Below are 57,671 nucleotides of genomic sequence, written 5' to 3'. Positions count from 1 at the left end.
GCATTTATGAAGCGAAAATGGCGGTGCTGGATATGGATCGCGCGGGCTATGTTGCGCCCGTTGAAGAGCGCATTCGCGTTGTTGGTGAGTCAGGCAAAGCGGTTATGCAGCTTGGTGCGTACACGATGCGCCAAGGTGGCTTCATCAGCGAGCACGACCAGCTCATTGTCAACAAGCTTGCGCATGTGTTGGCGGGCGGAAATGTGCCAGCGAACAGTTATGTGAGCGAGCAATATATGCTCGATTTGGAGCGCGAGGCGTTCTTGAGCTTAACAGGTGAGCCGAAGACACAGCAGCGGATGCAGCATATTTTAACGACAGGTAAGCCGTTGCGTAACTAGGGGCTGGAATGTGAGAGGCTTCTGGCTTCAAAGTGGCTTCAAAGTGGCTTCGATGGGAGCTGCCGTGCAATGCGATAGGGGCTACTGTTCAAAGGGTGGTTGTAAAGCGAGTTGTAAATCGAACTGTATAACGAGCCGTGTAACGAGCCCTATAAGGAGTTGCATATTGGGCTGTCATATAACAGTTACCTTGTATTGATACAATTCGTAGCGATACGTTATGTAACATTGGTTAGCGATGTGAATAAGTAATGGGATTAAATAAATGGAAATCAGATACAGGTGAGGGGAGATTACGATGAAAGAAGCAGTCATAGTGTCCATCGTGCGTACACCGATTGGCAAAGCAAAGCGCGGCAGTCTAGCGCATACACGTGCCGAGGATTTGGGACGCATCGTGTTAGATGAAGCGATTCGCCGGGCGCCGGGCCTGCGCAAAGAGGACGTCGAAGACGTCATTATCGGCTGTGCGATGCCGGAAGGAGAGCAAGGCCTTAACTTTGCCCGCATCATGTCGCTGTATGCTGACTTTCCGACGACCGTACCAGCGGTGACCGTCAACCGTTTCTGCGCATCAGGCCTTCAGTCGCTAGCTTATGCCGCTGAACGCATTATGCTCGGGCACGCGGATGTCATCGTAGCGGGCGGTGTTGAAAGCATGAGCCACGTCCCGATGACAGGCTTCAAGCTTGCACCACACCCACAGCTTGTGGCTGATATGCCGCAAGTGTACATGGGTATGGGCCACACAGCGGAAAATGTGGCGAACCGCTTTGACATTAGCCGTGAAGCACAAGACCAATTTGCTTATGACAGCCACCGCAAAGCGGCTGCGGCCATCGCGGAAGGCAAATTCAAGGATGAGATCGTGCCTGTTCCGACGAGTGTGAAGGGCATTGGTGCAGATGGGCTCCCGTGGGAGAAAAATATCGTCTTCGATACGGACGAAGGTGTTCGCTCCGACACGTCAGTAGAAGGCTTAGCCAAGCTGAAGGCGTCGTTCTCGACTAAAGGCTCGGTAACAGCGGGCAACGCCTCGCAAATGAGTGACGGTGCTGCTGCTGCTGTGCTGATGAGCAGAGAACGCGCAGAAGCGCTCGGCCTGAAGCCGATCGCGGCCTTCCGCTCCTTTGCACTAGCGGGCGTTGATCCGGAAGTAATGGGGATCGGCCCGATCGAAGCGATTCCGAAGGCGTTGAAAATGGCGGGCATTACGAAGGAGCAAGTGGCAGCCTTTGAGCTGAACGAAGCGTTTGCTTCGCAATGCTTGGCTATTATTCGTCAGCTGGAGCTGGATGAAAGCAAGGTGAACGTGAACGGGGGAGCTATTGCCCTTGGCCATCCACTCGGCTGCACAGGCACGAAGCTGACTGCATCGCTCATTCATGAGCTGCGTCGTCGTGGTGGAGGATTCGGTGTCGTGTCGATGTGTATTGGTGGTGGCATGGGAGCAGCGGGAGTGTTTGAGGTGTACGGAGAGTAAAGGCGCTTATTAAGCGCCTTACGGCAATTAATTTTTAGATGAAATTTATCCCAAATGTAAACGTAATCATTATAATATAAAGGAGAGATAGAATATGTTGGACACGAAAGTGAAAGGCGGCAGTTTCATTATTGATGATGTTGAGGCGAGCACAGTCGTTACACCGGAGGATTTTGTTGAAGAGCAGCGCATGATGATGGAGACGACGCGTGACTTTGTGGACGGTGAAGTCGTACCTCACGATGAGGAAATTGAGAAGCTCGATTATGAGCTGACCGTTAAGCTGATTCGTAAAGCGGGAGAGATTGGCTTGCTTGGCTCCGATGTGCCAGAGGAGTATGGCGGTATTGGCCTCGACAAAGTCAGCTCTACGCTCATTAATGAGACGTTAGCCAGAGCTTCATCGCTTGCGCTGTCCATCGGTGCACATGTCGGCATCGGAACGCTGCCGATCGTGTTTTTCGGAACGCCGGAGCAGAAGCGCAAATATTTGCCTACTCTGGCTACAGGCGAAAAAATAGCAGCTTACTGCTTAACAGAGCCTACTTCCGGCTCGGACGCGCTGGGAGCGAAGTCGACAGCGAAGCTGTCTGACGACGGCCAACATTACATTTTGAACGGTTCCAAAATATTTATTACGAACGCGGGCTTTGCGGACATTTTCATCGTGTATGCGAAGGTGGACGGCAAAGACTTTACGACCTTTATCGTAGAACGTGATATGGAGGGCTTTACGATCGGGCCTGAAGAGAAGAAGATGGGCATCAAAGGATCATCTACGTGTCCGCTATTTTTCGAGGATGTGAAGGTGCCTGTTGAAAATGTGCTCGGTGAAATTGGCCGTGGTCACGTTATTGCATTTAACATTTTGAACATTGGTCGATTTAAATTGGGTGCCGGCTGTCTTGGAGCAGCGAAAGAGTCGATCGATCTCAGCTCTAAATACGCGAATACGCGTACGCAGTTCGGCAAGCCATTGTCCGCGTTCCCGTTAATCGGCAAAAAGCTGGCGGACATGAACATCCGTACGTACGTAACGGAAAGCATGGTGTATCGTACGTCGGGCTTGATCGATGCAAGCATGAAGGACATTGACCAAAATCAACCGGATTCCGGTCAATTGCTGGCGAAGAGCATTGCAGAATACGCGTTGGAATGCTCCATTAATAAAGTGTTTGCGTCGGAAGTGCTGGACTTCGTCGCAGATGAAGGCGTCCAGATTCATGGCGGCTACGGTTTTACGCAGGAATATAAAATCGAGCGGATTTATCGCGATGCGCGCATTAACCGCATTTTTGAAGGCACGAACGAAATTAACCGCATGCTCATTCCTGGCACACTCGTGAAAAAGGCGATGAAAGGCGAGTTGCCTTTGATGCAAAAAGCACAAGGCCTGCAAGCGGAGCTGATGCAGATCGTACCTGGGCAGACGTTTGACGGCACGTTAGAGCATGAAGCTCATTTGCAGTCGATGGCGAAAAAGATCTTCCTGATGATCGGCGGCTTGGCGGTACAAAAGTACGGCATGGCGCTTGAGAAGCAGCAGGAAGTGCTCAGCAACTTGGCGGACGTGATGATTCTCGTCTATGCGATGGAGAGTGCGATGCTTCGTACGCGTAAAATGATTGATAAAATCGGCGAAGAAAAAGCAACGAATGCGATTGAAATGACGAAGGTATACGTGCATGAAGCATTCGATGATATTGAACGTTTTGCGAAAGAGGCCCTTGCGACGATGGAAAGTGGTGACCTATTGCGGACACAGCTGTCTATCTTGAAAAAGCTGACCCGCAACACACCGATTGATGCTGTAGCTTTGAAGCGCGGCATTGCGGCGCGTGTGATTGACGCAGAAAAATACGTCGTCTAATGGTTGTTATCGTCGAGAGAACGGCTACACGCTAACCAACAACGCCTATTGACGGCGTGAACCTGGGGAAAGGGATGAGCTTGTATGCCATTGGAGAAGCCATGGCTCTGTCATTATCCTAGTGAGATCGCCTCAACTTACGAGTATCCACAACACAACTTAGCACGGTTTCTCATTCATGCGGCACGTGACTATCCGGTCCGTACTGCCCTGTACTTTATGGGTAAAAAAATAAATTACGAGCAACTGTTGGACGCTTCGTATCGCTTTGCAAACGTGTTGACTAGCCTCGGCGTTAAGCGCGGCGACCGCGTTGCCATTATGCTACCGAACTGTCCGCAGACGGTAATTGCTTACTACGGCACGCTGATGATTGGCGCTGTCGCTGTGCTCACCAACCCGCTGTACAAGGAGCGGGAATTGGAGCATCAGCTTAACGATGCCGAAGCGAAACTCATCGTTACGCTCGATCTGCTGTTCCCACGTGTACATGCGATTAAGCGTCAGACCGAGCTTGAGCATATTATCGTAACTTCCATTAAAGATTATTTGCCGTTTCCTAAAAATGTGCTTTATCCGTTCAAAGCTAGGCGCAGTGGAGCGAATCTGGACGTCCCTTACGGCAAGGGCGTCCTCTCCTTTCGCGCTTTGCTACAGCACGCCTCGCAGGAGGCAGTATGCGTCGATGTCGATGTCGACAATGAGCTTGCGCTACTGCAATATACGGGCGGCACGACTGGTGTCGCCAAAGGCGTAATGCTGACGCACACGAACCTAATTGCGAATACGTTGCAAGCTTCCCGCTGGTTTTATAAGGCGAAGAGAGGCGAGCATGTATTTTTGGGAGCGCTTCCTTTTTTCCATGTGTTCGGGATGACGATATTAATGAACTTATCGATCGTGAGTGCCGGCACGAATGTGCTTATTCCTAAGTTTGATGCCGAAGAAATACTAGGAACGATCCATCGGCTCAAGCCGACGATGTTCCCCGGGGCGCCAACGATGTATATTGCGCTCATTAATCACCCCAAGATTGCTGAATATGATTTATCTTCTATTCAAATGTGCATTAGTGGAGCGTCTTCGCTGCCGCTTGAGGTGCAGACGAAGTTCGAGAAATTGAGCGGCTGCAAGCTAATTGAAGGTTATGGGCTGTCTGAGAGTTCACCGGTAACCCATGCTAATTTATTGTGGGGGAAGCGGAAAAATGGGACGATCGGCATTCCGTTTCCGGATACGGATGCGAAGGTGGTTGACCCTGAGACTGGCGTAGAGATGCCTGTTGGCGAGATTGGTGAGTTAGTCGTTCAGGGGCCGCAGGTGATGAAAGGGTATTGGAAGCGCCCTGACGAGACGAGTAAGATGTTGCGCGATGGTTGGCTCTATACGGGCGATATGGCCCGAATGGATGAGGAAGGATTTTTTACGGTCGTGGATCGGAAAAAAGACCTCATTATCGCGGGCGGATTCAATATTTATCCGCGTGAAATTGAAGAGGTGCTATTTGAGCATCCTCACATCCAAGAAGCTAGTGTCATCGGTGTTCCAGATGACTATCGGGGTGAAACCGTCAAAGCATACATTGTACTGCGTGCTGGCAAGCATGTAACCGAACAAGAGCTTAATGACTGGTGTCGCTCTCGGTTAGCCAGCTACAAGGTGCCGCGCCAATACGAAATTCGGTCAGAGCTGCCGAAGACGATTGCAGGCAAAGTACTAAAGCGGGCCCTGCTGGAGGAAGAGACGACCACATTGAAGCAATAAGAGCGGGCATGGGTATGAGCATGAGTATGGTGAGCGTGGTGGAGTTGTGCTCTTGTTGTGCCTTTATAGTGCCTTTGTTGTATAAGAGCAGGTACGTGTAGTACAAATCAGGAGGAATCGGTACGATGAGTTCGAAGCCAGATGTGGAAGGACAAGAGGGGTGGCTGGACACTTTGCAGGAACGTGCGCGTGGCACGTTCTGGGATTATATCGGCTGTAAAATTGTCGAAGCTTCTCCTGCTAAGGTTGTGCTTAAACTTGATGCACAGCCGCACCATTTGAACGTAATCGGCATCGTCCACGGCGGTGTGCTCGCCTCGTTACTCGATAATGCTATGGGGTTAGCTACGATGCTGCTCCGACCTAATGAGAGTACGGTTACATCGAATTTAAATATTAATTTTGTCGCACCATTGAAGGCGGATGAACTTATCGTGACCGTGGAGGTTATTCATCAGTCGCGCCGTACGCTCACTTGCACGGGCAGGGTGGAAAGCAGCAGTGGTACATTAGGAACGATTGGTACAGGAACATTCCGCGTTATATGACCTCTTTGCAGCTAAGGGATAACGGAAGTAAGCGTCTAGGAAGACGTGGAAGTCAAAGTCAAGGAACTCGTAGAAGTCATAGCAGTACTAGGAGTTTGAGTGTTCAACAAGTTCAAGTTCTACACGTAACACGCCACTCGCATATAAAAGCCCCTGAACAGCAAGTGTGTTCAGGGGCTTCTTCACTTATGGTGTTGCTATTTTCTTTAATCGCAGCAATGCTGTGGTGGCTTCAGCACGCGTTGTGTTGTCCTGTGGCTTAAACATGTGGCCGGACTTGCCTTGCATAACACCTTTTTGGACGACAGCTTGTATATACGATCTACCCCAAAATGGAATTTTTGGATCATCAGCAAAGCCAATTTGTTGTTGAATCTGAGTTGTATCCCATTTCATCGCCTTCGCAATGATGATAGCCATTTCGGCCCGACTAATCGTATCGTTCGGACGGAACGTGCCGTCAAGATAGCCTTGAATCATTCCTTGTTGCACAGCAGTATGTACGGCCGCTGTAGCCCAACTTGGAATTTGGTCGGCATCTTTAAATGGGAAGTACGAGCTTAGCTGCTGGGTAGGAACATTCAATGTTTGCAGCAGCATTTTTACGAACTGTGCTCGTGTCACCTCTGCATCTGGATAGAACAGCTGATTCGCCATACCTTCGACCATGTTCAAGGAGAAGGCTTCGCAAATGTTTTTTTCCGCCCAGTTTCCTTTCGTATCCTTAAAACATGTATCTGCTTTAACGTTAATATTCAAAGTGTATATTTTTGCACTTCCACTTTGCGCTTTTACTTCTAATGAGATTACATTCATCCCAGGTTTCAATTTGACTTTTTCCGGCTCACTAATCAATTTACCTTCATGTGAAACAGTTGCATTCGTTTGCTCGACAGCCATACGAAGCTCAATCTCATCGCTTAACGATTCGATCGTGTAGGATGTGATTTGCGGCGAAAAATTAGGTGAAAGCAATAATTCTTTATCCAGTGCACGAACAGATAATGTACGCAGGTTTGAGTTACTAGACTTATTTTCGATAGAAGATGATGTGCCAGATGACCAAGATGAATCTGAAGAACTGGAAACATAATCATTATTGTTTGAGCTTGGCGTAGGCAGAGTCCACATAGAGCTGCTTAATTCCGCACTCATATTATTCGTATCATCAACAGCTTTTACCGTAAAAATATAGTTCGAGTTAGGATTGAGCCCTGTCACGAGGTGTGAATATACGCTGCTAGTGACTGTTGTAATCGGCGTTATCTGTCTTGCTTCATAAACATTGTATTGCTTTACGTTTACGTTATCTGAAGCTGCTGGCCAGTTTAACATTGCACTGGTCTGCGTTACATTACTGATCTTTAACGTCCCCATATTCGGCCAAATTGGAGCTTCTGCATCTGCTGTTAAGTTTGGTAATGTCTTTACTGTCGTCGAAAGAACACTGCTACTTTTTCCGTCAACACTAATCGCTTTAACAGATAACGAGTAATCTGAATTTGCATCTAATCCGGTAATCGTGTGCGTATTCAAGTTTCCATCAACAGTAATCGTATTTGATGTTGCTCCCGTTTGCTCGATTACATATTGTGTTATTCCGCTAGCAGCATTTGCTTTAGGCCAATTTAGTACAACCTCTGTTTGCGTTACATTAGTTACCTCCAACATGCTTTTTTCAGGCCAAGTTGGCGTATTAACATCAGGGATTTGATTTTTATCGGGTGTAACCACAGATAAATAGATTTCCCCACTCATATTATTAGCTGCATCTACTGCTCTAATGATCAAATCATATCGGTTATCTGGGCTAAGTCCAGTAAGGTCGTATGAATGCACATTGCCGCTTACCGTTAATAATGGATAAGGAGCCCAGCTTCCAAAAATTTTGTATCTTTCAACACCCACGTTATCTGTGGCTTTAGGCCAGCTAATAGTTGCTGATGTTGGCTTAAGGTTAGTTACAGATGGCTGCTCATTATTCGGCCAGATTGGTGCCTCGGTGTCAGTTGATATAGCTCGTCCGGTACTGTTAAATACCGTAAGTGTGCTGCTCTGATGTGTTCCAACGGCGATATCAGAAATTCCATCCTTATCAAAGTCTCCCGTTGCAAATGAGAGGGCTTTTCCGTATAAATTACCGCTAGCATCACTTTGGAATTTTCCGCTACCATCGCCCTTCAGGACCGTAATGGAGGAGGGGCCATTTGCAGCAACGATATCAACGATTTGGTCACCATTAAAATCGCCTGTTTCCAGTTGATATTGCTCAAAGTTTAATGGGATAACATCGCTTGATTGAAATTCTCCGTTCCCTAAGCCAAGAAATACGTTAATACTCTTACCAACGTAATTGTTAACTGCAATATCAAGATTTCCATCTTTATTAAAATCCTCAATTGCGATACCACGTGGAGCCCGGTCTGTATTGAAATAAGGCTTTTCTATAAAGCTTCCGTCGCCATTTCCAAGCAAGATGCCAATTCTGTCTCCAAATGCTCCAAAAACAAGATCTTGATTACCATCGTTGTTGAAATCGGCTGTACGCACATTCCGAGCTGTAGTATGACCTACGCCTAAATTACTTTTGATAGCGGTATCAAAATTTCCATCGCTCCTACCTAAGAAGAGAGACCAAGAACGTTTACTGTCGTCAGTTACGACTAAATCCCAATTGCCGTCATTATTGAAGTCTGCTGTAGTTATAGTGTCGGCATTCTCATCATTTATTACTGGATTTCCATATTGAAATTGGCCATTTCCGCTTCCTAATAAAATTCCAATTTCTTTTCTATAGTTTTTGCTGATTGCGATATCTACGTTTCCATCTTTGTTATAGTCTCCTACGGCTGCAGAATTAACGGGGTCGTCTAGCTTTATAGTATAATTTAAATAAAAATTCCCAGTTGGTGTACCCTCAAAAAAGTAAGCCTTTAGATCGTGAAAGGAAAATACAATTAAATCATCATTTCCATCTTTATTAGTATCTGTTCTTACGATTTCGTCAGGATATGCTCCCACCATATAGGACTGCGGTGCTTCTGACCATTTACTTGCCAATAAAGTTTGCGGCATCAATAAAGTGCTGATACAAAGAACTGCCACTAACCATTTCAAGCGTGAAATTTTCCTCTTATTCATGATCATTTAAATATTTCATCTCCTTATGTAGCTCTTTTATACTACTTATTTGTTTAATCGTTCATATAAATAGTAGTAGAAGAAAAATTTATGTATGAAATAATAATACCATATCAAACCAACTTATAACATAAGTGTTCATATATTCATATTAAATCATGACGATAGAAGCGCGTAAATACGCAAAAAAGCCTGTTGCTCTCGATGTATTGAATACAATAAGAGTAACAGGCATATTTTTATATAAAAGTATAATTACATTTTACAATTCGTCAAATCCGTTGTCTTCGCCAACCTTACCGTAGTTGCGTGATTTCGCTTCGAAGAAGTCTGTCTTCGTCGAGTTCAGCGCATCATCGGAGAACGGCTTAATCCAAGGCATGCAGTTTACGTCTACGCCTTCGTATGCCTTTTCCATACCGAGCATCACGAGGCGGCGGTTTGCGATGTACTTGATGTAATCGCCCAGCTCTTTCAAGTCGATACCTTTTACGCTGTGCAACGTGTAGTGTGCCCAGTTCGTTTCGAGTTCAACCGCACGGTCGATCATTTTGTACAAGAAATCCATGTTTTCTTTTGTGTTCAACTCAGGGAAGTCAACCAATAGCTGCTTGAACACTTCTGCGAAGAAGAAGCAGTGGTGATTCTCATCACGCTGAATGTAAGAAATCATTTGGCTTGTCGCCATCATCTTCTGGTCACGCGCCAAGTTGTAGAAGAACGCGAACGTACTGTAGAAGAAGATGCCTTCAAGGATTAAATCCGCTACAAGCGTTTCAAAGAACGTCTGCGGCGTAGGGTTGTCACGGAAGTTTTGATACACGTCTGCGATAAAGCGGTTACGCTCCAACAGTACTTCGTCGTGCTTCCAATACTCGAAGATTTCTTTTTGCTCTTCAAGCGACACCAAAGAAGACAGAACGTAAGAATAGGACTGATTGTGTACAACTTCTTGCTGTCCAATAATCGCTGCTACTGCTTCAAGTGAAGAGTCAGTGAAGTATTGTTTGACGTCGCCTACGAACATTGTTTGCATCGAGTCGAGGACAGCGAGCAAGCCAATGTTGATCTTGAACGTTCTGCGCTCTTCATCATCCAAGAGCTGGAATTGCTGTGCATCTTTTGACATCGGAATTTCATCTGCAATCCAATGGTTCAAGAGAAGCACTTTGTACAATTTATACATATGAGGCATGCGGATATCATCCCAGTTCAAAATGCCTGAGCATTCTCCAAGGATGATGCGTGTTGATTTATTCGGTGCATTGGTATTAAAAATAAGCTGGCGTTCCAATTGACGGTCCATCAATGTCATCGTTTATCTCCCTTTCGATTTAAAATGGCCGTATTTAGCCCTTGCTATGCATGTACGATATGCATGTACGAAGTCATACTAACGTGCCGAAAGTGCTTGAGCATGTTGAACGTGTCGAACATGTCGAACGCGTCGAGGGAAAATCTTGCAGCTTAGGAGCTGCAAGATTCACATTCTTCAACAGTGAGCGCTTGGCTACGCACGTAGTAAGTCGATTTCATGCCTGCTTTCCATGCGTGCAGGTGCAAGTTCAAGAAGTCAACAGCGCGAATATCAGGGCGCACGTACAAGTTAAAGCTTTGGCCTTGGTCAATATGACGCTGACGTGCGGACGCCATACGGATCGACCAGTTCTGATCAAGACGGAACGCTGTTTTGTAGTACCAAATCGTCTTCTCGGACAAATCTGGTGCCGGATTAGCAATTTTGTACGTCGTCTTCTCTTCGTAGCTGAGAAGCTCGTACACAGGGTCGATACTTGCTGTCGAGCCTGCGATAATCGATGTCGAGCCGTTAGGTGCTACAGCCATCAACCAACCGTTACGCATACCGTTGACGCGTACAGCTTCAGCAAGTTCTTGCCATTGCTCTGTCGTAACAAATTTACCAGGGCGGTTGCCTGTCGTGTAATCGCGATCCTCGAAGTAGCGACCATTTTCCCACTCAGAGCCTTTGAAGCGTGAGTATGAGCCTTTTTCCTGTGCTAAGCCCATGCTCGATTTAACCGCTAAATAGTTAATATGCTCGTAAAGATTGTCGTTAAACGTAACTGCCTCTTCGGACTCCCAAGCAATACCTTCCAAAGCAAGGAGGTGGTGCAAGCCGAACGTGCCTAGACCGATTGCACGGTAGCGACGGTTCGTGTGTTGCGCTTGTAGAACTTCAATATTGTTAATGTCGATAACGTTGTCGAGCATGCGTACTTGAATCGGCACGAGGCGCTCCAATACGTTTGCACGTACTGCGCGAGCCAAGTGGATGGAGTTCAAGTTACATACAACGAAATCACCAGGTGTTTTCGTAATGATAATACGTGTTTCGCCATCTTTGTCGACTAGTTCTTCATGCTCAATTACAGTCGCCGATTGGTTCTGGAAAATTTCCGTACACAAGTTTGAGCAGTAGATCATGCCGTGGCCTTTGTTCGGGTTCGCACGGTTTGCTGCGTCTTTGTAGAACATGTACGGTGTACCTGTTTCCAACTGCGATTTCATAATGCGCTTCATAATGTCGATAGCTGGCAATGTAATGCGCGGCAGATCTGGGTTAGCAACTGCCTCTGCATATTTTTCACGGAATTCGCCTGCGCCTTGCTTCTCGTCATAAAAATCTTCCAAACCGAGTGCGCGGCCTTTTGCGTCTTTCCAGCCCATAATCTTCTTCACTTGGTGCGGGCAGAACAAATGCCATTCCTCACGTTGTTCAACAGCCTCCAAGTACAAATCAGGGAAGCTTACACCGTGGAAAATATCATGCGCACGCATGCGCTCGTCACCGTTGTTCAACTTCAAGTCCAAGAAGGACAAGATGTCCTTATGGAATACGTCCAAGTAAACTGCGATTGCGCCTTTACGTGTACCGAGTTGGTCTACGCTGACAGCCGTATTGTTCAATTGGCGAATCCATGGGATAACGCCAGAGCTTGTATTTTTGTGGCCACGAATATCGGAACCGCGAGCACGTACTTTACCGAGGTATACGCCGATACCGCCACCCATTTTGCTCAAACGTGCGATGTCCGTGTTGGAATCGAAAATGCCTTCCAGCGAGTCGTCGACCGTGTCGATAAAGCAGCTGGACAATTGACCAGCGACTTTCTTACCTGCGTTAGCCATCGTTGGCGTAGCAGCAGTCATGTACAGGTTACTCATCGCCCAGTACGCTTCTTTAGCCAATTCTACGCGGCGCTCCGCTGGCTCGCGGTGCATCAAGTACATCGCAATAATCATGTAACGCTCTTGCGGAAGCTCCATCGTGCGGTTCTCAAAGTCTGTTGCCAAGTAGCGCTCAGCAAGTGTGAGCAAGCCGATGTAGTCAAACGTTTCATCGCAAGTTGGGTTAATCGCTTCACCAAGGTCGCGAATTTGCTCAGGTGTGTATGCCTCAAGCAAATCTGCACGGTATACGCCGATGTCAACGAGCTTTTTAATTAATTTATTAAAATCGCCGTAAGGCTCATCTGGATATGCTTTGTAGTTGCGGTGCAATGCTGCTTCTTTATACAGCTTCGTCAGCAACGAGCGTGCAGCTACGAATTTCCAATCCGGTTCTTCTTTTGTGACGAGCTCCAAAGCTGTCATAATGCTAGCTTGTGTAATGTCCGCTGCTTGTACAGCGCTGTGACGCAGCTTGCCCAACACGCCACGATACCAACGTTCTCGATCAAGGTGTGGGTAAGAGGCCATGATGCGTTCACCGTAGCGCGTAATGCGCTCTACATCAAAAGCAAGTGAGCGATTGTTAGGTTTCAAGACCGTTTGAATCGTGTTAGTTGTAAGCATCCTTGTTCCTCCTTGAACATCTGTGAAAATTAGTTATAAATATAAAAAACAACCTGTAAGGTTGAGCGTAATCGGCCATGATTGTATGGTGATATGCGTTGTAGAGCAACGGGCTGTTCAGCGACGGATGCGCACCGTATGTATGTTTAACGGGCGCAAAAAATCGACCGTCTGCCGTAGTCAGACGATTCAACGTAATACTTGCGACGCTAATCTGAACATTTTTCTTGTTATAGAGCAATATGGTATAAAGCACTGTCATTCAGTGGTGTTACCATGCCTCGGAGTATTATCATGTCCCAATAGGATGGGAGACCGTCATTGCGGTTCTAAATGATCTCACAGCAAGTAGCTGTAGTGCATTTTTACTGGAAAAATTAGCTTGTGGCGGTGGTAGAAACACAACGTATTTGAACGTTCTTTCCTCTTGTTCCAACCGTTGCCTTTACGTGCTAGAATGCGCGAAAATTCAATATCTTGTTGCGCATTAGTAACTATACTACAAGATATTGTGTATGTAAATAGGCCTTCGTGATAAGAAGTAGTTCCCTTACTTATGTACCAGCCTCTTATTTTAATGGTAAAACCACTTATAAACAAGCTTTGTTTCGTATTGTTCACATCCTAATTTTTTTTGTTCCTCTTTTTGGATGAGAGGCAGGATTTACGGGAAAGTCGAATGCTGTAATAAGGTGCAAAATGTTGTAATCACGGCATGAAATGAGCATGCAAAATCCCCCCTTTCCAGACAAACTTCGGAAAGGAGGGACTTATATTTAGTGGAAATGGAACTTTAGTCGCGTTCCCAATCAATGCTGATCGTTTTTCCATTTGTAAAACGCACATCAATGGCATAAGCTTCAAGCTGATCCCGTTTTAAATTGAGTGCGTTAAGCAGGCGATCCGCGATTTGCGTTTTCGTCATGCTATCGTTTAATTGAGCGCTGGAAAGCCATCTCTCAATCGTGCGCACAGCTTCTTGACCTTTTACTTCATCGTCATCATCGCGTTCGATGTAGGCTTCCGCTGTGCCGTTATTGGAGCGCTCGTACACGGCATCAATATCATGCTTCTCTTTGCGTCCTTCGATTTCAATATCCAGCTCTTGTACGACGTGTGAGCTAGGGTGCGGGTTAGGATTTGGATGATTCGTTGGATGCTTAACGGCTTCCAGTTGTGTCCCGTCTGCAAAGTCAACCGTAATCGTATATGAAGTTGCTTGATGCTCACTTGTGCCAGCAGCTCTTAGTACATTGTCGATCAACTGCTGTTTCGTAAAGTTAGACCTCAAAGCTAAATTATTGAGCCATTGTTCATGCCAGTTTTTAGCTTGATCTCCTGTTTGGATCGTGCCGCGTTGGTTCACATAAGCAGATGTGTAGCCATCTCTTTTGAAATAGTGCGTTTGCAAAATAGTGTCATTGCCTTGGCGAATGTTAACCGAAAAGTTCTTTATTTCCGTCGCAATAGGCTTATCACTTCTATTAATAATAGAAACATCTTCAACGTTGTTTCTTCTAATGACTAGCGAAACCCAATCACCATCTTTTAAATGGTGGAGGGGAACATATTGCAATTGATCACGTACCGGCAGTTTCGAAGATACCGCGTACGATACCGTTTGGCCGTTTACATTTTCCACACGCAAGGTGGAGTCGAGCGGACGTTGCTGGCTATCTACCGGAGTAGAAGCGTTAGGGCTTGTAGTTGAAAACTGTTTAAATTTAGCGGCAATACGTATGCTATCTTTATCGTTAATGCAGTCGTTAGTGCGATCAAGCAGGACAGCCAGCTCTGCACGTGTGACAGGCTTCTGTGGCTGGAATGAACCGTCGGTTAAGTTGACAAGAATGCCACTTTGCACCGCAACGTTTACGTAGCCAACAGCTCCAGCAGGAATAGAGTCTTTATCTTTAAAATTAGGGATCGTCGTCATTTGCTGTAAAGCTTGCTGTTGCAAGCCTAACGCTCTGACGAGCAAGCTGGATACCCAGACACGAGTTGCAGGTTGATGTGGCGCTAATTCAGTTTCGTTCGGGTCGAACAAACCGCGCTCAAGCGCTACGAGAACGTAGCCTTTTGCCCATGCATAATTGCTTTCGAGCTTATTAGCGTCTTTGAAATGGAGTGTCGCATTAGCTGCTTTAGCTTTAGCTGCGGACTCCAACCCCATTAAGCGAACGGCCGTTACGATGGATTCGATACGTGTAACGGACTCGTGTGGACGGAAATGGTCTTCAACAAATCCATCAAACACATCGCGAATGGTCATGTTGCCAATCGAGTCGTAGGCCCAATTCCAATCTTGACCGGTTACGTCTGGATATCTTTCTTTAATTTTAAAGTACAGGTCTTCCAGATCCTCGTGACCGATATCAATCTCGATTAGATTCTTATTGTGCGTGGCGACGCTTTTGTTTATAGCGTTGCTAGTTGGAGCGGCGAAAGCTGTTGAACCTACTGCGCCAAAGACAAGTGTTACCGACATAAGGGCCATCATCATTTTTGCACTACGTTTCATTAATCATTTCCTCCTCATTAGTTCACTTCGTATGGTTACTAAAGGTTAGTGGCTACTACGAATGGCATGAATAAGATGTAAATGCGAGATGTATGTGCTTCTGGATGTATCATCTGGTCGTCAAGTCTGTTTGGTTTGAGTTCTAGTTGAATGAATCGTCATGGGGTGAATGGCCTGCGATATTGGGTGAAGAATATCGCAGGCACTCGGTAGTTTAAGGGTGTTAAGAGTATTTGATATGGATGAAAATTAGGACGCTAATATCTATTACGAACTCTAGGTGAGGTTTGTGGGGGTCAGACAAAATTTTTCTCACCAAAATAAAAATAAACAAAAAGAAGTAATATGAAACACGGCTGTCACTAGGGTGGATTCCTCAGTGAACAGCCGTGTATTAGGGTAGATCTATATGGGGTAATACTATATAGGGTAAGACTATATAGGTCATGCTATATGGGTGGTACTGTAATCCGTCTAGCTTACATTAGTCTTCATCGTGATCATCATTTCGGTCCTCAAGCTCTTTACGATGCTCACGACTTTCACGATGCTCACGATGTTTACGATCCTCGCGATTTTCTTGATCCTCGTCGCTATCTTCCCGATCTTCACGTTCTCCACGATCTTTGTCATCTTTATGCTTTGAATGCTTATGATGTTTAGTTTTGTCCCTATCTTTTAGTTCATCGTTCTGCCTATTTGGATGCTTGTTGTGGGCATTATGCTCGTCTGCATCCTCGTCATCTTCTTCATCCTCATCCTGATCATCGTCTCGGCTTGTAGGACGCTCTTTATGCTTGGCTTTATCTTTATCATCGTCTTTATCTTTGTCGTCATCTTTATCAACGCCATTATCACGATCTTTATCTTTATTTTTATCTTTGTCTCTATTTATGTCTTTTTCTTTATCTTTTTCTTTATTTTGTTCTTCATCTTCATCAGCGCTGTCATCGTGTTCATCCTCGTCGCCTTGATCATCCTGATCTTGCTCTCGGTTACCACTGCCTTGTCCGCGCTGGTCTTTATTATGATCGTTACCTTGATCTTGATGTCGCTTATGATCATCTACAGGGCTATGTTGATCCGTCGTCCTGTCTTTATTCGCATCCTTATTCGGCTGCGGAGAAGGAGATGGATCTTGTGTCGGCTTAGTAGCTGGTTGCTCGTGCTGCTTATTTAAGGCGGGATCATGCGTGTTAAGATGACCCGAGTTTGAATCATTTGATGCCGGTGGTTTTTGCTCTTCAGCATCTACCTTATGCGAAGGAACTTTCGGTCCGGTATGGTTAGGATTTTTAGCTTTATTGTTGTTCGTGTGCGCCAGCTTATCAGGACGGACAGAGTGTGGATCAATTCCGGCTGATTGCAGGCTTTCAACAATTGTACGCCCCTCAAATAGTTCTTTTTGCAGGGGTAAACCTTGATTTTTGGCAGCGTCATAAACGGCATATTGGTTTAAAGACATTCCCGCATGCTTCGCTTCGTTAAGCTGCTCTTTCGTTAAGTAGAACGCGTTTAAGGAAATAACGCTATTCTTGGGGAGCCAGCGTTCAGGATCAAGCTTAGGTGCATTTTGTTGCAACGGTACAATGCTGACATACACAAAATGCTCGCCATTAATGCCGTCGCGCTCCCAAGACGCTAGCTGTTGGGCGGAGTCGACAAGCGCTTGAATGGCGTGACCAATCGAACGCCCTTTCAGGTCGGCGGCATTAAGCAAGCGCTTCGCGTCGTCATTCGTTCCCTCTGCGCGGCGCACAATCTCATTGGCGTCAAGCCATAGCTCAATGCCTGGATTAACGTCCACTGCAACGAGTGCCACTGCATCGGCATTGATCGTCGAAGCAAATAGCGACCACACGACCCCGATAACGAGCAGAACGCTTGCAGCGGTTGCTGCGATCATGCTGCGATAATTGCGAAATAATGAGCGTTTTGTTGGTGCCGATGCTGGCGGAATTTCTTCTGAACGAACAGAATAGACGGATTGGATCTGCTCGTGTTGCATATGCCGCTCATCTTGCGTATGTCGCTTATCTTGCGTATGTTGCGCATGTCGCTCATGTTGCGTGCCGTGGGCCGTACTCGCTTGCTCTTTGTCTTGTCCCAGCCCCTGTACCTGCTGCGTCTGTTCCAGTCGTTGTACCTGTTCCTGAACTTGTTCTAGTTCTTGTTCCATAGCCAGAGCAACCGGAATGCGTTGCCCAATTCGAGGGAGCACCGCTGGCTTTGATACGTTGCGAAATGCACCGTCTTCGCACAGCAGCACCACTTCATGCTCCGTTATTTTCATCACGATTCCGTGCATGATGCTCCCTCCTTTCCGGACTGTAGTACAGGAATCGCGTTGCGAATGCGCGTAAATTCGTTGCTATGCATAACGAGCACGAGTGCAATAATATATTTTCGATGCCGCTCCAATGTTTTGCGGCTTACTTTAACGTGTTCCAGCAGCGCTTTCAGCGGTAGCTGTCTCGTACGCAGCAGCGACTCCAGCATGACATGTGCTGCACATGTTCGTTCAGCAATCTCAATACATTGCTGGCGTGTATCGTGATGCTGGGGGCAGCAGTCCGCCAGCTCCTCCAGCGAGATGCCGTATAGAGCCAGTTGTTCGTCATATCGCATAATTTCTTGTGCGAGGGCAAGCTCCTCGTTCTGGCGAGCAAATACATCAAGTGCACCTGCTGTTTCCGCGTAGGACAGCTCAGGCACGTCATCCAAATAGCCTGACGCATCATCTGCATCATCACCACTGCTAAATGGAATATCTTGTACTTTTCCTTGTTTGCGGAAATAATCAATTAGTCGATTACGAATAATAAGCGCTGCATATCGTTCAAATGATTTGCCAGCAGCTGAATCATAGCGATCAATTGCTTCATTAAAGGCGATGAGCGCAATGCTTGCTTCATCGTCACTGCGATGAATCGGCCTGCGGCATATATGGCTGGCTGTGCGCAGGACGAATGCCTGATTGGCGCGCAGCCATTGTTCGCGCGTATCCATATCACCCGCACGAATTCGCAGCAACATCGCGTCCGCATCTTTTGTCGTAACATCCATATCCTCTCACATCCTGTACCCTCTGGTAAACTAATACGTCACGAGAGATGATTTTAAGGGGGTGAAGTGTTTCTTACTTCAGGGAGTTTAACAAACATCTACCACCCTGTACAGCCCAGACAACAGAATCTAACGATGAACTCCTCATTCTCATGAGAAGTTCATTTTCTCAGATAAAAAATATGATAAGCTTGAAATGAGAGTAGTATAAATATTCCAACCTATCATTTTTATAAGGGAGTGCAATGCATATGAATCTAAACATCCGTTTATACGAAACTCATTTGCAAGTATCAAACCTTGAACATTCCATCACTTTTTATGAACAGCTAGGCCTTACATTTGCTCACAAAATTGACGATCGTCGTTGCGCTTTTTTTTATTTTGGCGATGATCGGCAGCAAATGCTTGGCTTATGGGAAGTTGGAGCGGGGCAAAGGATTGCATCAAGACATATTGCTTTCGATATTGCACTAGACGAGCTGCTGAATATTGATGATTGGCTGCGTGAACGTGGCATTGAACCGTGCGATGCTTTCGATAGACCGCCTGTAGAGCCGATGGTGCTTACATGGATGCCTGCGGCCAGCGTTTATTTTTATGATCCCGATCACAATCTGTTAGAATTTATTGCTTTGCTGGAACAGGACGCCGCCCCAGCAGAACCGTGTGACACCAGCGAGATCAACAGCGTCCCTTATTTAAGTGAATGGTTGGATCGAAGAAAGACAACGCAATAATTGAGAGTGAATTAGCGATTCGAGCGTTCGCTGACCGTAACTCGTTACTGTTCGTTATTGTTCGTTACTGCTTATTAAGCGCGACGTCATTTTGTTGCATCCAAGTGATCATAGCTGACATCTGCGCATTTATCGCGTCAATCTGTCCTGTGTCCAGCAAATCGTACATCGCATCCACTTGATAGCAGGCGAACGCTCGTCTTAACCCGATTAAGTGATTAAGGGCATGTAATTCTTGTGCCGTTAAAGAACGATATTTCATATACCCCGCTAAAAATCGTTGTACATACAAGTCGCTGATCTGTTCATCAGGCCCGTCTTCTCTGTCAGCAGCGTAGGCGAGAAAAGCTGCTTCGCCAGACAAATGACTTACGAATGTATCGTTTCCAGCTAAGTTAAAGTCAATAATACCTTCTAATTGATACTGCTCATTGATGAGCAAATTGTTCAGGGAGAAATCTCCTTGCACAGCGCCAGAAGGGAGTGATGGCCAACACTGTTTAAGTTGCATCCGTTTCTCTTCATACAGTTGAAACAACGATTCACGAAGAGACGTGTCAGCGGAGCTGTCTAGCAGAGCCGCATGCAATTGTTTGGCTTCTTGCTTCATCTCTTCATCTTCATTAAAAAGACTCCACGGACTATAGCTATTAAAGTTGAAGACGGTGTCTGTCTGGGACGCTAATAGATGCATGCGTCCAAGCCATTCACCAGCTTGTTGAATAAGACATGCATTCATCTGCTCGGGCTCACGGCCAGGCAGCCATGCTTCCATGATCGCGTAGACCTCTTGCTCTTCCCACAACAACTGTATATATGAACAGTTATTACTCCCGTACAGCCGTGCAGGGACGCTCATGCCATGTTGAGCCAAGTAAGTGCACAGCATAGCCTGTGCTTGTAAATCTTGAGTGGTCGTGGAGGGGATGCTGTACATTTTGAGGGCGTACCATTGTCCTGCTGTTGAGCTCACTTTGTAAATCCAGCGGGACTGCTCAGGCTCGGATATGGCTTGTATGCGTTCAATGGATTGGAATGGCAGCTGAAAAAAGGATTGGATCGTTGAAAAATCATCAAGTGCGGGCCAAGCGGCAGGCAAAGATATATCGGTCATCGCGTTCCCTCCAGAGCAGACTGTTTACGGTGTAATTAACGTCAGAATCGGTTATTATGTTGCAGTGAGCGATGGGGGAGATCGTGGAATAGGCATAAAAAAACGCCCGTTAGGGGCGTTTAGGGAAGTTTAAGGCAAGCTCTATATGCCAGCCGATTGTTGTAAGCGGCGTACGATAGCCATAAAATCTTCTTGGGATATACCGGGGGCAAATTCCTCCGGTAAATCAGGAAGGTCTGGGATGGGGGCTCCCTTTGGTGTACCTTCAATAACCTCCAAAGGCTTACCATCAGGATGATTGCCACGCCAGATCAGATTAATGTCACGATAGTCATTATCGCTCCACGTATACAATATTCGTCCTAGTCCTAAATCTTCAAATTTGCGAGCCGCGTGAAAAGCTCGATTATCGAGGTTGGGTACCGGCAGCAGCTTCGTGACATCGACACCAGTCGCCATCTCAAGTGCTTTGGCATAAGCCAAAATATGAGTGCCGCCGCGAACGAGCAAATACCCTATCATCTCACGAGCGGTTGGGTGGTCTGTCATCTCGTACACGCGCATTTTATGCGTGCGGGCTCCAATTTCCAAAAAGAAGTTATGCAGTAAATCAACAACTAAATTGCCACTGTTAAATACATAATCACCAGCCCACGATTTTCCCATCGAATCGCCAACGACGGCAGTCTGTGCGTTTGCGATAAAATGATAAGTATTACGCACGTCCTTGGCTACATGCAGCGGCGTAGTATCGGGCGCGCCAGGCCGGGTGCTGCCGCTTAGGATGAGGTTAATCGTATTCGTCACAAGCTCCACGTGTCCGAACTCTTCTGCTGTAATGCTCGCTACAATATCATAGAACGGCTTTAGCTTTTTTTTCTGCCGGAAGTTAAAAGACTGGAACATATAGTTGTTCAGTGTGGACATTTCACCAAAACGTCCGCCAAGTAGTTCCTGAACGGCGGCCGCAGCATTTGGATCGGCATGTTTGGGGTCAGGTAGCTCAATAGCTAGCCTATTGATGCGCTTGAACACTTGCTTCCCTCCTTTGGCTTGAGCAGCTTACGTGGGTTAAACGTTGCTAATCTTCTCCGCTTCAGGTATTTGTCATCAATTTAGACCTATGTGGGTGAAGGTTGACCCTATGCTTATTTTTTGGTTCAATTGCCGCAACATAAAAAAACGCCGACATGCGTGCTGCATGCGGCGTGTGAATGGAACATATATGATTGCGGTTAGTCACTTACCAGCCGCGCTCGTATGGCTTGGGTATCGGGATGTCTGCTTGCAGCTCACGCGCCGCACGAATAGGCCAGTACGGATCACGGAGCAACTCACGACCAAGGAATACAAGATCGGCGCGATAATTGCGTACGATTTCTTCTGCCTGCGCAGGCTCGGTAATTAGTCCAACGGCACCCGTAGCGATGCCTGTCGATTGCCGAATGGCCTGTGCAAAAGGCACTTGATAGCCTGGAAATACATCAATCGGGTGTGGCACAACAGCGCCAGAGCTGCAATCAACGAGATCGACGCCTTGCAGCTTCATGCGGCGGGAGTAGTCAATATACGCTTCGATGGAATTTCCGCCCTTTGCATATTCGTGGGCAGATACGCGTACGAATAGTGGATTGCTATTGCTCCAAGTCGTACGGACCGCGTCGATTACCTCGCTTAAGAAGCGATAGCGACCATCCGTACTTCCGCCGTAGCCATCCTGTCTTTCATTCGTTAGCGGCGACAAAAACTGATTAATTAAGTAGCCGTGAGCCGCATGAATTTCGACAATGTCGAAGCCTGCCTCTTTAGCGCGACGAGCGGCTTCAGCAAAGGCTTTGATCGTTCGACGAATTTCTTCTTGATTCATTTCTATAGGTAAGTCATAGCTCTCATTAAAACGAAGTGCGGACGGAGCTATTGCATGGGGCACGGTAGCCTTGCGGCCGGCATGTGCTAATTGGATAGCAACCTTGCTGCCCTGTGCATGCACCATTTCGGTTAGGCGACGAAGTCCGCCAATATGCTCATCGCTCCAGATGCCTAAATCGTGAGCGCTGATTCGGCCGTTGGGTGTAACGGCAGCGGCCTCTACGACGATGAGTCCAACTTGTCCGACTGCACGCGACGTATAATGGACAAGATGCCAATCGTTAACTTGGCCATCTTCGTTAGGGCAAGCATACATACACATCGGCGACATTACGATACGGTTAGGTAAAGTAACATCACGAATCGTCAACGAATCAAATAAACGCGGCATATTCATCCCTCCACTTAAATGATGCAAGTCTGGAAAATTGACATCGTTTCCATTTTTGTAAGTAGGACTTCCCTTATGCGATGGAATTTCGACCAGACGACTAGATCATTCTTCCAAACTATTATAACCCCACCCAGTAGTAGGAGACAAATACAAGCCTTTAAGGAAGGGATGCCGGTTAGATTTGTTTCAATCACTTCGTGTGTGCACGTAGCCATTGGATACAGTCAGTGGTTATTTCGTCACGATTCGTTTCATTTAATAGCTCATGACGCGCTCCGGCATATATGTTGCATGTTACATCTTGAATCGTTAACTGTTTATACATTTCCGCTAAACGGAGCACGCCTTTACCGTACATGCCTACGGGATCTGCATCACCTGCAATTAACATAACAGGCAGTGTCTTAGGGATACGAGCCATCGTCGTTGGCTGATGAATGACACGTAAGAAACGGAAAAAATCGTGATAGAAACTGACCGTGCTTAAAAAGCCACAATACGGATCGGCCACATATTTGTCCACTTCCGCTGGATCACGACTGAGCCAGTCAAACGGTGTGCGGCTTGGTTCAAACTTGCGATTAAAGCTGCCAAAAGCGAGCTTGTCGATAAGGAGGCTGCGATGACGATCCCCTCGCATGGTACGAATAAGCTTTGCTAGATTGGCACCGGCGATGATATCCACGCCACGGGGACCATTTGTCGCGCATAAAATAACCCCTTCAATTAAGTCTGCATGCAGTGAAATATACTGCTGAGATAAGAATGATCCCATGCTGTGCCCGAACAAGAATAGGGGGAGCCCTTCGTGTTTCTCCTTTATCATTGTGCTCAGCTGGGCCATATTGAGGACCATCCATTCGAATCCATTTTCACCGAGGTAGCCTAAGTTTTCTACTTGTGCGGCGGTCTTGCCGTGACCACGATGATCGTTCCCGTATACGACATAGCCTGCATCAGTCAAGGCTTGGGCAAAACGTTCATAACGCTCAGCAGTCTCGGTCATGCCGTGAGCGATTTGTACGATACCACGAATGGAACGTTCATCATCAGGTGACCAGCAGTATACGTGTATGGGAATATGTTGCGGATCTGTAAATGTAAAAGTGTGCTGCTGCATCATTGTCCCTCCTCATTAAAAGTAAGAATATGCGCTCCATGTTGCTAGCATTATGATGATACTGCTTGTATATATTCATCATACCGCTGAATGGGGTGTTATGCTATGATTAGGGACAAATATGGAAGTTAGATGGGGGCGGAAAGCATGTTTACATCTGAGTTGTACACGGGACGTCCAGAGGACGATTATCCTGTTCTAAACCGTCAGCTGCAAGCACTAATCGCAGATGAACCTAATTTAATAGCAAACTTGGCAAATGCGTCCGCTTTGCTGTGGCAAGGCTTACAAGATATTAACTGGGCGGGCTTTTATCTTATGGATGAGGAGCGCAACCAACTTGTACTCGGCCCGTTTCAAGGATTGCCCGCTTGTGTGCGTATCCCGCTAGGCAAAGGTGTCTGCGGTACGGCTGCTGCACAACAACGGACTGAGTTGGTGGCAGATGTACACGCCTTTCCTGGACATATCGCTTGCGATGCAAGGTCGCGTTCAGAAATCGTCGTGCCGATGGTCAAGAACGGGAAATTAATCGGGGTACTCGACATTGATAGCCCTGTGTTAAATCGTTTTTCAGACATCGATCAGCAGTGGCTAGAGCAAATGGTAGCTGCAATCGTAGAGCAAGTATAATCAAGGTTGCGCGGGGCATTTCTTAGCGCTATTTGAGAACAAAAGGGGATAACATCAAGGGTGATGGGTATCCCCTTTTGTAATGTTTCAACTCATTTTCATTCTATATATATTCCATTATATAATAGTGCTAGGCTAGTTCATGATTATATATGAGGAGGGATAGAAGTGGATTTGAAGGTTGAGTCTATGTTGGTTGAAATGATGACGATGATGGGTCATATGAGCAAAGATATTAAAGATGTGAAGAGTGATTTGGAACAAGTTAAGACGGACGTGGCAGAGCTGAAAACGGATGTCGCTGTGTTGAAGACGGATGTGGCTGTGCTGAAGAAAGATGTCGAAGTGTTAAAAGTAGATATGGCAGAAATGAAATCCGAGATGGCCGATATGCGCAGTGACCTTGACAATGTCAAGGTGGAGCTAGTCACCTTCAAGCACGAGACGATGCACCGTTTTGATCGACTAGAAACAAGCTTGGAAGGTATTCGTGAGCAAGCAGCATCCAACGCTGAAGCGCAGACGAGCGTTCTTTATATGTTGCAGCCTGTGAAAGTCAGCAACTAGTCTATCACTTAGTCCATACTCTTCATCTTCGATCCAACCTCCAAACCACTATATCTTCTACTAACTAGACATACTTACATAAGGAGGCCAATCAATGGAGCAGTTTACCTTATTTCTTATGATGTCATTAGCACTCATTTTAACTCCCGGCGCTGACACAGCATTAGTCACCAAGAGCACAATCAGATACGGAAAAGGCGGCGGAAGCGCGACCGTGTTCGGTACAGCTACAGGTATATTGGTTCATACTTTTGCGGCGGCAACAGGACTATCTCTCTTGTTAGCTCAGTCTGCTTTGCTATATGAAATTGTAAAATGGATCGGTGCGGCCTATTTAATTTTTATTGGTGTGACGTCTCTCCTGTCTAAAAGACCATCATCTGATAAACAGCAAGAGAATGAAGAAGAGCAAACGATTACCGCGCTTCGCCCTTCAACGGACTACAGTCAATTGCGCAAATGTTATATGCAAGGTGTCATTACAAATGTGCTGAACCCGAAAGTAGCTCTATTTTTTCTAACTTTTTTACCTCAGTTTGTGGACGCGAACGAAGCTTCATTTTATCCATATATGATTATGGGTGTCACTTATGCGGTACTGCTTATCGTCTGGCTGCTCGTTTTCATCTGGTTCATTCATGTCATGAAGACGTGGTTTCAGAAACCGCAAGTGCAGCTCGTTATTGAACGTATTACAGGTGTCATTTTAATAGGTTTTGGATTAAAAGTGGCGCTAGAGCAGCGAACATAAGTATCAACTTAAAATATAAGGTACTAAAACCGACTATTAACTGTCTTATCGTGACGATTCGTATATAATAAAGTAGAATTTGGGAAAATGAGGAGGAGAGACATATGACAGCACCGATTCGTATTGGTATTGTTGGTTACGGTAATTTAGGCAAAGGTGTAGAACAATCTATTCAGCAAAATGAGGATATGGAACTTGTGGCGGTATTTACACGCCGTGATCCATCATCTGTACAAGCGGGTGTTCCAGTCGTATCCATCGACGAGGCAGAGGCGTACAAAGAGAAAGTAGACGTTATGATTCTTTGCGGAGGTTCCGCTACAGATTTGCCTGAGCAAGGACCTTATTTTGCGCGTATGTTTAATGCAGTAGACAGCTTTGATACACATGCTCGTATTCCTGAGTACTTTGAGACAGTCAATGAAGCGGCGCAAGCCAATAATCGGGTGGCTGTTATTTCAACAGGTTGGGATCCAGGCGTGTTTTCACTGAACCGTTTGTTGTTTGAAGCTGTACTTCCTGAAGGCAATGAGTATACATTCTGGGGTAAAGGTGTCAGTCAAGGACACTCGGACGCTATTCGCCGCATCGCAGGCGTGAAAAATGGAGTCCAGTACACGATTCCTACTGACGAAGCTATCGCAAAAGTACGCGGTGGCGAAAATCCTACCTTGTCCACACGTGAGAAACATTTGCGTGAATGTTATGTCGTGGCTGAAGAAGGCGCTGATCAAGCAAGCATCGAGCAAGAGATTAAATCAATGCCGAATTACTTCGCAGACTATGACACCATCGTACATTTTATTTCTGAAGCAGAATTGAAGGCGAATCACTCCGCGATGCCGCATGGTGGCCTCGTATTCCGCAGTGGTACTACAGGTGCAGGAACATCGCAAATTATGGAATTCGGCCTTAACTTGGGCAGTAATCCTGAATTTACGGCAAGTGTTCTTGTCGCTTATGCACGTGCAGCGTACAAGCTTGCTCAGCGTGGAGAGTCTGGCGCACGTACTGTGTTCGATATTCCATTTGGACTATTGTCACCGAAGTCACCAGAGCAATTGCGTAAGGAATTATTATAATCTTAAACGAAACGCAGAACCGGTGTATCATACGGTTCTGCGTTTTTATTATCACGCTGATAGAAGGGCGGTTATGATTTCACTCATTTCAATCACTTCACTTATTTTTCCCAGTTCTCCGCAATAAACTCATCCCGTCCCGATTGGGCTCTATCCTGTTTATAATGTTCCGGCTCTTTGCGGTAAAAATCTTGATGATAATCTTCGGCGCAGTAGAACACGGCCGCATCTCGAATTGGCGTCACGATCGGCTCCGCGAAACGTCCGCTCGCTGCCAAAGCTGCCTTAGTAGCTTCTGCAATCTTCCTTTGCTCCTCATTATGCACAAATATAGCCGTCGTATACGATTCGCCACGGTCTTGAAATTGGCCCCCATCGTCAGTAGGATCGATTTGGACCCAGAACAATTCGACTATTTGTTCATAAGATATAATGGCCGGATTAAACGTAATCTGAACGGCTTCCAAATGGCCGGTCGTTTGTGTCTTAACCTGCTCATAGGTTGGATTCGAAACGTGTCCACCTGTATACCCCGACAAGACACGATGTACGCCATCCCACTGGTCGAAAGGCTTGACCATACACCAAAAGCAACCTCCAGCGAAAGTTGCCAATTCCAGTTGTTGATCTTCCTTTTTATGCTCAGATGCGATCATATGAAATGCCTCCTTCTTGACTCTAAGGTATCAACAATCTTTTTCAATTAGTGTAGCGTGCAGTCCAACGTATGCCAAGTCTTTCATGTCGATATCGAGTTGATTGTTCACACAACAGGCATACACGCTACTAGCCAAAAGTCTGGGAGCAGATTAGACCTTCGGTCGTTCTTTGTGGACAAAAGGCAGCGATATAATGAAATTATGTATAGGAGATGTAGAGAAATATATAGGGGAGACTTAAAATGGGAAGTATGGAATTCATCGCGTTTATGATGAGCCGCTCTATTCCGTGGTACGGACAAACGATGTTGCAATTAGGTTGGATTTTGCTGTTATCCGCTTTATTTACCACGACGATCATCGCAGGAACATGCATGTACCTGAAGCAAAAAAGTAAAATGGTAGCTTATATCACGATGACGAGTCTTTTCGGACTATTACTCATAGCAGGAATATCCTTTACCACTATTTTTGGTGAATATCAGACTTTTTTTTCAATCATGAATACAGGGATTTTTCTGCTGCGACAGGTTCTGACCTTGGTGTCTTATTTTATTGCTTTGCTCATTGTGTTATTTTGTATTAAATTGGCTAGTGGTTGGGTACAGTTGAATACAATGGAACGAAACCTGTCAGCAGTTGCAGCGGTATCGTATGTTGCCTTGTTGGCATGGCTGGAATATTGGGATATGTTCCGTAGTGTTTAAAAAAGGAGGGGTGGACACTTTCTCAATCACCCCTTAAGGGATTTACGAACCTAAACATAAGTAGTAGGAGCATATATGATGGAGCAAAATCAATTATATTTACGTAATCTAACATTGAAGCGGGATGCGGTTCCGTCGTTTGAGCAATATCCATTCAATCTTGCTGCGGTGCGTCCGCTCACCGAGCTGACGTTTCGTGCGCCAGTAACGTTTATTGTTGGTGAGAACGGTACCGGAAAATCAACGCTGCTAGAGGGGATGGCCGTGGCGTGGGGCTTTAATCCTGAAGGCGGGACGTTGAACTTTTCGTTCGAGACGCGCAGCACGCATTCGCCCTTGCATCAGTTTCTTCATTTATCACGGGGAATTAAACGTCCGAAGGACGGTTTTTTTATGCGCGCAGAAAGTTATTATAATGTAGCTTCTTACATTGATAAGCTTGATGAAGAGGGATCGGCAGGGAGGCCCATTAAAATGTCGTATGGTGGTAAGTCCTTGCATGAGCAATCGCATGGGGAGTCCTTTTTTTCTGCTTTTATATATCGCTTTGGCGGTCACGGTATTTATTTTATGGACGAGCCCGAAGCGGCCTTGTCCCCACTGCGGCAAATGTCTTTGCTCGTGCGCATGCATGAGCTTGTTCAGCAGCAATCACAATTCATCGTTGCGACGCACTCGCCGATATTGATGTCATATCCAGGGGCGGAAATATGGCAGCTGAACGAAGACGGACTACGGCAAGTTGAGCTTGAAGAGACGGACCATTATGTCATCACAAAGAGCTTTATGAACGATAGACAGGGAATGCTGAGGCAGTTGCTTACCGAAGAAGAACGTGAAAATGGGGGCTAGGGGAGAAAGATGAGAACCGTTTCTTACTACATCGTAGACGTTTTTGCAGAGCGTAGATTTGCTGGAAATCAATTGGCTGTGTTTGAAGATGGAGATCAGCTCACAAGTGCAGAAATGCTTAACATTACGAAGGAGATCGGCTACGCGGAGACGACTTTTTAATGTCCAGTGTGGATGCTCATGCATGGAGCGGGCATGAGGGGCGCGAGGGGGATGAACATATGTCACATCCGTATTCCGTTCGTATTTTTACGCCTACCGAAGAGGTTCCATTTGCTGGGCATCCGACCATAGGGACGGCTTACATCATTCGTGAGCAATTATTGCAGCAAGGCATAAGGTCCGTGGATGCGCTCACACTGTCTTTGCAGGTGGGTCAAATCGAGGTTGAATTTACACAAGCTCCGTCACTGGTCGTATGGATGGAGCAAGGAGAGCCTACGTTCGGATCAACGTTCGCTCCACAAGAGTTGGCGGATGTGTTACGTATTGATGTTTCTCTTATTGACGAGCGCTTTCCCATTCAAGAAGTGTCTACGGGGTTAGCTGCACTTATTGTTCCTATAAAAAGTTTAGCTGCGATTAAAGCGTGTAACGTGAATCTAGAAAAATATAATAAACTCATTGCACGCACAGAAGCGAAGCAGCTTCATTTATTTTGTCCAGAGCCATATGAGCAGGGCCACCAGCTTAACACGCGTAATTTTGGGCCTTACTATGGCAGCGACGAAGATGCGGCGACAGGAAGTGCGAACGGTGCGTTAGCTGCGTATCTCGTTCAGCATCAGTATTTCGGCAGTGACGAAAGTGAGACAGAGGAGATAGACATTGAGGTTGAGCAAGGTTATGAGATGGGGCGACCGTCTGTTATTGCGCTGCGTGCTGCAAAGAGTGAAGGGCGTATGTCCGTACATATTGGTGGTAAGGTTGTTCCAGTTGGTAAAGGTGAATTGTATTTGGATTAAAAATAAGAGGCGTGCAACTTCCCGAACTACCCGCTGTTTGCTGTGGTAGGGTGGGGGATGCACGCCTCTATACGTTGTAACGATTTGCTAGTTAAGCATCAATAATCGATGATTAATAATGGCGTAATTTTCATTACCCTTAATGCGATTGCGATTGCAGTTTCGGTTAAGCGCGCTCCACAATCGTGTTGTACGTCGTGCGATCGGTATGCTTAACAAGCTGCACGAGCAGCTCCTTAGCAGCATCGATGTCGTCTGTATGCACGATGGAAGCTGGCGTATGAATATACCGTCCGCATACACCGATAACAGTCGAAGGTACACCTTTGCCGCTCAAGTGTACTTGGCTCGCGTCTGTGTTTCCTGGCGACACGAAGTATTGATACGGGATACGATGCGTGTCCGCGATATCCTGCACGAATTCGACTAAGCCGCGATGTGTCAGCATGCCCGGGTCGTAAATGCGCAGCAGCGCACCTTTGCCGAGCTGACCATATGCATTAGCGTCGCCCATCATGTCGTTAGCTGCGCTGCAATCCAGCGCGTAGAAGATGTCCGGCTGAATCAAGTTAGCAGCCGTCCGCGCACCACGCAAGCCCAACTCCTCTTGCACGGTCGCGCCGCAATAAAGCACGTTAGGTAGCTTCGCTTGCTCGAGGTGCAATTGCTTCATCAACTCGATAGCTAGTCCTACACCATAACGATTATCCCATGCCTTCGCCATAATCTTTTTCGGATTCAACAGCGGTGTAAATGGGCATACGGGTACAATTTGCTGCCCTGGACGAATGCCTGCGCGTTCAATCTCCTCACGGCTATCGGCGCCAACATCAATATACATATGCTTGACGTCGACTGGTTTGTTAGCCGTTGCTTCATCAAGCAAGTGCTTCGGGATCGAGCCAACTACCCCAGGAATGCGCCCATTAGGGGTTACGATCTCTACCTGCTGTGCGAGAACAACTTGACCCCACCAGCCACCGAGGGGTTGGAATTTAATCATGCCGTTTGCAGTAATTTGCGTCGTCATAAAGCCAACTTCGTCTAAATGACCGGCAACCATGACGCGCGGGCCTTGCTCGTCGCCACGAACGACGCCAAAAATACCGCCAAGCGCATCCTGCACAAACTCGTCCGTATACTTGGACAATTCATTTTTGACAACTGCGCGCAGTTCGCGCTCAAAGCCTGGTGCTGCCGGGAATTCAGTTAACATGCGAAATAAGTCCAGTGTCTCTTGTTGCATTTAAATTGCTCCTTCCACGAAAGCACGCGCGGGAATTCGGAACCCCGCTGCTGTGTTGTTGATGATAGTTGTTGATGATACTAACTAAGTTATAGTATGAATCGCCCTATGCTCCAAAAGCAAGCGCTTATTGTTAAGATGCGGAACGGGCTGATGTATAAGGGGGATGTCTCACAGTCAGTGAAAATGACAGCGAGACACCCCCTCTCCATGTTGGCGCACCCAAGTTTTATTGTTGTGTGGCGGAGGTCTGAGGATGTAAGATGTACCCCCTCATTTGTTACCCTCTTAATGCGGACAATGGATCTGCTATTTCGTTCCTTGTGCAGTGTGAATGAAATCGTCGATACGAGCCATCACATCATCTGTCAAGCGCTGCAAGCGAGCTTGAGCATCTGCGCTGGAGTCTCCCTTGACCGCGAAGTACATTTTGATTTTGGGTTCTGTGCCCGATGGGCGCAAGCAGAACCAGCTTCCATCCGCCAGATAGAACTTCAGCACGTTTTCTTTCGGATAGCCGTGCAGTCCTAGTGCGTAATCTTCTGCTAACGTAATGCGCTCGCCGCCAGCAATCGCTGGTGCATGTTTACGCCACTCGTCCATAATGCTACCAATAATCGCGACCCCTTCAACACCTTTCAGGGTACGGGATTGCAAACCTTCCAAGTAGTAGCCATGTTGCGTGTACAACTCTTGCAGCACCTCATATAATGTCTTGCCCTGTGCTTTGTAGTATGCCCCAGCTTCACAAATGAGCATGGCTGCAATAATGGCATCTTTATCGCGTGCGTAGTTGCCCGCCAAATAACCATAGCTCTCCTCGTAGCCGAAGAGGAACGTATGCTCACCTGTCTCGTCAAATTGGGTCATGACTTCCCCAATGTATTTAAAGCCTGTTAGTGTATTCAGCACCTTCATGCCGAACGACTCTGCAATCGCGGCGCCGAGTTCACTCGTTACGATCGTTTTAATGACCGCGCCGTTAGCAGGTAGTGTACCTTTTAATTTCATCGCGTTAAGTAAGTAATGAACCATCAGAGCACCTGCTTGGTTACCTGACAGTACGACGTATTCTCCGTTAGCATCTTTCACCACAGCGCCCATGCGGTCGGCGTCAGGATCGGTTCCCATAATAATATCTGCTTCCCACGCTTGTGCCTGTTCGATCGCGATCGTAAACGCTTCGCGTTCCTCTGGATTCGGGGATTTTACAGTTGAAAAATTAGCGTCAGGCAACTCTTGTTCAGCTACTACGCGTACTTGCTGGAATCCGACACGCTCCAATATACGGCGTACTGGAATATTCCCAGTGCCGTGCAGCGGCGTGAACAGCACGCGGAACGAGTCGCTCGTAGCACGTACAACGTCAGCGTTCTGGCTTACTGCGGCTAGCGCATCAATGTACGCGTCGTCTATTTCAGCGCCGAGCCAGACGAGCAGCCCTTGTGCCTCTGCTTCTTCGCGTGTCAACTTGCGAATGCTTGCGAACGATGAGATCGCACGAATTTCTCCGATGACGCGCGCGGCTGTGTCCGGCGTGATTTGGCCGCCGTCACTGCCGTATACTTTGTAGCCATTATATTCTGGCGGATTGTGGCTGGCGGTTACGACAATGCCCGCGGTCGCTTGCAAGCGACGCACCGCGAAAGATAGCTCTGGTGTCGGACGTAAATTCTCGAATACGTAGGCCTTGACGCCGTTACCTGCGAGTACAAGCGCCGCTTCCAACGCAAATTCAGGCGAGAAGTGGCGAGAATCGTAAGCAATGGCAACAGACGGTGCAGTTGCCGTTTGCTTTAAAAATTGAGCCAAGCCTTGTGTAGCCTTGCCGACCGTATATACGTTCATTCGGTTGCTACCGGCACCGATAACACCGCGCAGGCCGCCTGTACCGAACTCCAATTCTTTATAGAAGCGGTCCACAATGTCACGCTCTTGGTCCGCAATATGGCTTAGTTCCAGCTTAGTCTGCTCATCCACGAGTGGATCGTTCAACCATGTTTCATACAATTGTTTAGCACGAAGTGCTGTTTCCATCTTTTGTCCTCCTCCGGCTTCGGTTGTTGCTTGTTTTCGTTTATTTACCTATTGTACTGGAAATAGACTGGCGATGCATGCCCTAAATGCTGTTCGCTTTCATGGATGCGCACGTAGCAAGGGGCTGTTCATTTCATATTTACGTACACTCTTGTCCGATATGACTGCACGTACAAAAAGTAAAAAATAGGTTGCCCCTAAAGCTCGCATCTAGCGAACTTTAGGGGCAACCTTATTTTCTGGCTTACTTTTTTAATTTAGGGCATTACACACTTAGGACATCAGCGCATCTATTGAGAATGCACCTGCACCTATGAGAGCGACCCCGATTACAGTGACGAGCAGCATCAGGTTATACTCGAAACCATTTTGTGTCACCCAATAGCCGTTCGGTCCGTGAACTTTAACAATAGCCATAAGCATCGTACCTACAATTAGCAAAGCACCGATCCAAGTAAACATGCCTAGCCCGAAGAGCAAGCCTCCTGTTAACTCCGTTAAACCTGCCAAAAGGGCCATTTGAACGCCTGGACGTAGCCCGATCGACTCCATCCAGCCACCCGTTCCTTGCAACCCGTATCCGCCGAACCAACCGAACAATTTTTGCGCACCATGACCAATCATCGTCAATCCAATAACAGCACGAATTAGTAATAAACCGTAATCTGCCCACATGTGTAAACACTCCTTAAAATGATTTTGAATTTTAATACTTCTATATTGATATTCTCTAATTCGAGATATATAACAAAAATAGGAGCCCATATCTTTGCGATAGGGCTACTGAGCAGAACTACCAAGCGGAACAATAAGGCTTGAACTACCAAGGTAGAACAGACAAGTTAGATTTATCAATCTAACCAATCTAGAGCCACACAACTGGACTCACACCTTAAAGCTACAATGACGTTGATTCACTACGACCTAACTGCTTGAGCATGCGTGTCAGTTCTGCCCGATCTTCTGCTGCAAGATTGCTCATCGCCTCGTGAAGCGCTTCAGCGTGCTGCGGGAAAATACGCTGCATAAGCTCTTCGCCTTCGGCTGTCAATTCTGCATATATAACACGTCGGTCTTTTTGGCAAGAGACGCGGGCTATTAATTGTTTATTCACCAATTTGTCGACGACATACGTCATCGTGCCGCTGGCCAACAATATTTTTCCGCCAATTTGTTGAATGGGCGTTGCACCTTTATGGTACAGAAGCTCCAGTACAGCAAATTCGGAAGAGTTTAGTCCATAGCGTTTAATGTCTTGCTGTGCAGCATCCATAATGGCTCTTGATGCACGGGTCAAGACGACGAAAAGTTTTAATGACTCTTGTATTTCAGGAGAAAAGTTCTCTAATCGGCTTGTATCAGTCATAAGCTCACCACCCTGTTATTCTCGAACAATAATATCTTGAACTTGAGACAAATATATCAGGTCGAAATCACATTGTCAAGAAAAAGGGGGCGTAATTGTTGTCGAGTTATAACGAGAACAAGGGTGAGGAGGATTTAGAGGGTGCGCAATAAAAAAGGGAGTACCCATTGTCCGACCTTTGTATTTTTGTTGTCAGGCGGTGAGAAACAAGGTTGATTAAGCAACCGCATCTGTCGCTTAGCTAATGTCGTATAGCAAGTGCCCAATAGAAAGTGGCGTTCGTGTTCGGTCATGTGAAGCTCGCTTGAGAGCTTTCGAGTGATTGCTTCAAGTGTTGGATCTGAATCTGTCTTTATTTTTTGGCAGCTAGGTGAAGTTTTATTCTGATCTACAGCAGATTCTAATACATGAATAATCTGTTTCAGTTTGTTGAATTCCGCTTCAATTTCAGGCACTTCGGCTCTATGTGCTGAAGCCGGATGTCGGGTAATGCAGCATGCCATCCAGCAGGATGCACACGTTAATGCTAACTGTCCGAGTGTGAACGGAAAAGTGTGGCATGCGCGTTTATAGCACTGATAAGCAGTCGCATAATCGTGCAAATGTTCTGACGCATATCCTGCTAACCAATAGGAGCGCCATTTGCCCGCACCTGCGGTTGACGTGTAGCGCTGATAGTGCTGCGATGTAGCTTCATATTGCACAGCGTTTAGTGCCGCTGTACGGGCTTCCGCGTATTGCTGCTTGCCAAGCAACAATGAAGCGTTCAATTCAAGTAAATCCGGATAATCGGGGTAATAGGTGAGTGCCTGATTGGCTAATTGCAACGCCGTATCACTGCGGCCTGAAGCCTGCATGGCATACACCGTTTTTAACCATATATCCGAAGCATAGCCTGGGTGTGGTTCAGGCTCGGCACAAATCATTTCAATGGCTTGCAGCAGCCAAGGCAAGGCCTGATCATATTGCTGCAACTGAAAATGCTCCGTCCCGTAGGCATACGGCCATACAGGATTAGCAGCTTCTTCTATGAGCATCAACTGAATGAGCCGGAAATTGCGCTCCGATTTCCGTTTGCGTTTAATTTCTATATCGGTATATCCGTCGTGCCAAATGCACAACTGTGACCAACCTAATGCATGCGGTGCGATGGCAGCAACCGCTGTAGCGGCTTCCTCGTGAATTCGTCCTTGAAAACGAATTCGCTTGTCATTGCGAAAGAGACGACACACCATATCCGTGGCGATAGTGGCTGGGCGCTCCTTATCTGTGAACCATGGTTCGCTCAAATGCGCGCAAGTAACGTAATAGCCAAATGCTTGTTCATCAGCTAGCAGTGGCAACAGCAGTTGAGGCTGCCAACTGTCGAAGTCGAGCACTTCGTCGGCGTCTAATACAAGAATCCAAGGCTGCGTAGCCATTTCGATACTTAGATTACGCGCAGTTGCAAAGTCATCTGCCCAGGCATGATGATGAACGAGTGCGCCGTATTTGGCTGCGATATGAAGGGTGTCATCGACAGAGCCTGTGTCGACAATAATGATTTCGCTTACGACAGAAGATGCTGCTTGCAAACAGCGGGCCAAGACATGCTGCTCATCACGCACAATCATGCAAAGTGAGATGGGATAGGAAGATGCGCCGAACGGTAGGGAGGTGTTAGGTGCTGTATACATTTTTTTCAGCCCTGTTGTCCGTTTCGCTCTCGCTATGAGCTTCTATATTAACTTTGCTACCTCTATCGGTATGAGTCTTATTGTGAATCTCACTGCGAACCACAAGGCCAAGCGGGAGTAGTGGAATAGACAGTCGACTTGCAATTGCTGCGTTGTTAAGTATGGGAGATAGCTGTTGCAACCGGATAAGTGTACGTTCTGCCGCTTGCATATAGGTTAATGAATCGGTTAGCGACTTGTATGCAGAACTACTATTAGATGGAGGCCAAGCCGATCTACGGCGTTCTGCTTGCGGCGAATGTGTCCATTTATCGAGCGCATGTTGCAGTTGATCCAGTTTGCTTTGACTCACGATGTTAATTGTGAAAAAAGTTGTACTTTCCGCCTCATTTCCCGTGTCATTTCCTGTGTCACTTCCTGCATGCTGCACACAAGAACAGCGTAATACGGTGTATAGACGAGAGGCTTCAAGCCAAATGGGTTCGGTACAACCGTCAGCGTGAAGGGCTGCTGTATAAGCTGTGCATGCCTCATTCCATAATCGTGATTCTACTGCCCATATAGCTAGTTGTTGCTGGGCACGATACGTGCCAATGCCGCTTTCGGTATGGTAGTGAGATTCTGGTATACCAATATCAATGGCGCGTTGCATGGCTTGTAAGGCACGACTTCGAAGTCCTGCTGCGTCTGCCGCAATCGCTTCTGAAAAGTATAAGTCGGTATAGCCCTCATACCATTGTTGTCCTTCCGTACACACGTTGGCCGCTTCTTCATAACGTCCCAGTGCGGCTAAAGCCCACGCTTCATACTTAATAATGAGCGGGCCAAAAGTAGCCGTTACAGGTGTATGCTGGCGAGCCTCGCGCAATAAGTTCAGCGCCTTCTCGTGCGCTCCTTCGCGAATTCGCTCTACCGCCAAATTAAATAAGTGGAACGGATCATGGGGGGTTCGTTCCAGCATATCGAGCAGCATTGTTACATTGCGATCCACCTTTCGCTTATCGTGTACAATTTCTGGACAGTAGCCATAATGGCGTATCCGCAGACGAGAAAAGGTCAGCGCAGCCTGTGGCTGGCTGCGCAGTATAGCTGCCGCGATTTGTTCATGGATCTGGCCTTCGAAGCGGTAGGCTGGTCGATTGCGAAATAATCGCAAGATCGGATTCACGTTCATAGGCTCGGCGAGCACATCGTTGGAAACGACATGTTCCACTTGCAGCAGTAGCCCTTCTACGTGCTCTTCTGTTTGCAATATCGTGTCACGTAATAACCCTGCATCTGCACAATGTAGGGTTTCGTCAGCATCAAGTGTGAGTATCCAACTACCTGTCGCAGCCTCTAGTCCAACGTTGCGCGCAGCAGCAAAATCATTTTTCCACACGTGGTGCAGCACTTTAGCCCCGTACTGCTTCGCAATGTCCACCGAGTGATCGACAGAGCCTGTGTCCACGACTACGATTTCATCGGCGATATGTTTAACGCTATTAAGACATGCGGGTAGCATTTTTTCTTCGTCACGAACGATGAGACAGACCGATAGAAGTGGATTGGACAAGGTGCTGAACCCTCCTTTGTATCGTTGAACGCTTTGTGCGCCAAGGAAGCTGATTCACACGGGAAACTGCTAGATTCAAGGACTGAAGGTGATTTTTCCATTCGGGAATGTCTGGTTGCAGTTCGATGGCGGTTGTTAGATGACGGATGGCGAGCTGGACGTAGGCAAGGGACAGCATTGAATTCAGCCGTATGGCTTGTTCTCGTAGGTGCTTGTTGGAATGCCCTTGCGATTCAACGTCGGATTGTGTGAGTTTTTGCGCACCTTCCAATAAGTCGACGGCTTCGCTCCAATGCCCTTTTTCGAGGAGCAATTCTGCCAGCATAATTGCTCCTTCCGCATCAAGTTGCTGCTTAGACATGGCCGCCAAAAAATAGTTGGCTGCTTCGTTCGTATGACCCGCGTGAAAAAGCGCCTTCATACAGCGAGCATCCCACGGCGTACCGAAGCGTGCCCAAAATGTTAAAGGGTGCACGATTGCATGCTCCTCTAGGAGTCGTATCCATGTACACAATGTATCGAATAAGGCTTCTGAAATGGGAGGTTCCACACGTTTAGACTGATCATGGTCGCTGCTGTTGTCATTAGAGTCTGCAAGTTGAGCGTTGGATTTATCGTTCTCGCCCGCATGGTGTTCCTGTTGATCAAGTTCGGTCACTATTGGTGAATAGGCTACGTTCGTGTTTGGTTGTTCTGTCTGTGCCTGTACGTGTTCAGTCTGTCCAATGAGCCAATGCCACGCTGCTTGTGTGGACGAACTCCAGCTTGGATGAGGTTGTGAGCGCAGTAATGGGTCTTGTATATTTGTCTGCCAAAGGCTAAGGGCGTGCAACCCTTCTAATAAGGTGCGTTCATGCTCAGGCAGTAGATGTCGTTCCAGTAACGATTGCAGCAAACTGGCGGCTTCTTTATGGCGGTTCGTCATCATCCAAGCAGAAGCGATGCCAAATAGCGCTTGGGGATGTTGCAGCTGCGGAGAACAGATACGGGAAAGGGAACTTGCGAATCCAGCCTGACGGTATACTCGAATTAAGGGGGCGGCCTCTGGAAGCTGCACGCTTCCCCATAAATTTTCAACAAAGTATGCAATTTCTTCTTCTACAATACCTTTTTCGCAAAATGCTTCTACAACGCCGTGGAGAGCTGGCTCGTAACGCGGGTGCTGCTTCAGTGCCGTGTAGTAATGTTGTGCGCTTTCTTGATATCGTCCTAATGCGCAGCAAAGGGCTCCCATTTTCGTGTGTACGAGAAAGCTTGACGTACCTGTCTCGGTGGCAAATTGATTAGCTTCTGCGCTTAATGCGGTCTGACAGGAAGCGAGCGCTTCAACTAATAGGCCTTGCTGTTCCAGAATAGATGCTAGAAGCAAGTGCAAGTCGGGATAGTCGGGGTAGTCTGCGATACCTGTCATCGTGAATTGTTCCGCTGCTGAAAGCTCGCCTATTGCAAAATGGGCTTTGGCTGTGTCACGAATGAGCGTTGAACGGTAGGAGGCATCTTTGGGGGCATGTAGCAGGGCTAGTTGAAACCAGTCTATGGCTTGATCGGGATGCTGGAGTTGACAGGCGGTGACACCTAATCCATATAAGATGAAAGGATCATGCTGATTGAGTAGCAAGGCAGCTCGGAGTAAGCGAGCATTGCGGATTAGCTTATCTTTTCGTTGCATGATGGAGGGTAACAGACCGTTATGGGCAAATCGTATAAAGCTGGCAGAAACAGAGTCGTTGCCTGCGTGCTCAATAATGGAGGGGGCGATGTCTTCGTGAATGATTCCTCGGTATTCATATTCGGCACGTCGACGAAATAAGCGTACGGTGTGATGAGTAACGCTAAGATAAACATCTTCATCGTGAATGCGACTTTCTATTTGCACGGTAAAGGCTTCATGCCGCGCCGTATAAATAAGCGTGCGAATGTCGGATATAGATGTAAGGCAGCGTTCATCTGCATCTAATACGAGCACCCAGTCTGTGTGAAGTTGCATTAAAGCATTGTTTCGAGCTGTGGAAAAGTGGTCTTCCCATGCCAAATGAATAACGGTTGCTTGACAGTCGCGTGCGATTTGAGCTGTGCCATCTGTTGAGCCAGTGTCGGCTACAAGACAAACGTCAGCACCAGAGACGCTAGCTAGGCAGGCTCCTATTTGTTCCGCTTCGTTACGGGCGAGAATAAGTATGCCGAGTGTGGGCACCTTGTTCATATGCGTTCCTCCAAGTGATAAGTAGTAGCGTTAAGAAGTGGTCGAATAAAACAGAGAAGCACATGGAATCCATGTGCTTCGTATGCATCGATTGATTATATTGTATTGTATGAAGCCTATACGGGCTACGTTCCTTGTGCGTTAAAAATGACATCAATCGTTGCAGGTGCGGCCAGTAGTGCTGAGGCATATGACAAACGCGTATACTTCAAAAATCGAGCAGGCACAACTACGTCGGTTGCACCGGCAGCTATCGTGCTGCCTGTGGTATCTACTAAATAGTGAACCCCGTCCGCGCTAACTTCTGCGCGAGTAGTTATTGATCCGCCTTGTCGATTGTAGACAAAAAAGGAGTAGGTCCCCAAGACGCTGGTCGTTACGGCTGGTAACGGGGTGAATGCTGTTGTGTTGGATTGAATAGCGAGTGTTGATTGTTCGACAAAGCTTTTTTGTGAGATGGAAGTAACGCTGCTTAAAGTTCCGGCAGTGATGGTGGCCCCGAGTATGCTGGTGATAGTACCGTTAAGCAGGTTGGTGATAGTACCTGCGGAAGTAAGGGTACCTGCGGTGATGGTGGCGCCGAGTACACTAGTGATGGTGCCGTTGAGTAGGTTGGTGACGGTACCCGCGGAAGTGAGCGTACCCGCTGTGATAGTAGCGCCAAGCACGCTAGTGATGGTACCGTTGAGCAGGTTGGTGATAGTGCCCGCGGAAGTAAGGGTACCTGCTGTGATGGTGGCACCGAGCACACTAGTGATGGTGCCGTTAAGCAGGTTGGTGACGGTGCCCGCGGAAGTGAGGGTACCTGCGGTGATGGTGGCCCCGAGCACACTAGTGATGGTACCGTTAAGCAGGTTGGTGATAGTCCCCGCGGTGATGGTGGCGCCGAGTACACTAGTGATGGTGCCGTTGAGCAGGTTGGTAACGGTTCCCGCGGAAGTGAGTGTACCTGCGGTGATGGTAGCGCCGAGCACGCTAGTGATGGTGCCGTTAAGCAGGTTGGTGACGGTACCAGCGGAAGTAAGGGTACCCGCAGTGATGGTGGCGCCGAGTACGCTAGTAATGGTACCGTTGAGCAGGTTGGTGATGGTACCTGCGGAAGTAAGGGTACCTGCAGTGATGGTGGCGCCGAGCACGCTAGTGATGGTGCCGTTGAGTAGGTTGGTGATAGTGCCCGCGGAAGTGAGCGTACCCGCAGTGATGGTGGCGCCGAGTACACTAGTGATGGTGCCGTTGAGTAGGTTGGTGACGGTACCTGCGGAAGTAAGGGTACCCGCAGTGATGGTGGCGCCGAGTACACTAGTGATGGTGCCGTTGAGCAGGTTGGTGATAGTGCCTGCGGAAGTAAGGGTACCCGCAGTGATGGTGGCCCCGAGTACGCTAGTGATGGTGCCGTTAAGCAGGTTGGTGATAGTACCTGCGGAAGTAAGGGTACCCGCAGTGATAGTGGCGCCGAGCACGCTAGTAATGGTACCGTTAAGGAGGTTCGTAACTGTGCCCGCGGAAGTTAAAGTCCCCGCAGTGATGGTGGCGCCCAGCACGCTAGTGATGGTACCATTAAGGAGGTTCGTAACTGTGCCCGCGGAAGTCAAAGTCCCCGCAGTGATGGTAGCCCCCAGCACGCTAGTGATGGTACCGTTAAGGAGGTTCGTAACTGTGCCCGCGGAAGTTAAAGTCCCCGCGGTGATGGTGGCCCCCAGCACGCTAGTAATGGTACCGTTAAGGAGGTTCGTAACTGTGCCCGCGGAAGTTAAAGTCCCTGCGGTGATGGTAGCCCCCAGCACGCTAGTGATGGTGCCGTTAAGCAGGTTCGTAACTGTGCCTGCGGAAGTCAAAGTCCCCGCAGTGATGGTGGCACCAAGTACACTAGTGATGGTACCGTTCAGCAGGTTCGTAACTGTGCCTGCGGAAGTTAAAGTCCCCGCGGTGATCGTAGCGCCCAGCACGCTAGTGATGGTACCGTTAAGGAGGTTCGTAACTGTACCTGCGGAAGTAAGGGTACCCGCAGTGATGGTAGCCCCCAGCACGCTAGTAATCGTACCGTCTACCGGTATATTCAAAATATGGCCGCTTGTATCCGTGAGAATCGTTTGAGGCGTCCCCGTACTGTCACTGCCGAAAATAAGCGTGCGTAAATTGTTGGGGTCCGTTTGAAACACATTGTAGTTCGGCATCGCTTTCCTTCCTCCTTCGACAGTTATTGGTAGCTTATTTTGTTAGCTTGCTTGTGAGCAAGGAGCTAACCCCCACGTCTGCTTCTGATAGTACACATCGGCGTATCCGGCATCACCTTCTTCAATTGGAGCTAGTGTTAAGCGCGTAAAGCGTAAAAATCGATTTGGTGTAATAACCCTCATCGCCCCACTCGGAATACTTTCACTGCTATCCACCACAAAGTCTTGTGCATTCGGGCTAATCTCCAATTGAATAACAAGCGGCGAAGAGCCTCGATTAATAATCGCATATGAAAGTGTGCTCGTTACGGACGTGTCTTGATATGGCAGCGTCAGAGCCTGATCGAAGCTTAAATTCAGAAATCGTTGCTCCCCAAAAACCGTTTGAGAACCAGGAACTACAATCGGTTCTCCTTTCCCGCATGGTGGTGGACAACATTCAGGCGGACGTTTGGGTGGAAAAATGGGGCGGCGAGGAGAAGGTGGGCGTATGAAGCAGTTGCGTCGCTGCGAGTGACATCTTCTCCTTTTTTTAGAGAATCGTTTCCGATGAGGTCGCAACTGAATCATACTTTTGAGCGCATTGTGAATTTTAGCGCCCTTACGTTTGTGCCGATTGTTTTTTTTCGCTCTGCTCATATGCAGTCGAAGATCGTGAACGTTCGCCTTATTAAAAGGAATAATATGATGTGTGCTCAATTCCCTTGCTAGTAGTCTCTTGACGACTCCCGCAACACGAAGCTGCTGTGTATGGTCCTTTTGCACACGAGAGGGCGTCCTTTTTTTAATAACAGGAAACAATAAGATCCCGTGTGCTCGATTACGGCGGGAGTGTTTGCTATTCGTGTAACTATTACTGCGTACACGTTTTGTGCGTGAATGAGGTGTCTGCTTATGGATGGGAAGCGATTTTGGGCTCTGTCGATTGGGACTGCTTGCTGGTTTGTTTGCTGTGGTCTGTTCTTTTAGATTGGATGAAAAAAACAAAGTGACGTGGTTTTGAGGCGAATGTTTTCGTGGAGATTGAGGTCGCTGCTTTGAACTGGATTTGAGCTTTACAACTTTTCGGGAAGAAGTACTCGATCGTTGTCGTCGGCTTTTCCCACCTGCTTGCCACCTTTCCATATCCCAAATACCGCCTTTCCACCTTAATCATGTTGTTGCATGCTATGCAGTAACAAGTAAGCCGTTCACGGTATATGCCTAGGTAGACAACACTTTTTTTGATGTGCTAGGATGAGGGAAATAAAAAGAAGAGGCAGGAGGTACAACATGCCCCATTTATTAGTGCGTGGAGTTAAACCAGAGCAGCTGGCGAGAGTGAGCCAACCCTTAGTGGACGAGCTGGCCGCGATATGTCAATGTGGTACAGATAATTTTACAATCGAATGTTTGCAAACAGTAGGTGTATTTGCAGGTGAAGTCGTTCCTTCATTCCCATTTGTGGAAGTGGCTTGGTTCGAGCGGGGAGACAATGCGCGGGATCAATTTGCGCAGGCAGTGACGAAGCATATTCAAGCACTCGGTATAACCGAAATTGAAGTTGCGTTTACAACTTACAGCGCTGATCAATATTATATTGAGGGTAAGCGCTGCGATCGATTGTAGTATGTTAACGAGGTCCGGCTTGAGCATCAGCTTGCATATAGATGTGCGAGAATCGATTCGAGCAGGGCCTCGTTTATGGTTTATTTGGGACGACGTCTCAACGTCAAAGAGAGGGACAGGAGAACTAACAGTGCTGCCAGTCCAAGCGCGGTATAAAATACACCGGTGACGAAATGGTGTTTCACGGCAATCCCAACGTATGCCCATACAAATACGAGCAAGAATGCAGCATCGCGATTCGGGCCTCCTACTGTCCATGCGATAAATGCTCCACATGCGAGCATGGCGACTGTCCATGCAATTTCAGCAGTTAAGAAGCTGTCCCATTGCAGGTCATAAAGCACAACGGCTATATTGACTAGCGTAGCAACGCAAATCCAAGCTAAATAAATGCTGAATGGCAGCCAAACGAACCAACGCTCCCCCTTACTAGGTGTTGAACCCCGACGAACATTCATGTAGATAAATATTAAGCTCACTAACAATCCGAGCATACCCACTAACGACACCCACACTTGGTTGTACAAAAAATGCCACATGAGTATCCAAGCTATATTAAATAGCGAACTTAACACGAATAAAGGGCCGATTGCCCGTACAGATGGCAGGGATTCATTTTTTGGCCGTGCCTGATAAATAACGAAAGCGATAAGGAGGGCGTAGATAAGAAACCAGATGGAAAATGTGTAGGCTGCTGGAGTCATAAGTACGGGAAATAGATTAGATATTTCCCCAGTTGTTTTCCCGTTAAAAGGTAAAAAGTTGGCAAGTCCATTTACAATGAGCACACTCATGAGGGCAATGACGTTCGGCCACTTCCAGTTGGACTGTTGCATAAAGTGTTCCTCCTCAAATCGTCTATAATACACAATATAAACCTACTTGGCCAAAAATAACGCATTCGAGTCATCCGTGTGAAATGTTCCTGTTTAGTGAATGCAAAAACAGCCTTATGACCGTTTGCTTCTCGCTTGGTCATAAAGCTGCTCGTATCGTTACACTTTTTGTTGTTTGCGGAACTCGTTTGGTGAGACTCCGGTTTGCTTTTTAAACACTTTGCTAAAATATTTCTCGTCATGGTAGCCGACCATGTTCGCGACTTGCGAGATGCGTAGATGCGGATTGAATAGCAGCATTTTAGCTTTTTCGATCCGTATGTTAGCCATATAGTCGGATAAATTAATGTTAAATTGTTGTTTGAACTTGCGTGATATGTATTCGCGGCTCACAAAAAAACGCTGCGCCATATCCTGCAAGGACAAGTCCTCGTGATAGTGCTGCTCGACATATTTGGCGATATCGAAAATGATATGCTGCTCTTGGCCTTGATGCGTGAGCAGTAACTGCGAAAGTCGCGTCAGCGAACCCAGCCATGCTTGACGCCAATTGTCTAGCGAGAAAGGCTCGGCGGCATTAGCCGCAGCAAGCTCGCTCTGCTCATTGTGGCGTGCAAGCAGCTCTTCTGCTGCATCACCAACGGCTTCATGCGTAATACGCGCGCGAAGCACTTCCCAATCTCGACTCCATAGCTCAAGCTGCTCTGGCGTAATGCGCTCCTGCTTGCTTACATCATTGACCCAGCGCTCAATGGCGGCCGCAATCGAATCGGCGTGTCCGCTTAATACGGCAAGCTTCCACACTTCCTCATAGGCGGACAGGCGAAGCAATTTAGATGTAGCTTGCGATGGCTGCACATGGGTTCCAGTCGTTGCGTTGGACGTCGGCGCGTGGTGTTCCACGGCGTAATCCATACTGTAGTCCATATTTAAGCTCCCTGCTTGGGAACTTGAGCTTTTACTTGCGCTTGCGCTCGCATCAGAAGTGCCGAGCGATCCAGAACCAGAACTGGAACCAGAACCAAAGCTAGAGCCTGTACTACCCATTATACCTGCGGCACTGCCGAGTACATGGATATCCGTTGGAGCAACGTGCACATACACATTGCGCTCTAGCAAATTGCGACGCAACAGCGCTCCTTTTGCTGCCGCATAGGCAGCGGGCAAGCATGTTGGGAAGGCGAGCTCACCGCTGACGCCGATATGCACTTTGCGGCGCAGTGTTAGCTGCAAGCCTTCGTTCATCTCTTGCAGCAGTCGCTCGATACTATCGGCCTGCTTCCACATCACGATTCCGATTTCACCGGGAGCGTTCCAATTGCGGAACGCGGCTCCGCGCTTCTGACCGTGCCGATTAATAAACTCGTTCGCAATATTGACTAACGAGTAGTACACCAAGTCACTATTCTCGCGGAACTTAGCTTTGAAAGCGGCATCCGAAGCGTCCACCTGAAGTAGAGCCAAGCGAACGAATCTGATATTCGCAGGTAGACCGAATTCCTCGCGCAGCCTGCGCACGGGCGTCTCATGAGCAGATTTATCGTCCAGCAGCGCAGACCAGAGCTTCTCAGACACAAGTGGCTTGAACTCGTTGACTTGCATATTTTGCTTCTGGCGTGCGCTGCGCTCCTCTTCTTCATTGCGCCAAGCCGATACGGCTTTAGCGACCGCCTCATTGACCGTATCTGGGTCAATGGGCTTCAATATATAATCCATGCCGCCATGCTGCATCGTATGGCGAACTAGAGAAAAATCGTCATGACCACTAATAACGATTAGCTTACTAGTCGGAGCAAAGCGGCTAATCCACTCCAAGAGCGCGGTGCCGTTCACATTCGGCATCATCATATCTGTCATGACAATTTGCGGCTTATTGGCTTGGATAAGTTCGATCGCTTGCTGACCATCAACAGCTTCATATATCGTATCAATGCCTAGCTCTTCCCACTGTACGAGCAGGCGAATGGCTTCGCGGACGTGTTTCTCGTCGTCTACAATGATTGCCTTCATTCCCCATCACGCTCCACCTGTAAATGTATAACGACGCGAGTGCCGTGAGGCTGGACCGCCTCGACTCGCATGTGTGCTTCTCCCTGATTAAACAGCATCAGCCTTGTCAGTACGTTCACAAGACCGATACGTGATAAAGACTCTGTATCATATTTATCGGCAGACATGCCGTTATTTATTTGTTGAACAGCGTGCCCTGAGCCATCTGAATAATGAACGACCTCATAAGGGGTAACGGCTTGTTGCAACACGGACAAACGACTATTCGCAGCTCCGTGCGCTGCCGTATTCGTATGAAAGGGCTCTAATGAACCTAACCGTTCATTTAATGCGGTTAAACGTGCAGCCTCCATACCGGTCCCATTATCTTCAACGACAAGCTCTAACAGCAAAGGACGATCCGTTTCCAGATCCATTTCAAGATCCACCTCAGGATCCGCCTCCTGCTCGACACTAGAACCTGCGCTCACCCAACGGCTAGTAATACTCAACTCTCCGAACGATCCGCTGCGGTTAAGGCCGTGCTTAAAATAATTTTCTACCAAAGGTTGCAGCGTCATCTTTGGCAGTCGAACATGCATCGTCGTTTGCTCGGTATCGTAGTGAACCGTAAACGTATCTTCGAACCGCTGCCCTTGCAGCTGTAAGTAAGCTTTCACATGATCCAGCTCTTCACGCAGTGTAGCCGTGCTCTCTTCATTGTACATACTGTATCGCATCATGCGCGCCAACGCCGAAATAAGTCCATAAATACGCGGCGCATTGTGCTGCAACGCCAACGTCCCAATAGATTGAAGCGCATTGTTCATAAAATGCGGATTAATTTGCGCCTGTAGCGCTTTTAATTGATTCGTCTTGTTGGCTAACTCTAACTTATATTCTCGCAAAATTAAATTGTTAATCGTATCCATCATGCTGCGGAATCGTTTGGATACAACGCCGATCTCATCATTGCTTACAGGGCGAATGTCGACGTCTAGCTTGCCTGATTGCACTTGGTTCATATAATGGACAAGTTGTGCGATCGGTTTCGTAATGCGTAGCGAGACGATGACCGTTGCCGCAATAATGACGAGCAGCGATACGCCTAAGAGCACGATATTAAATACGGCTGCACGGTTGGCGTCACGAAGCAAGTAGGGCTTCGGTATTTTTTTTACTAAAGTCCACGTCGCTAAAGGTGCCTCAATGCGCTCATGAATAAATAGGGCGTTATCCTGTTCAAAATGGCCGCTGTTGCCACGATTCGCAAATCCGTTTACATACCACTCCTCGTGCAAACGTTTGCCTTGTACCGCTTGGTCACTGGAATAGAACACATATCCATCATCATCGACAACGTATAGATCTTCTTCTCCTTGCGCGAACAATTGCTCTGTAATGGCCGCTAATGCTTCTAACTTCACATCAATAGAGAGCAGGCCTAGTTGTTCCGTAGAAGGAATCCGATATATAGGGCGATGTAGGGTAAATACTTGCTCGCTCGGAAAATAATAAGTCGTATCACCAAAGCCATACGAATGACTTTGATGCGTCGGCTGCATGCGAACGCCATATTCCGTATGGGTGACTGTTCCGCCATACGGGTCCACGCCGTAGGAGCGGCGGGGCACATTTTGCGTCACAAGTGTGGCGCGTTGATGTTCATTCCGGTACAAATACACTTGCCAAATATCGCGCATCGAGGATGATATATTTTGCAACGTCGTATAGACGTGAGCTTCGACGTTCGGATCATCATAGCCTCGTTCGAGTAATCGCATAAATTCAAAGTCCGTATATACGGTAAGCGAAGCTCGATTTATATTTTCCAAGAAGTTCATTAAGTTATGTCGCCCTTGAAAAATAAGCTGCTTATTTTCCTGAATGGCTCGCTTCTTTAACGTTTCCGTCGTGTAGTTATATGAAATCGCCATCGTGGCGAAGGTAGGAACTATCGTTGCGATAAGCATAAATAAAATCAATTTAGTACGAATGCTGTTCCAACGCATCGCATATGACCTCCTCTTGTAACGATCATCGTGCTGACTTAATTAGGCCTGATCAATATTTTACACCATTTCGTTCATTAACATCAGTGTCAACCGCTTTCATGAACGTTCATACTGAGGATAATAACGCACAACATCTTTTATCGTAAAGGGGAGAGGCGGATGTCTCGCAAAAGCTTGTCTCAACTAGGACAACAGTTGTTCTTCATCGGCCCAGCGACGTTCTTTTTCACATTGATCGTTGTTATCCCGTTCTTGCTAGGTGTTTACTACTCGTTCACGGATTGGAACGGTGTTGCAGGAACGGTTAATTGGGTAGGATTGGACAATTTTAAACAAATATTCTCATCAGATTCTGATTTTTTAAATGCTTTTATGTTTACAACTAAATTTACGGTTATCGGGATCATCTTAACGAACTTGGTTGGTTTCGGACTTGCTTACTTGTTGTCGAAGCCGCTTAAAATGCGGAATGTGCTTCGTACCGTATTCTTTATGCCGAACGTAATCGGCGGTTTGTTGCTCGGTTTCATCTGGCAGTTTATCTTTGTTAGAGGTTTCGCCGCTATTGGTGAAGCGACAGGCATCGGATTTTTCAACTTGCCATGGCTTGGTGATGAGGTTACTGCATTTTGGGGAATCATTATCGTATTCGTTTGGCAGACAGCTGGTTATTTGATGGTTATTTACATCGCTGCGATGACGAACGTGCCGAAAGACGTATTGGAAGCTGCTGAAATTGACGGCGCATCCAAGCTTCAAATTTTGCGTAGTGTCATCGTTCCACTCATTATGCCAGCAGTTACGGTATGTTTGTTCTTGGCGATTTCGTGGGCGTTCAAAATGTTCGACCTGAACTTGTCACTTACGAAGGGTGGACCATTCAAATCGACGGAATCCGTCGCAATGAATATTTACAATGAAGCTTTCCAAAATAACCGTTTTGGTCTCGGTACTGCGAAAGCAATGATATTCTTCGTGGTCGTATCCATTATCACGCTCGTCCAAGTTCGCGTTACGAAGAGCAAGGAGGTTGAAGTATAATGGACATTATGAAAAAATATGGTGGACGTACATTAGCGGTAGAGATCGTCATGATTATTCTCGGATTGCTGTTTCTCGTCCCGTTCTACTTCTTATTAGTTAACTCGGTTAAGTCGTTCGGCGATTTGTTATCTAACTCGGCGAGCTGGCCAGAAGTGTTTGTGTGGGAGAACTACAAGCGTGCATGGGAAATTACTAAATTCCCGCAAGCGTTTATGAACTCGTTGTTTATTACTGTCGTAAGTAACTTATTGATTGCATTTATGAGCGCGATGGCAGCGTACCGGATGGTGCGTCACAACAGCCGCTTTAACAATGTACTGTTTCTCGTCTTTGTTGCGGCGATGGTTATTCCGTTCCAGTCCATTATGATTCCACTCGTAAAGGTCATGGGAATGGTAGGCTTGTCGGACAGCATGTTTGGACTTATCGTTGCTTATCTCGGTTTTGGTGGCCCGTTGTCCATCTTCTTGTTCCACGGCTTCATTAAATCGGTTCCGTTGGAAATTGAAGAGGCAGCAACAGTGGATGGATGCTCTCCGTACCGCACGTTCTGGACAATCGTATTCCCGTTGTTGAAGCCGATGTTCGTAACGGTCATCATTTTGAACAGCTTGTGGATCTGGAATGACTACTTGCTTCCGTTCTTGATGTTGCAAAGCCCGGAATTGCGTACGATTCCGCTCGCGACTTTCTCGTTCTTCGGACAATTCACGAAGCAGTGGGACTTGGCATTGCCAGCACTTGTGCTCGGTATTACGCCTGTCTTAGTCTTCTTCCTGTCGATGCAAAAATATATTATCGAGGGCATTACAGCTGGCTCGGTAAAAGGTTAATATGTAATTGACGAAGACTCGTCCAACACTTGTACAAGCGTTAGCTTGAAAGGTGTTGGACGAGTCTTATGTGTACATTGTCAACATCGTCACCTAAGTCGGTCAATGAATTACACCTGATCGGTCAATAGTTTCGGTGTAAACGTTTGCACAAATGGAGCTATACTCAATCTATAAACAGGAAAAACTGCAAAACAAAACATCTTTTTTCATAAAAGAGAGTTCAAAAGGTTTGTATATAAAGGAGGTCTTTCGGATGAAACGAATGGCAAAATGGTCCTTACTGATGTTGTTGGCTGTATCCGTTATGGTTGCAGGCTGCGGATCAAAATCAGATAGCACGACTGGCGCAACAGAGGGCGGCAGTGGTGATGTGAAGACAGTTAAGGTGTTTCAAATTAAAGTAGAAATTGCGGAAGCTTTGGGACGCTTGGAAAAAGAGTTCGAAAAAGCTCACCCGAACATTAACTTAGATATTCAAACGGTTGGCGGCGGCGCTGACTACGGTGCTGCATTGAAAGCGAAGTTCGCGGCTAACGATGCACCTGACATTTTCAACAACGGCGGCTACACAGAGATGAACACTTGGATGGAGCACTTGGAAGACATGTCGAATGAGCCTTGGGTTAAAGACGTGATTCCATTTACAAAAGAGCCAATGACGAAAGACGGCAAGTTGTACGGTATGCCGATGAACTTGGAAGGCTACGGCTTCGTGTACAATAAAGATTTGTTCGCTAAAGCGGGCATTACAGAAGCACCAAAAACGTTGCCACAATTGGAAGAAGCAGCGAAGAAGTTGCAAGCAGCTGGCATTACGCCATTTGCGAACGGCTATCAAGAATGGTGGATTCTCGGTATTCATAACTTGAACGTACCGTTTGCTCACCAAACAGACGCTAATGCTTTCATTAAAGGCTTGAACGATGGTACATCTAAATTTGCAGGTAACCCTGAGTTTGAGAACTGGGTGAAGCTGCTTGACCTTACAATGAAATACGGCAACAAAAATCCGTTGACGACAGACTACAATACGCAAGTTACGTTGTTTGCTAACGGTGAAGCAGCAATGATGCAGCAAGGAAACTGGACGCAAGTACAAATCGACGGCATCAACCCGAATTTGAACTTGGGTATGCTCCCAATGCCATTGAACGATGATGTAGCGAAAAACGACAAGTTGCTTGTCGGCGTTCCTAACAACTGGGTTGTAAACAAGAACTCTAAAGTGAAAGAAGAAGCAAAAACGTTCTTGAACTGGATGGTTTCTTCTGATATCGGTAAAGAATATATTTCGAAGCACTTCAAATTCATCCCTGCAATGTCGACAATTAATCCTTCTCCGGAAGATTTGGGCGACCTTGCAACGGAAATTACGAAGTACAGCAAAGAGAACAAAGTATTGGGTTGGAACTGGTTTAAATATCCAGACGGCGCAACACAAGAGTTCGGTAACGCGATTCAAGCTTATGTTGCTGGCAAGTCCGATGCTAACAAAATGTTCGCAGACTTCCACAAGGCTTGGGACAACTTGAAAAAATAATGAAGCGGCTTTCGGCCTCTACAACGTGTAGAGGCCGATGCTGTATTAGTTATGCTGTGACGTTAAACATGTCATAGGAACACAGTGGTATCATTAGGTAAAATAGGTGTTAACCACATATAAATAGAGATAGAAGCACTATGGATAAAGAAGGAGAGAGGCATATGTTGACAAGTGAAGCAATTCATCCGGACCAGCATGCTGACGGGAATAATGAGGGTGGAGACAACACGGCGATGAAGCCGGGCGCGTTTGTGCGCTTGGAGCAGACAGAGGGAGTTACACTTGTTCATGGTGAACGTGCAGTGTGGGGCGTTCGCTGGTTGAATACAGGTATGGTACGCATTCGTTTGTTCAAACGCGGCGAAGCGATCGATTGGACGACGTCTGCGGGCGTACTTGGTGAAGAGGAGCGCAAGCAGAACTTGAAGTCTGGCGCTTTCCGCAACGAGGCGACAGAAATCGATGGTAATGTAGCCGTATCGGTTACTGAAACCGATTGTGAAATCGTTTGCGCAACAAGCGATGCACGTCTCGTTATTGTGAAGTCCGATTTGACTTGGCGCTTGGAAGATGCGACAGGTAAGGCTTTGGCGCAATCGCGCAAGCTGAACTGGACGAAGCGCGGCGAAACGGCAGCTTGGCTTGATATGCCGCAAACGTCGCATGTGTACGGCTTGGGTGAAAAGACGAGCTTCCTTGATAAGCGCGGTGAGCGTTACACGATGTGGAACTCAGACATCTTCGATCCGCACGTGCCAGAAATCGAGGCGTTGTATGAGTCGATTCCGTTTATGTTGCATATGAATCAAGGCAGCGTCTACGGGTTGTTCTTGGACAACCCAGGTCGGACTGACTTCGATATGCGCCATCACGGCGACCAATATCGCGTCGCTTCCCATGTCGGTGCATTCGATCTTTACCTGATGGTTGGACCAGACATGAAAGACGTTATCCAACGTTACACAGCGTTGACAGGACGTGTATCCTTGCCGCCAAAATGGGCGCTTGGCTACCATCAATCCCGTTACAGCTATGTGACACAACAAGAAGTGTTGGAACTAGCACGCACATTCCGTGAAAAAGGAATTGCATGTGATGTTATATATCTCGACATTCATTATATGGATGAGTACCGTGTATTTACGTTTGATCAAGACCGCTTCCCAGATCCAGAAGCAATGATGAACGAGCTAGCTGAAATGGGTATTCGCATCGTTCCGATCGTGGACCCAGGTGTGAAGCAGGATGCGCGTTACCCGATTTACCAAGAAGGCGTACGTGCTGGTCATTTCTGTGCGAAGCTAGAAGGCGACCTGTTTATCGGCAAAGTATGGCCGGGCGACAGTGCGTTCCCTGACTTTACAGATGATGCAGCAAGCCATTGGTGGGGCGAGAAGCACCGCTTCTACACAGAGCTCGGTATTCGTGGCGTATGGAACGACATGAACGAGCCAGCTGTGTTTAACGAGTCGAAGACGATGGATCTGGACGTTATGCACAAAAATAACGGCAAACCGATGACGCATGAAGAGTTGCACAACTTGTACGGTATGCTGATGTCGCGTGCAACGTATCTGGGCTTGAAAGAGCAAATCGACGGCGAGCGTCCATTCGTATTGACGCGCGCTGGCTATAGCGGAATTCAGCGCTATGCAGCAGTATGGACAGGCGACAACCGCAGCTTCTGGGAGCATATGTCGATGGCGATTCCGATGGTGCTTAACATGGGGATGTCCGGTTTGGCGTTCGCAGGTCCGGACGTTGGCGGCTTCGCGCACGATACATCACCAGAATTGCTTACGCGTTGGATGCAGATGGGCGTATTCTTCCCGTACTTCCGCAACCACTCGAACATCGGTACGATTCGTCAAGAGCCGTGGTCATTCGGTGAGCAGGTTGAGGACATCAACCGTCGCTATATCGAGCTGCGCTACCGCTTGATGCCGCACTTGTATACGTTGTTCCGTGAAGCGTCAGAGACAGGCATGCCTGTTATTCGTCCGCTCGTGCTGGAATATCCGCACGATCCGAACGTAACGAACATGTGCGACCAGTTCTTGTTCGGTAGCGATATGCTCGTTGCGCCGATCTTGCGTCCAGGCACAACGTTCCGTGGCGTATACTTGCCAGAAGGCGTATGGTACGACTTCTGGACAGGCGAGCGTCACGAAGGTGGTCGTGCGATTTTGGCGGATGCACCGCTTGAGAAGATGCCGATTTACGTGAAGGAAGGCGGCATCATCACAGAGGGCTTGGCGAAGTTGCATGCAGACGATCGTAAAGACGACGCTGAGCGCGATGCGATCACGTTTACGAGCTACGGCTTGGCAGCTGAAGGCGAATCCGCATACACGTTGTATGAGGATGACGGCGTAACGTTTGCCTTCGAGCAAGGCAGCTACAACGTGCTGCGCGTAACGGCTTCCCGTGAAGCAAATGGAGCTGCGCTTAGCTACAGCTACGCAAACCATGGCTTCGCAGCGCGTCGTACGCAGCTTACGTTCCAGATGAAGCACCTCGGCTTTGAGCCGACAGCCGTTGAAGGCGCTGCTTCTTGGACGTACGAAGCAGCTAGCGATACACTCAACATCACGGTATCCGATGATGTCGAGAGCCGCAGCCTTCGTATTCAAGGCTAACTCAAGCTACTCAAGATGAATTCTAACCATTAATATGGTCAGTATTCGTTATGACTTACTTTATAGTGCTAACTGGGTCTGACTCTACAGTAGATTTTATTGCTGTGAGACAGACCTACCACCAAATCTACATCGGTATTAGATGAAAAAAGCGCAGGTCCTGAGGCTATAGGGTCATTCCAGTTCCCTATATCAGCCCCAGAACTTGCGCTTTTTGTGTCATCGTGCCCGACTTGAGCATATTGTGGGCGAGCGAAAGCTGCCCAACCTCCAAATTTACTTTGGCTAAGCAGCGAAGCAGTAGACACTGAAAATCTCAAGAGCTTCAAGCGCCCCAAGCGCCCCAAGCGCCCCAAGCGCCTCAAGCGCCTCAAGCGCCTCAAGCGCCTCAAGCGCCTCAAGCGCCTCAAGCGCCCCAAGCGCCCAAGCGCCTCAAGTGCCTCAAGTGCCTCAAGTGCCTCAAGTGCCTCAAGCGCCTCAAGCGCCTCAAGCACCTCAAGTACCTCAAGTGCCTCAAGCGCCTCAAGCACCTCAAGCACCTCAAGCACCCCAAGAACCTCGGTTGTTTCTCGCTTGTCCTAAGACACACTCTGGCTCCACCATGTGGCGAATCAAGAAGCTTGCAGCCTTCGTTAATTCTAAAGCCATTCTTTGGCTTGCTGATATTGACCCGGATGCCTGATGCTCATATAGAGCTCTTGATGCTCATACAGAACTCCTAATTCTCATACAGATTTCCTGATTCTCCGTAGTCTTTGTACACTCTCATTTCATAGTACAGTCTGTGCCGTATCTTTTTCTAAATCCATTGCAAAAACACTCTGCCCTCAGTGAGGTATGACTTTTGAGGGCAGTCGCAATGTCCCTTTCGATTCTAACGGTTGCCACAGTCGTTATTTCTACTAATGAGAACCTATTTGAAATCTAACGGTTATCGTAGCGCTTATTACTATGAAAATGGCTGAATTAACATGTCAGATCATCAAATAAGCTCTCTGGCATCCGTTAGAAATCGAAACCGTGTAAATTTGGGCAAATAGCACCTGTGGCAGCCATTAGAGGCGATCAGCCCACAGCTGAGCAGCCGGGCATCCCAACAGCCCAACAGCTGTGTAGCTGCCCGACAACCCACAGCTGGGCAGCCCGCCCAACAGCTATGTAGCCGCCCGACAGCCCAACAGCTGTGTAGCTGCCCGACAGCCCACAGCTGGGCAGCCCGCCCAACAGCTATGTAGCTGCCCGACAGCCCACAGCTGGGCAGCCCGCCCAACAGCCCAACAGCCCAACAACCCGACAGCCCACAGCTGTTAGGCTACACCCATTTTCGTATCTGCGTGTAAGCGAAGCGGTGGCAATGCGAGATGCAATAAGATAGCCGAACCATGCTCGATGTATCTCCAATTTTTGGAGCCCTCCCTGTGCACATACGCCAATCCCGATTAAACAAATGATGAAATTGTAATCCCGAACCACTTGTGCACCATGAATAACGCCTCCATACAGCCATCTAGTCGCCTCAAATGTCCCGCATACTATAGTCAAAAGAAATGCTTCTCGGTCCTTTGACTTTTGGAACGTCCACACATGTCACCGAACATAATAGACGCAAGCCATCCTCCAAATTTAGAAGTAATACCTCATGAGTACTGGACATAGTATAGGTTGTGTTTTATCTCATTCTATTTTAGGGAAGGTGCATTGCGTAATGAAAAAAGCTTTAGTAGGCTGCCTCGTATCGGTAGGCTTATTAGCTTCAACTGTTGGTGTTCAGGCATAAGATTTTAAATCTGCACCCAAGTCTATTAATGCGAATGTAGTCTCTGAACGATTGCCTCATTACGGAACAATAGCATGGGCTCACTACTATATGGATAATCCACCTTTTGGATGGGCCATATTTACTCGTAATAGTACGAGAACGGGCCTTATTTGGATCATAGGGGCACAACCTGAAGATCAAAAAGAAGTGATTGCGACTAGGGAGCGACTTCCAGATGGTTGGGTCATTGCCAGAGAATTGGGTGAGAAGAGAAGAATTGTCTTTGTGGAAAAAAAAGTGATTCAGTATGATTATCCTCTTCCTGAAGGCTGGATTGTTGAAAAAGAAGAGGGCGGCTGGAAGCATATTTTAAAAATTGATGGAAATAGGGGGTTTATTAAAGGCGACTTTCTTACCGTACCGCTTGGAGGCCTTATTGAGCGGGAAAGGTATCGCAGACCTGGGCCAGAGTGGAGACAGTATTTTTTATATCATGATCGAGTTGTGTTTATTAAAGAGCATTAAAGAGTAATTTGCGCCTCTAGGAACCAGTGGTCTTTTCTAACTAGGTACGGTGTGAAGAAGAGGGGCAGAAGTTTCTGCCCTTATTCTAGACTATTGCTGCTTGCTATTGGTTTGTGCGTTACCATCCTCTGTTGCTGCCTTGCCTAATAAGGAAGTCTGACTTGTACAAGCTATGCTTATGAAGCTTAGCCATCCTATCAAATGACTTTATGATCAGCGTATAGCAGTGTATGTTTGTCCCACTCATAACTCGATCTACCATGTTCATCGTTTTCGTTACACTTCTAAATTTGTTCAAGTATCCATACCCTACATGTAACGTTATATAGCGAACATCAGCGAACATCTAGATTTTTTAAACCACTCTATTCAGGAAAATATATGCACTATAAAAAAGTTATTGACGTAAGGGCCACTTGTTTTTTATAATACCTATTAAACAGGTAGGAATTATTAATATTAGCATCTTGTTCAAAGGCTGAAGGTATTTAAGGGGGTAAAATAAAGATGAATCAATCATGGATTTCAACGCAGGATTGGTCCACATATGCAAGTTGGGGCGCTGCGTTTCTATTAGTTATAGTGCTATGGTGGTTAGCTAAGAAAAAGGTCGGCTT

Annotated in this window: 46 protein-coding genes (2 of these 46 running past the window's edge); 21 read left to right on the top strand and 25 right to left on the bottom strand. The window is 47.3% G+C overall.

What is annotated here, in order from left to right; all coding sequences use genetic code 11:
• The 5 genes from KIK04_RS08525 to KIK04_RS08505 all read left to right on the top strand — a co-directional run.
• Window positions 1–341 carry the final stretch of a 3-hydroxyacyl-CoA dehydrogenase/enoyl-CoA hydratase family protein gene (locus KIK04_RS08525; RefSeq protein WP_232277838.1) on the top strand. It extends 2,056 nt beyond the left edge of the window, so 341 of the gene's 2,397 nt are visible here — the last part of the coding sequence; its start codon lies beyond the left edge, outside the window; its stop codon occupies window positions 339–341.
• Between the two features lie 298 nt (window positions 342–639).
• Complete coding sequence (locus KIK04_RS08520) at window positions 640–1,824, top strand: acetyl-CoA C-acyltransferase (protein ID WP_232277837.1); 1,185 nt, start codon at window positions 640–642, stop codon at window positions 1,822–1,824.
• A gap of 94 nt (window positions 1,825–1,918) precedes the next feature.
• Window positions 1,919–3,694, top strand: a complete 1,776-nt coding sequence (locus tag KIK04_RS08515) for an acyl-CoA dehydrogenase FadE (protein WP_232277836.1) — start codon at window positions 1,919–1,921, stop codon at window positions 3,692–3,694.
• An 84-nt stretch (window positions 3,695–3,778) separates the two neighbouring features.
• Entirely contained in the window at window positions 3,779–5,458 is a 1,680-nt protein-coding gene (locus tag KIK04_RS08510) for a long-chain-fatty-acid--CoA ligase (protein WP_232277835.1), read from the top strand.
• A 125-nt stretch (window positions 5,459–5,583) separates the two neighbouring features.
• The gene (locus tag KIK04_RS08505; RefSeq protein WP_232277834.1) at window positions 5,584–6,006 is read left to right on the top strand and encodes a PaaI family thioesterase; all 423 of its coding nucleotides are present in this window, start codon (window positions 5,584–5,586) and stop codon (window positions 6,004–6,006) included.
• A 186-nt stretch (window positions 6,007–6,192) separates the two neighbouring features.
• Here the strand turns inward: KIK04_RS08505 and KIK04_RS08500 are convergent, their stop codons facing one another.
• From KIK04_RS08500 to sigI, 6 genes are all read right to left on the bottom strand, one after another.
• Window positions 6,193–9,153 carry an FG-GAP-like repeat-containing protein gene (locus KIK04_RS08500; RefSeq protein ID WP_232277833.1) on the bottom strand — a complete coding sequence of 987 codons (2,961 nt, stop codon included), beginning with the start codon at window positions 9,151–9,153 and terminating at the stop codon, window positions 6,193–6,195.
• A gap of 256 nt (window positions 9,154–9,409) precedes the next feature.
• Window positions 9,410–10,441 carry a ribonucleotide-diphosphate reductase subunit beta gene (locus KIK04_RS08495; protein ID WP_232278659.1) on the bottom strand — a complete coding sequence of 344 codons (1,032 nt, stop codon included), beginning with the start codon at window positions 10,439–10,441 and terminating at the stop codon, window positions 9,410–9,412.
• Window positions 10,442–10,614: 173 nt separating this feature from the next.
• Window positions 10,615–12,963, bottom strand: coding sequence for a ribonucleoside-diphosphate reductase subunit alpha (locus KIK04_RS08490; RefSeq protein ID WP_232277832.1), 2,349 nt, complete (start codon window positions 12,961–12,963; stop codon window positions 10,615–10,617).
• Between the two features lie 793 nt (window positions 12,964–13,756).
• Window positions 13,757–15,484: an S-layer homology domain-containing protein gene (locus tag KIK04_RS08485; RefSeq protein ID WP_232277831.1), complete on the bottom strand. Its 1,728-nt coding sequence runs from the start codon at window positions 15,482–15,484 to the stop codon at window positions 13,757–13,759.
• 484 nt (window positions 15,485–15,968) lie between these two features.
• Entirely contained in the window at window positions 15,969–17,792 is a 1,824-nt protein-coding gene (locus KIK04_RS08480) for an anti-sigma-I factor RsgI family protein (RefSeq protein ID WP_232277830.1), read from the bottom strand.
• On the bottom strand, window positions 17,777–18,550 hold the full coding sequence (gene sigI / locus KIK04_RS08475) for an RNA polymerase sigma-I factor (RefSeq protein ID WP_232277829.1): 774 nt from the start codon (window positions 18,548–18,550) through the stop codon (window positions 17,777–17,779). Before sigI ends, KIK04_RS08480 begins: the two co-directional genes overlap by 16 nt.
• 251 nt (window positions 18,551–18,801) lie before the next feature.
• Between sigI and KIK04_RS08470 the strand changes: the two genes are divergently transcribed.
• On the top strand, window positions 18,802–19,290 hold the full coding sequence (locus KIK04_RS08470; RefSeq protein ID WP_232277828.1) for a VOC family protein: 489 nt from the start codon (window positions 18,802–18,804) through the stop codon (window positions 19,288–19,290).
• A gap of 64 nt (window positions 19,291–19,354) precedes the next feature.
• Here KIK04_RS08470 and KIK04_RS08465 read toward each other — a convergent pair whose 3' ends face one another.
• The 4 genes from KIK04_RS08465 to KIK04_RS08450 form a co-directional block, all read right to left on the bottom strand.
• On the bottom strand, window positions 19,355–20,404 hold the full coding sequence (locus KIK04_RS08465; protein ID WP_232277827.1) for a phosphotransferase enzyme family protein: 1,050 nt from the start codon (window positions 20,402–20,404) through the stop codon (window positions 19,355–19,357).
• 141 nt (window positions 20,405–20,545) lie between these two features.
• Complete coding sequence (locus KIK04_RS08460) at window positions 20,546–21,439, bottom strand: manganese catalase family protein (RefSeq protein ID WP_232277826.1); 894 nt, start codon at window positions 21,437–21,439, stop codon at window positions 20,546–20,548.
• 208 nt (window positions 21,440–21,647) lie between these two features.
• Window positions 21,648–22,664 (bottom strand): NADPH dehydrogenase NamA, encoded by a 1,017-nt coding sequence (namA, locus tag KIK04_RS08455; protein WP_232277825.1) that lies wholly within the window; start codon window positions 22,662–22,664, stop codon window positions 21,648–21,650.
• Between the two features lie 193 nt (window positions 22,665–22,857).
• The gene (locus tag KIK04_RS08450) at window positions 22,858–23,787 is read right to left on the bottom strand and encodes an alpha/beta hydrolase (RefSeq protein WP_232278658.1); all 930 of its coding nucleotides are present in this window, start codon (window positions 23,785–23,787) and stop codon (window positions 22,858–22,860) included.
• Window positions 23,788–23,934: 147 nt separating this feature from the next.
• On the opposite strand from KIK04_RS08450, the gene KIK04_RS08445 reads away from it, so the two are divergent.
• From KIK04_RS08445 to KIK04_RS08430, 4 genes are all read left to right on the top strand, one after another.
• Window positions 23,935–24,420, top strand: coding sequence for a GAF domain-containing protein (locus KIK04_RS08445; protein ID WP_232277824.1), 486 nt, complete (start codon window positions 23,935–23,937; stop codon window positions 24,418–24,420).
• Window positions 24,421–24,588: 168 nt separating this feature from the next.
• Window positions 24,589–24,987 carry a hypothetical protein gene (locus KIK04_RS08440; protein WP_232277823.1) on the top strand — a complete coding sequence of 133 codons (399 nt, stop codon included), beginning with the start codon at window positions 24,589–24,591 and terminating at the stop codon, window positions 24,985–24,987.
• 94 nt (window positions 24,988–25,081) lie between these two features.
• On the top strand, window positions 25,082–25,738 hold the full coding sequence (locus KIK04_RS08435) for a LysE family translocator (protein WP_232277822.1): 657 nt from the start codon (window positions 25,082–25,084) through the stop codon (window positions 25,736–25,738).
• Window positions 25,739–25,842: 104 nt separating this feature from the next.
• Entirely contained in the window at window positions 25,843–26,820 is a 978-nt protein-coding gene (locus tag KIK04_RS08430; protein WP_232277821.1) for a diaminopimelate dehydrogenase, read from the top strand.
• Window positions 26,821–26,921: 101 nt separating this feature from the next.
• Here the strand turns inward: KIK04_RS08430 and msrA are convergent, their stop codons facing one another.
• Window positions 26,922–27,476 carry a peptide-methionine (S)-S-oxide reductase MsrA gene (gene msrA, locus KIK04_RS08425; RefSeq protein WP_232277820.1) on the bottom strand — a complete coding sequence of 185 codons (555 nt, stop codon included), beginning with the start codon at window positions 27,474–27,476 and terminating at the stop codon, window positions 26,922–26,924.
• 245 nt (window positions 27,477–27,721) lie between these two features.
• On the opposite strand from msrA, the gene KIK04_RS08420 reads away from it, so the two are divergent.
• From KIK04_RS08420 to KIK04_RS08410, 4 genes are all read left to right on the top strand, one after another.
• Window positions 27,722–28,186: a hypothetical protein gene (locus KIK04_RS08420; RefSeq protein WP_232277819.1), complete on the top strand. Its 465-nt coding sequence runs from the start codon at window positions 27,722–27,724 to the stop codon at window positions 28,184–28,186.
• A gap of 78 nt (window positions 28,187–28,264) precedes the next feature.
• Entirely contained in the window at window positions 28,265–29,038 is a 774-nt protein-coding gene (locus KIK04_RS08415; protein ID WP_232278657.1) for an AAA family ATPase, read from the top strand.
• Between the two features lie 9 nt (window positions 29,039–29,047).
• Window positions 29,048–29,200: a PhzF family phenazine biosynthesis protein gene (locus KIK04_RS24185; RefSeq protein WP_269671010.1), complete on the top strand. Its 153-nt coding sequence runs from the start codon at window positions 29,048–29,050 to the stop codon at window positions 29,198–29,200.
• Complete coding sequence (locus KIK04_RS08410) at window positions 29,200–30,003, top strand: PhzF family phenazine biosynthesis protein (RefSeq protein ID WP_269671009.1); 804 nt, start codon at window positions 29,200–29,202, stop codon at window positions 30,001–30,003. Before KIK04_RS24185 ends, KIK04_RS08410 begins: the two co-directional genes overlap by 1 nt.
• 166 nt (window positions 30,004–30,169) lie before the next feature.
• Here KIK04_RS08410 and KIK04_RS08405 read toward each other — a convergent pair whose 3' ends face one another.
• The 9 genes from KIK04_RS08405 to KIK04_RS08365 form a co-directional block, all read right to left on the bottom strand.
• Window positions 30,170–31,249, bottom strand: a complete 1,080-nt coding sequence (locus KIK04_RS08405; protein ID WP_232277818.1) for a M42 family metallopeptidase — start codon at window positions 31,247–31,249, stop codon at window positions 30,170–30,172.
• A gap of 309 nt (window positions 31,250–31,558) precedes the next feature.
• Entirely contained in the window at window positions 31,559–33,286 is a 1,728-nt protein-coding gene (locus KIK04_RS08400; protein WP_232277817.1) for a phospho-sugar mutase, read from the bottom strand.
• Between the two features lie 273 nt (window positions 33,287–33,559).
• A complete protein-coding gene (locus KIK04_RS08395; RefSeq protein ID WP_232277816.1) occupies window positions 33,560–33,961 on the bottom strand; it encodes a DoxX family protein in 402 nt (133 codons plus the stop codon).
• Window positions 33,962–34,184: 223 nt separating this feature from the next.
• Window positions 34,185–34,652: a MarR family winged helix-turn-helix transcriptional regulator gene (locus tag KIK04_RS08390; RefSeq protein ID WP_232277815.1), complete on the bottom strand. Its 468-nt coding sequence runs from the start codon at window positions 34,650–34,652 to the stop codon at window positions 34,185–34,187.
• Window positions 34,653–34,786: 134 nt separating this feature from the next.
• Complete coding sequence (locus KIK04_RS08385; protein ID WP_232277814.1) at window positions 34,787–36,265, bottom strand: glycosyltransferase; 1,479 nt, start codon at window positions 36,263–36,265, stop codon at window positions 34,787–34,789.
• A gap of 46 nt (window positions 36,266–36,311) precedes the next feature.
• Complete coding sequence (locus tag KIK04_RS08380; RefSeq protein WP_232277813.1) at window positions 36,312–37,883, bottom strand: glycosyltransferase; 1,572 nt, start codon at window positions 37,881–37,883, stop codon at window positions 36,312–36,314.
• Window positions 37,843–40,086, bottom strand: coding sequence for a tetratricopeptide repeat protein (locus tag KIK04_RS08375; protein WP_232277812.1), 2,244 nt, complete (start codon window positions 40,084–40,086; stop codon window positions 37,843–37,845). The genes KIK04_RS08380 and KIK04_RS08375 overlap by 41 nt, the downstream gene beginning before the upstream one ends.
• Before the next feature lie 125 nt (window positions 40,087–40,211).
• Window positions 40,212–42,260, bottom strand: coding sequence for a DUF6385 domain-containing protein (locus KIK04_RS08370; protein WP_232277811.1), 2,049 nt, complete (start codon window positions 42,258–42,260; stop codon window positions 40,212–40,214).
• A gap of 42 nt (window positions 42,261–42,302) precedes the next feature.
• A complete protein-coding gene (locus KIK04_RS08365; RefSeq protein WP_232277810.1) occupies window positions 42,303–43,025 on the bottom strand; it encodes a DUF6385 domain-containing protein in 723 nt (240 codons plus the stop codon).
• A 507-nt stretch (window positions 43,026–43,532) separates the two neighbouring features.
• On the opposite strand from KIK04_RS08365, the gene KIK04_RS08360 reads away from it, so the two are divergent.
• Entirely contained in the window at window positions 43,533–43,868 is a 336-nt protein-coding gene (locus KIK04_RS08360) for a DUF1904 family protein (RefSeq protein WP_232277809.1), read from the top strand.
• An 80-nt stretch (window positions 43,869–43,948) separates the two neighbouring features.
• Here KIK04_RS08360 and KIK04_RS08355 read toward each other — a convergent pair whose 3' ends face one another.
• The 3 genes from KIK04_RS08355 to KIK04_RS08345 all read right to left on the bottom strand — a co-directional run bounded on the left by KIK04_RS08355 (window position 43,949) and on the right by KIK04_RS08345 (window position 48,705).
• Entirely contained in the window at window positions 43,949–44,704 is a 756-nt protein-coding gene (locus KIK04_RS08355; protein ID WP_232277808.1) for a tryptophan-rich sensory protein, read from the bottom strand.
• Between the two features lie 159 nt (window positions 44,705–44,863).
• Window positions 44,864–46,714, bottom strand: coding sequence for a response regulator (locus KIK04_RS08350; protein WP_232277807.1), 1,851 nt, complete (start codon window positions 46,712–46,714; stop codon window positions 44,864–44,866).
• Window positions 46,711–48,705, bottom strand: coding sequence for a cache domain-containing sensor histidine kinase (locus KIK04_RS08345; protein ID WP_232277806.1), 1,995 nt, complete (start codon window positions 48,703–48,705; stop codon window positions 46,711–46,713). Before KIK04_RS08345 ends, KIK04_RS08350 begins: the two co-directional genes overlap by 4 nt.
• Before the next feature lie 162 nt (window positions 48,706–48,867).
• Between KIK04_RS08345 and KIK04_RS08340 the strand changes: the two genes are divergently transcribed.
• The 4 genes from KIK04_RS08340 to KIK04_RS08325 all read left to right on the top strand — a co-directional run bounded on the left by KIK04_RS08340 (window position 48,868) and on the right by KIK04_RS08325 (window position 54,770).
• The gene (locus KIK04_RS08340) at window positions 48,868–49,749 is read left to right on the top strand and encodes a carbohydrate ABC transporter permease (protein ID WP_232277805.1); all 882 of its coding nucleotides are present in this window, start codon (window positions 48,868–48,870) and stop codon (window positions 49,747–49,749) included.
• A complete protein-coding gene (locus KIK04_RS08335; RefSeq protein ID WP_232277804.1) occupies window positions 49,749–50,585 on the top strand; it encodes a carbohydrate ABC transporter permease in 837 nt (278 codons plus the stop codon). The genes KIK04_RS08340 and KIK04_RS08335 overlap by 1 nt, the downstream gene beginning before the upstream one ends.
• Before the next feature lie 256 nt (window positions 50,586–50,841).
• Window positions 50,842–52,128 (top strand): ABC transporter substrate-binding protein, encoded by a 1,287-nt coding sequence (locus tag KIK04_RS08330; protein WP_232277803.1) that lies wholly within the window; start codon window positions 50,842–50,844, stop codon window positions 52,126–52,128.
• A gap of 164 nt (window positions 52,129–52,292) precedes the next feature.
• Window positions 52,293–54,770 (top strand): glycoside hydrolase family 31 protein, encoded by a 2,478-nt coding sequence (locus KIK04_RS08325; RefSeq protein WP_232277802.1) that lies wholly within the window; start codon window positions 52,293–52,295, stop codon window positions 54,768–54,770.
• 68 nt (window positions 54,771–54,838) lie between these two features.
• On the opposite strand, the gene KIK04_RS08320 is transcribed toward KIK04_RS08325, so the two are convergent.
• Both KIK04_RS08320 and KIK04_RS08315 read right to left on the bottom strand, forming a co-directional pair.
• Window positions 54,839–55,318 (bottom strand): hypothetical protein, encoded by a 480-nt coding sequence (locus KIK04_RS08320; protein ID WP_232277801.1) that lies wholly within the window; start codon window positions 55,316–55,318, stop codon window positions 54,839–54,841.
• Window positions 55,319–55,997: 679 nt separating this feature from the next.
• Entirely contained in the window at window positions 55,998–56,171 is a 174-nt protein-coding gene (locus KIK04_RS08315) for a hypothetical protein (RefSeq protein ID WP_232277800.1), read from the bottom strand.
• A gap of 466 nt (window positions 56,172–56,637) precedes the next feature.
• On the opposite strand from KIK04_RS08315, the gene KIK04_RS08310 reads away from it, so the two are divergent.
• Both KIK04_RS08310 and KIK04_RS08305 read left to right on the top strand, forming a co-directional pair.
• Entirely contained in the window at window positions 56,638–57,054 is a 417-nt protein-coding gene (locus tag KIK04_RS08310; RefSeq protein ID WP_232277799.1) for a hypothetical protein, read from the top strand.
• Window positions 57,055–57,561: 507 nt separating this feature from the next.
• Window positions 57,562–57,671, top strand: the start of a protein-coding gene (locus KIK04_RS08305) for a dicarboxylate/amino acid:cation symporter (protein ID WP_232277798.1). It continues 1,276 nt past the right edge of the window; the window shows 110 of its 1,386 coding nt (coding positions 1–110); its start codon is at window positions 57,562–57,564; its stop codon lies beyond the right edge, outside the window.

It is taken from the genome of Paenibacillus sp. 481 (genome assembly GCF_021223605.1).
Taxonomy (GTDB): domain Bacteria; phylum Bacillota; class Bacilli; order Paenibacillales; family Paenibacillaceae; genus Paenibacillus_B.
The sequence above is the reverse complement of the archived record's forward strand: the minus strand, read 5'-3'. Positions and strand labels throughout refer to the sequence as shown.

What these genes read in the sequence shown, in the direction of transcription:
- KIK04_RS08520 (WP_232277837.1), top strand. Translation starts at nt 640, where the DNA reads ATGAAAGAAGCAGTCATAGTGTCCATCGTGCGTACACCGATTGGCAAA.
- namA (WP_232277825.1), bottom strand. Translation starts at nt 22,664, where the DNA reads ATGCCGCGTTTATTTGATTCGTTGACGATTCGTGATGTTACTTTACCT.
- KIK04_RS08310 (WP_232277799.1), top strand. Translation starts at nt 56,638, where the DNA reads ATGGATAATCCACCTTTTGGATGGGCCATATTTACTCGTAATAGTACG.
- KIK04_RS08500 (WP_232277833.1), bottom strand. Translation starts at nt 9,153, where the DNA reads ATGATCATGAATAAGAGGAAAATTTCACGCTTGAAATGGTTAGTGGCA.
- KIK04_RS08485 (WP_232277831.1), bottom strand. Translation starts at nt 15,484, where the DNA reads ATGAAACGTAGTGCAAAAATGATGATGGCCCTTATGTCGGTAACACTT.
- KIK04_RS08330 (WP_232277803.1), top strand. Translation starts at nt 50,842, where the DNA reads ATGAAACGAATGGCAAAATGGTCCTTACTGATGTTGTTGGCTGTATCC.
- KIK04_RS08430 (WP_232277821.1), top strand. Translation starts at nt 25,843, where the DNA reads ATGACAGCACCGATTCGTATTGGTATTGTTGGTTACGGTAATTTAGGC.
- KIK04_RS08490 (WP_232277832.1), bottom strand. Translation starts at nt 12,963, where the DNA reads ATGCTTACAACTAACACGATTCAAACGGTCTTGAAACCTAACAATCGC.
- KIK04_RS08515 (WP_232277836.1), top strand. Translation starts at nt 1,919, where the DNA reads ATGTTGGACACGAAAGTGAAAGGCGGCAGTTTCATTATTGATGATGTT.
- KIK04_RS08405 (WP_232277818.1), bottom strand. Translation starts at nt 31,249, where the DNA reads ATGCAACAAGAGACACTGGACTTATTTCGCATGTTAACTGAATTCCCG.
- KIK04_RS08465 (WP_232277827.1), bottom strand. Translation starts at nt 20,404, where the DNA reads ATGACCGATATATCTTTGCCTGCCGCTTGGCCCGCACTTGATGATTTT.
- KIK04_RS08390 (WP_232277815.1), bottom strand. Translation starts at nt 34,652, where the DNA reads ATGACTGATACAAGCCGATTAGAGAACTTTTCTCCTGAAATACAAGAG.
- KIK04_RS08410 (WP_269671009.1), top strand. Translation starts at nt 29,200, where the DNA reads ATGTCCAGTGTGGATGCTCATGCATGGAGCGGGCATGAGGGGCGCGAG.
- KIK04_RS08415 (WP_232278657.1), top strand. Translation starts at nt 28,265, where the DNA reads ATGGAGCAAAATCAATTATATTTACGTAATCTAACATTGAAGCGGGAT.
- KIK04_RS08385 (WP_232277814.1), bottom strand. Translation starts at nt 36,265, where the DNA reads ATGATTGTGCGTGATGAGCAGCATGTCTTGGCCCGCTGTTTGCAAGCA.
- KIK04_RS08335 (WP_232277804.1), top strand. Translation starts at nt 49,749, where the DNA reads ATGGACATTATGAAAAAATATGGTGGACGTACATTAGCGGTAGAGATC.
- KIK04_RS08420 (WP_232277819.1), top strand. Translation starts at nt 27,722, where the DNA reads ATGGGAAGTATGGAATTCATCGCGTTTATGATGAGCCGCTCTATTCCG.
- KIK04_RS08510 (WP_232277835.1), top strand. Translation starts at nt 3,779, where the DNA reads ATGCCATTGGAGAAGCCATGGCTCTGTCATTATCCTAGTGAGATCGCC.
- KIK04_RS08355 (WP_232277808.1), bottom strand. Translation starts at nt 44,704, where the DNA reads ATGCAACAGTCCAACTGGAAGTGGCCGAACGTCATTGCCCTCATGAGT.
- KIK04_RS08480 (WP_232277830.1), bottom strand. Translation starts at nt 17,792, where the DNA reads ATGCACGGAATCGTGATGAAAATAACGGAGCATGAAGTGGTGCTGCTG.
- KIK04_RS24185 (WP_269671010.1), top strand. Translation starts at nt 29,048, where the DNA reads ATGAGAACCGTTTCTTACTACATCGTAGACGTTTTTGCAGAGCGTAGA.
- msrA (WP_232277820.1), bottom strand. Translation starts at nt 27,476, where the DNA reads ATGATCGCATCTGAGCATAAAAAGGAAGATCAACAACTGGAATTGGCA.
- KIK04_RS08450 (WP_232278658.1), bottom strand. Translation starts at nt 23,787, where the DNA reads ATGCAGCAGCACACTTTTACATTTACAGATCCGCAACATATTCCCATA.
- KIK04_RS08370 (WP_232277811.1), bottom strand. Translation starts at nt 42,260, where the DNA reads ATGCCGAACTACAATGTGTTTCAAACGGACCCCAACAATTTACGCACG.
- KIK04_RS08400 (WP_232277817.1), bottom strand. Translation starts at nt 33,286, where the DNA reads ATGGAAACAGCACTTCGTGCTAAACAATTGTATGAAACATGGTTGAAC.
- KIK04_RS08505 (WP_232277834.1), top strand. Translation starts at nt 5,584, where the DNA reads ATGAGTTCGAAGCCAGATGTGGAAGGACAAGAGGGGTGGCTGGACACT.
- KIK04_RS08395 (WP_232277816.1), bottom strand. Translation starts at nt 33,961, where the DNA reads ATGTGGGCAGATTACGGTTTATTACTAATTCGTGCTGTTATTGGATTG.
- KIK04_RS08470 (WP_232277828.1), top strand. Translation starts at nt 18,802, where the DNA reads ATGAATCTAAACATCCGTTTATACGAAACTCATTTGCAAGTATCAAAC.
- KIK04_RS08445 (WP_232277824.1), top strand. Translation starts at nt 23,935, where the DNA reads ATGTTTACATCTGAGTTGTACACGGGACGTCCAGAGGACGATTATCCT.
- KIK04_RS08360 (WP_232277809.1), top strand. Translation starts at nt 43,533, where the DNA reads ATGCCCCATTTATTAGTGCGTGGAGTTAAACCAGAGCAGCTGGCGAGA.
- KIK04_RS08340 (WP_232277805.1), top strand. Translation starts at nt 48,868, where the DNA reads ATGTCTCGCAAAAGCTTGTCTCAACTAGGACAACAGTTGTTCTTCATC.
- KIK04_RS08435 (WP_232277822.1), top strand. Translation starts at nt 25,082, where the DNA reads ATGGAGCAGTTTACCTTATTTCTTATGATGTCATTAGCACTCATTTTA.
- sigI (WP_232277829.1), bottom strand. Translation starts at nt 18,550, where the DNA reads ATGGATGTTACGACAAAAGATGCGGACGCGATGTTGCTGCGAATTCGT.
- KIK04_RS08345 (WP_232277806.1), bottom strand. Translation starts at nt 48,705, where the DNA reads ATGCGTTGGAACAGCATTCGTACTAAATTGATTTTATTTATGCTTATC.
- KIK04_RS08375 (WP_232277812.1), bottom strand. Translation starts at nt 40,086, where the DNA reads ATGAACAAGGTGCCCACACTCGGCATACTTATTCTCGCCCGTAACGAA.
- KIK04_RS08325 (WP_232277802.1), top strand. Translation starts at nt 52,293, where the DNA reads ATGTTGACAAGTGAAGCAATTCATCCGGACCAGCATGCTGACGGGAAT.
- KIK04_RS08350 (WP_232277807.1), bottom strand. Translation starts at nt 46,714, where the DNA reads ATGAAGGCAATCATTGTAGACGACGAGAAACACGTCCGCGAAGCCATT.